This window comes from Nocardia sp. NPDC004604 (assembly GCF_040609795.1).
In the GTDB taxonomy this organism is placed as follows: Bacteria; Actinomycetota; Actinomycetes; order Mycobacteriales; family Mycobacteriaceae; genus Nocardia.
In genome coordinates this window covers 1-57,314 of sequence record NZ_JBEXLC010000006.1, presented here as the reverse complement: position 1 = coordinate 57,314, position 57,314 = coordinate 1, and the positions used below count along the sequence as shown (strand labels likewise).

Sequence of the window (57,314 nt, the reverse complement as noted above, 5' to 3'; positions counted from 1 at the left end):
CGCTGAATTCCGGCGCGCAGATCGACGCCGAGAGGATCCATGAGCACGCGCGCGGCGCGCTGTCGAAATTCAAACTGCCCGTGGCGATCACGATTCTCGACGAGCTGCCGAAGAACGCCGTCGGCAAGATCGACAAATCCTCGCTGCGTAAATCGCTGCACCTCCAGGGCGCCTGAGATACATTCGAAAATTAGGAGTTCACAATGAGTTTCACAAAGCCGGATCTCCCAGCCGTCGATCCGGAAACATTTCTGCGGAAGCCGCTCATGGAGCGGATGCGCATCCTCGCCGTCAGCTGGGGCGAGCACGGATTCGGTTCGCCGCGAATGGTGCACACGATCTACATCCTGAAGCTGCTGCTGTGCTACGCGCTGGGCGGCATTGTCGTGGCGACCGTGACCTCGGATCTGCCTGCGTTCTGGCATGTTTCGCAGTGGTGGGACCAGCCGATCGTCTACCAGAAGGCGGTGCTGTGGACCGTCCTGCTCGAGGCGATCGGTGTCGCGGGCTCATGGGGACCGCTCGCAGGGAAGGTGAAGCCGATGACCGGCGGCATCCTGTTCTGGGCCAGGCCGGGCACCATTCGGCTGCGGCCATGGCGCTGGGTGCCGTTCACCGGGGGTGATCGCCGCACCTGGTTCGACATCGTGCTCTATGTGGCGATGCTGGTCGCCGTGGCGGTTCCGTTGGTTCTGCCCGGCGTGCACAGTGACTCGCTGTCCGCCGCGATCCCGGACAACACCTCGGGCCTGGTCGCCCCCGCGCTCATCGTGCCCGCAATCGTGCTGCTGGTGCTCAATGGCCTGCGCGACAAGACGGTCTTCCTCGCCGCTCGCGGCGAGCAGTACCTGCCCGCGCTCGTCTTCTTCACCGTGCTGCCATTCGTGGACATGATCATCGCGCTGAAGCTGCTGATCCTGGTCGTCTGGGTCGGTGCGGGTGTGTCGAAGTTCGGCAAGCATTTCGCCAATGTGGTCCCGCCGATGGTCAGCAACAGCCCCTCGATGCCGTTCACCCGGATCAAGCGGGCGCATTATCGCGACTTCCCGCGTGACCTGCGGCCGTCCCGGGTGGCGGATCTGATGGCGCACGTCGGCGGCACCTTCGTGGAGATCGTCGCACCGCTGACGTTGTTCTTCTCGACGAATATCTGGCTCACCGTGGCGGCAGCGACCTCGATGGTGGTGTTCCACCTGTTCATCGTGTCGACCTTCCCGCTGGCGGTGCCGCTGGAGTGGAATGTGCTGTTCGCCTACACCACGATCTTCCTGTTTCTCGGCTTCCCCAACTGGGACGGCTACAGCGTCACCGATATGTCCTCACCGTGGCTCACCATGGTGATCGTGGCAGGGCTGGTGTTCTTCCCGATCCTGGGTAATTTCCGCCCCGACAAGGTGTCCTTCCTGCCCTCGATGCGGCAGTACGCGGGCAACTGGGCATCGGCGGTGTGGGCGTTCGCGCCCGGTGCCGAGGCCAAACTGGATCGCGTGACCAGGACGGCGCGAAATCAACTCGACCAGTTCATCGAGTTCGGCTACGAACCGCAATGGGCCGAGATCACCCTGCAGAAGACCATCGCCTGGCGCACCATGCACAGTCAGGGCCGCGGCCTGTTCTCGGTGCTGCTGAAATCCCTGCCCGATATCGATGCCCGTACGGTGCGCGAGGCGGAATTCATCTGCAATTCGCTGATCGGGTTCAACTTCGGTGACGGGCACTTGCACAACGAGGATCTGGTCCGGGCTGTGCAGACCGAGGCACAATTCGAGCCGGGTGAGCTGATCGTCGTCTGGGTCGAGTCGCAGGCGGTGGGCAGCAAGGTTCAGCACTACAAGGTGATCGACGGGGCGCTCGGGGTGATCGAGCGCGGTACCTGGAAGGTCGCCGACGCGGTCGCTGAGCAGCCGTGGTTGCCCAACGGTCCGATCCCGACCGAGGTGAGCTGGTCGCTGACCGAACCGAAGCCCACTGCCGCACCGGTCATCCTGGATGAGCACGGGCATGGAGCGCTGGCATGAGCACCGCAACCGTGGTGGGCGGCGGCCCCAACGGGCTCGCCGCCGCCGTCGCCCTCGCGGCGGCCGGAGTACAGGTCACCGTGTTGGAGGCGGCGGACGAGATCGGTGGCGGCACCCGCTCCAGCGAGGCGATCGTGCCCGGTCTGCTGCACGACCACTGCTCGGCCACCCATCCGATGGCCGTCGGCTCGCAATTCCTCGGCAGTCTCGGCCTCGACCGGTACGGGCTGCAGTGGCGCTGGTCCGAGATAGATTGCGTACATCCGCTCGACGGCGGTTCGGCGGGGGTGCTGCATCGCTCGGTCGAGGAGACCGCGGCCGGGCTCGGCCGAGACGGGGCACGTTGGCGGCTGGCATTCGATCGCCCGGTGGCCCGGTACGACGCGCTGGCGCAGGACATCATGGGCCCGCTGCTGCGAATGCCACACCACCCGCTGACGCTGGCACGATTCGGCATTCCGACCATACTGCCCGCCTCGACGCTGGCACGGGCATTCCAGACCGCGGCGGCCAGGGCGTTGTTCGGTGGCATCGCGGCACATACCTTTCGGCCGCTGCATCAGCCGCTGACCTCCGCGATCGGACTGGGCATCATCACCGCCGGGCACCGGCACGGGTGGGCCGTTGCGGCGGGCGGATCGCGATCGATCAGCGGCGCGCTCGCCGCGCTGCTGGCCGATCTCGGCGGCAAGATCGAGACCGGGACCCGCATCGACGAAATATCGCAGTTGCCGCACACCGACATCACGATGTTCGACCTTGCACCCGGCGCCGTCGCCGATATCCTCGGCGATCGGCTGCCGCGCCGAATCGCCAAGGCGTACCACCGTTTTCGGCAGGGACCCGGGGCTTTCAAGGTCGACTTCGCGGTCGAGGGCGGCGTGCCGTGGACCAATCCGGACGCACACCGCGCCGGGACGGTGCATCTTGGCGGCAACTACGCCGAGATCGCCGCCGGTGAACGGGATATCCACGCGGGCCGGATGCCGGAGCGACCGTTCGTCCTGGTCGGGCAGCAGTACCTGGCGGACCCGCAGCGCTCGGTCGGCAACGTCCATCCGCTGTGGACCTACGCCCATGTGCCCAACGGATATACCGGCGATGCGACCGCGGCGATCATCGCCCAGATCGAGCGGTTCGCGCCTGGTTTCCGGGAGCGCATCGTCGGGCAGTCCGTGCGGACGACGACGGAGATGGCGACCTACAACCCGAACTATGTCGGTGGCGACATCATGACCGGCGCCAAGGATATTCGTCAGTTGGTCTTCGGTCCGCGCACCACACTGTCGCCGTACGACGTCGGCGTGCCGGGAATGTACATCTGCTCCGCGGCCACGCCACCCGGTCCCGGCGCGCACGGTATGTGCGGCGCCAACGCCGCGCAATCGGCGCTGCGTCACCTGGAAGAAATCGGCTAGCAATCGGGTTGCCCGAGATCGATGTCACTTCGGGCCGACCGGCCGCACACCGATAGCGGTACCGCATGTTTGCAGGTCCTGTGTCCTCCTGCCAATGAATTCCCTGGTTCTCGTCTCCCCGAGACGATGATCCCGATCGAATTCCATACGACAGTAATTGCAGCTAGCAACGGCGCGGCATACCAAGATTCCAAATACCCAGAAAGCATCAGGAATGACCACTTCGTACGTTCAAGAAATCCCCGGGCTCGGACTGGGCACCGGAAAACTCACCGGCCGCGTCGCCTTCGTCACCGGTGGCACCCGCGGTATCGGCGCCGCGATCGCCCGCAGCCTCGCTGGCCAGGGCGCCACAGTGGCCGTGGGCTACAACAAGGACAGCGCCGACCATTTCGTCACGAACCTCACCGAGCAGGCCCGGGCGCACGGCGCCACCGCTTCGGCTCATCAGGGCGATATCAGCTCCGCCGCCGACTGTCGCCGCACCATCGCCGAGGTGATCGAAACCCATGGCCGACTCGACATTCTGGTCAACAACGCGGGTATCACCATGGACAAGACGGTGGCCGCGATGACCGAGGAGGACTGGCACACCGTGCTCGCGGTCAACCTGTCCGGCGCCTTCTTCCTGTCCCAGGCCGCGCTTGCGCACATGGTCGAACGGGGGACCGGACGCATCGTCAACGTGTCCTCCGTGGTCGGTGAGACCGGCAATATCGGCCAGGCCAACTACGCCGCCGCCAAGTCGGGGCTGTTCGGGTTGACCAAGACCCTGGCCAAGGAGGCCGCCTGCCAGCTCGACAAATCCGGCCTGCGCACCGACTACGGCATCGGCATCACGGTCAACGCCGTGACGCCCGGCCTGATCGCCACCGACATGACCGACCGCATTCCGAAGCAGGTGATGAGCAAGCTCACCGCCCAGATCCCGGTGGGACGGGCCGGTCGCCCCGAGGAAGTCGCCAGGGTCGTGCACTTCCTGGCCGCTGACGCCTCCGCCTACATCACCGGACAGGTGTGGAGCGTCAACGGCGGCATGGATATGTGACCCGGGCACCGTCGAACTATCCACCCGAGAGGAGTCATCGTGACGAATACCGTTGATACCGAACGCAATTACCCACCCACCACCGCCCGTGGCGCGGACGAGCTCGCCGCTCCGCTCGATCTGCTGCTGCTCGGCCCCGCCTTCGGCCTGCGCCGCCGCATGACACCGAACACCTCCTGGGCACATATGGCCGCCAATCTGGCCCGCAAGCCGGGGACTGTCGCCGAGCGCGGCCGATCACTGGTCAAGGAATTCGGCCTTATCGCCCGCGGTTCGGCCACCCGGGAACCGGCCAAGTACGACAAGCGCTTCGCCGACCCCGCGTGGCAACAGAATCCGCTGCTGCATCGAGCAGTGCAGGCCTACCTGGCCGCATCCGAGACCGCCGAGACGCTCTACCGAGACGCCGATCTGGACTGGCGCGATGGCGAGCGGATGAAGTTCGTATTCGACAATGTGATCGAGGGCGCGTCGCCGAGCAACAACCCGCTGCTCAGCCCGCTGGGCTGGAAGGCGCTCATCGATACCGGCGGACTGAGCGCGGTCCGCGGCCTGCGCCGATTCCTGCGCGATATCGCCAGTCAGCCGCGAGTTCCCGCGATGGTCGAGCCGGATGCGTTCGCGGTCGGCGAGACGATCGCCACGACACCGGGCGCGGTCGTGCTGAAAACACGGATGTTCGAGTTGATCCAGTACACCCCGCAGACACCGACGGTGCACACGGTTCCGCTGCTGATGGTGCCACCGGTGATCAACAAGTTCTATGTCATGGATATCGCACCCGGCCGCAGCATGATCGAGTATTTCGTACAGCAGGGCCAGCAGGTCTTCGCGATATCGTGGCGCAATCCGCATGCCCGGCACCACGATTGGGGATTCGACAGCTACGGCGCCGCCATTGTGGAAGCACTCGACGCAGTGCGGCGGATCGCGGGGACCGAGCGCGCGCATCTGATGGCGAGCTGTTCCGGCGGCATTCTCGCGGCCATGGTCGCCGCGCATCTCACCGATATCGGCGAGGACGATCGGCTGGCGAGCCTGACGCTCGCAGTCACCGTACTCGATCAGTCCAAGGCAGGTTTCGCCTCGGCGGCGCTCGGCGAGAAGGAGGCGCATACGGCGATCAGGATGTCCGAGCGCAAGGGCTATCTCGACGGACGTGCGCTGGCCGAGGTGTTCGCGTGGCTGCGGCCGACCGATCTGATCTGGCGGTATTGGGTCAACAATTACGTCCAGGGGCGCGCGCCCGCGGCGTTCGACGTGTTGTTCTGGAATGCGGACACCACGCGCATGACCGCGGCCCTGCATCGGGATATGGTGCTGCTCGGGCTGCACAACTCGCTGACCGAACCGGGTGCGGTGCGCATGCTGGACTCGCCGGTGGATCTGTCGAAGGTGACCGTCGATTCATATGTGATCGGTGGCATCGCCGACCACATCAGCCCGTGGCAGGCCACCTATCGCAGCGCACGTCTGCTGGGCAGCGCGCAGCAGCGGTACGTGCTCTCGACCAGCGGACATATTGCGGCGCTGGTCAATCCGCCCGGAAATCCCAAGGCGTCCTATCGATTCGGGCCCGCCGACACCGAAAGTCCCGACGAATGGCTGGAAACGGCGGAGCGGGCCGCCGACTCCTGGTGGCCCGATTACGTCGCCTGGCTCGCCGAGCGCGGCGGACCTGAAAAGCCCGCGCCGCAACAGCTCGGCGCCGAGGGCCTGCCACCCGTCGGTCCGGCGCCGGGCACCTATGTCCACGAACACTGATGTCGCGCAGTGAGCCGATGATCGCCGCCATCGGGGACCACATCATCACCGTATTCGGCCAACGGATTCGAGTGCGTATCCGGCCGGGACGGGGCATACCGCTGGTGTTGTGCAATGGCATCGGCGCCGGGCTCGAGGTGCTCGCGCCGATTGTCGACGGGCTCGACCTCGAGATCCCGGTCGTGAGTTTCGATGTGCCCGGCACCGGCGAGTCACCGCATTCCCCACTCCCCTATGGGTTTCCGTATCTGGCCTGGCTACTCGGCCGCATCCTGGACAAACTGGGCATCGACCGCGTCGATCTGCTCGGCCTGTCGTGGGGCGGTGCGGTGGCACAGCAATTCGCTTTTCAGAACCCGCGCCGATGTCGCAGGCTGGTGTTGGTGTCGGCGGCGACCGGCGTGCTGATGGTGCCTGCCCACCCGCGGGTGCTGGTCAAGATGGTCACACCGCGCCGGTTCCGGGATCCGGAGTACGCCACCGATATCGCCGCGGCCAGCTACGGCGGCACCGCACGCACCGATCCCGAGCGCGTTGCCGAACTGTTCCACCGTCAGGTGCACGCGGGATCCTTGCGCGGCTACCTGTACCAACTCCTCGCGGGTTCGCTGTGGACCAGCCTGCCCGCGCTGTGGGCGATTCGGCAGCCCACACTCATCGTCGCGGGCACCGACGACCCGATCATCCCGGTCGTCAACGCCCGCATCATGCACCGAATGCTGCCGCATTCGACGCTGCACCTACATCCGGGCGGACATGTCGACGTCGTTACCGACGCGGCCACATTCGGTCCGGTGATCAGCGGATTTCTCCGATCGGCCCGCGCGCGCCCACGTCCGACTCGAGCGCCCACAGCTGGGGACCGGTACCGCATTGACGACGTGCGCCGGGCACCGCGAATATGAACTATGGGCAACGAAAACCTGCACAACAGGCAACACACCCGGCGTCCTGGGATGCCGATCGCCTGATACGAGCAGCTGGTGCGCGACGAATCCGATGTAGCACAGGCACGTGTGTTCTACGACCTCCTCACCGCCGAGGCCGAGTCACTGACCGCCACAATCGAGAAGACACTGACCAGACGCGGCAGTCCAAGGGCGACAACCGAATCCCGACTGCTCATTCGGGAACTGCGCGAAGTGCGCCGATGCCTGGACCAGCTCCGGACCCGCTTCCCCGAGGTCGCCCGATCGAAGCGTTGACCGGGCCATCGATCGCCCGGTCAGCGCTTCATCTTTCGGCTGCCACCGCCTCAGCGTTCGGAAACCAGCTCCGGCTCCGGCTCGCCAGCCGCGTCCTTCGCCATCACCGCCTCACCGCGCGCAACCATGCCCGCTTCGTCGGAGAGTTTCATCTGTGGGATGAACAGTGCGAGCACGAAGGCGATCGCCGCGCCCGGGATCAGGTACCAGAAGCCGGGGACCAAGGCATCCACGTACGCACCGACGATGGCGTCGTGCAGCACGTCGGGGAGGTGTTTGACGACCGAGGGAACCAGGCCGCCCGGATCCAGTTTCGCCGCAGCGGCTTCGGGGCCGTGGGAGATGAAGACGTCGGTGAGACCTTCGGTCAACCGGTTGGTGAAGATCGAGCCGAAGATGGCTACGCCCAGTGCACCGCCCATTTCGCGGAAGTAGTTGTTGGCGCTGGTCGCGGTGCCGATCTGGTTGGGGGTCACCGCATTCTGCACGACCAGCACGATGATCTGCATGATCAGGCCGAGGCCGGCGCCCATGACGAACAGCATTGCGGAGACGACCCACATCGCGGTGTCGGCGTCCAGGCGGGTCAACCACAGCATATCCACGATGATCAGCGCCGCGCCGAGGGGCGGATACGCCTTGTAGCGGCCGGTTTTGGTGACCATGGTCATCGAGGCCATCAGCGCGATCATCAGGCCGACCATCATCGGGATCAGCAGCAGACCCGATACCGAAGCCGAAGCGCCCGTTGCCATCTGGAGATAGGTGGGAATGAAGGCCAGGGCAGCGAACATCACCAGGCCGACCAGGAAGCCGATCGCGGAGGTCAGCACGAAGGTGCGGTTGCGGAACAACCACAGTGGCAGCATCGGCTCCTCGGCGCGCGCTTCCACGAGTACGAAGGCCGCGACCACGGCGATGAACGCGGCGATCATCGTGACCATGACTGTTGAGCCCCAGGCGTATTGCTTGCCACCCCAGTCGGTGATCAGGATCAGCAGCGTGGTCGCCGCCGACATCAATACAACACCGAGGTAGTCGGGCCGGGTCTTGGGCCGGTGGCTCGGAATGCTCAGGTAGCGGAACGCGATGAACAGCGCGGCGATACCGATGGGCACATTGATCCAGAAGCACCAGCGCCAGCCGAGATGATCGGCGAAGAAGCCGCCCAGCAGCGGACCGGCGACCGACGTGATGCCGAAGACCGCGCCCATCGGGGCCATATATTTGCCACGGTCCTTGGCGGGCACCACATCGGCGATAATGGCCTGGGCCAGGATCATCAGACCACCGCCGCCGACACCCTGCAGGCCACGGAAGGTGATGAACTCCCAGAAACTCGTCGACGCCGCGGCGCCGATGGAGGCGACCGTGAAGATGGTGATGGCGAACAGGAACGGCCAGCGACGGCCGAACAGGTCACCGAATTTGCCGTAGATCGGCATCATGATGGTCGTCGCGAGCAGATAGGACGTCGCGGTCCAGGCCATATGGGAGATGCCGCCGAGGTCGCCGACAATGGTCGGCATGGCGGTGCCGACGATCGTCTGGTCCAGGCTGGCCAGGAACATCCCCGCGATCAACGCTCCGAAGATGAGCCAGATTCGTCTCTGGGTCAACACAATTGGCACGGGCGGCGATTCAGCCGTAACGGTCATTGCTTACCTCTCCTTCTCCTGCCGCCCGGCTGCTCGAACAGCCGGGCGGCCATCGCACCGTGTTCGTGTACCGCCGCTGCCAGCGATACGGTCGGATCATTTGCCGAGGACATGGCCGCCCTCGTGGTGATAGTCGTCATGAATCCCGCTGCCAGACCGACGAATTCGGGTGATAGGTCGGTGCCGAGCCGTGCCGAGAGGAGTTCGCCGATGACGCTCTCCAGTCGAGCACCCGAGGCGACGAAGGCCGCGAGCACCCGCGGCTCGGTCTTGATGAGCGCGGCTACCAGCGAAATACCCTCGCGCACAACGGTTTCGGATTCGAATCCGTGGGCGAACAACCAGGTGAGGTCGTCCATCAGCACACCGCTCGGTCCGCCAGCGACGAACTCCGCACGCAGCTCCGGTGTGCCGATCTCGTCGACCGGTCCGACGACCGCGTCCATCTTCGTTTCGTAGTAGTTGAAGAACGTGCGCGGGGAAACCCCGACCGCTCTGGCGATGTCCTCGACGGTGGTGGCGTCGAGCCCCCGCTCGACCGCCAGCCGCCGCGCGGCCATACAGAGGTCGAGCAGGGTCTGGCGCTTCTTCTGCTCCCGCAACCCGATCGGTCGCTCGTCGCGATTCGCCTTGGACATGTCCGCCAAAGTAGCACAAACTGCAATTTTTCATAAACTGCAAGTTCGAGGGTGCTTGCGACGGAGATGGCCCGCAAGGGTCCTGAGCTCAGATGACCGCCACGCCCGGGACGATCGCACCCACTCGTGTCATCCGGAAACGACCGGAGGAACAACCCGTCACACAGAGGTCATCCTACGAATTCGTGGGTGCCCGAATCTCCTTGCGACGTAGGAGAATTGACGCACATCTCGAACCTAATTAACTCCGATATAACTCAAGTTTCATCGACTCGAGATGCAATTTTCGCTACTGTTGACCTTGCCTACAGCGAGGTGGGATTTCGAGAACCTCACATCGGTCGGGGGGATTACGCCCGTAGGAGAACTCCAAGTGAAGTATCCAGTGTGCGCTCGTGTGTTAGGTCCATTGACGCTTGCTCTCAATAATCACAACGCAACGCCAACCGCGCAAAAGCAACGCCAACTACTCGCATTACTTCTCGTCCGGCACGATACCGTCGTTCCGGTCACCACCCTGGTCGAAGAGCTGTGGAACGACGACCCACCGCGCAGCGCCGTCACCGTCGTACAGACCTACGTGCTCGGAATTCGCAAGAAGATGGCCGAACAACTCGGCATCGGACAGGCCGAAGTGGCCGAACGTTTTCTGCGCACCCGCAGCAAGGGCTATTCGTTCGACGTCAAGGACTGCCTGTTCGATTTGCGCGACTACCAAACCATGTCCGAGGCCGCCCGCTGTGCCGCCAAGACCGGCGACGACTACCGAGCGGTCGACCTGTTCACCGCCGCGGAGGCGCTGTGGAGCGGTCCGGCGCTGGTCGATGTGGAGGGTGGGATGCCACTCGCAGCGGAGATCTCGCATCTGGATCACCTGCGGCTGACCAATATCGAGCTGCGCGTCGAGGCCGAGCTGCGGCTCGGTCGATATCGCGAAGTCTGCCCCGACCTGGCCCGACTCACCGTGCAGCACCCACTGCACGAGCGGCTGCAGGCGTATTACATGTTCGCACTGTGCCGTTCGGGCCAGCGCGCCCGCGCGCTGGCCTCTTACCAGCAGTTCAGTAGGTCGATGCAGCGCGAACTCGGCCTCGACCCGTGCCAGAAGCTGCAGAAGTTGCATCAGGACATCCTTGCCGCCTCCGACGTATCGGTGAGCGCCATGCTCAACAGCCGCCACGCCGGATATCTCATCGGTTGGTACTCCCCCGAATTCCGCTCGGCGCGAGCAAAACCCGCCTAACCGTCCCGCAACAACTCGTCCACCAGCGCGGTCGAATGCATCGCCGACCGCATGGCCGGATGATCGAGCACCTCGCACAGAAAATCCCGGGTCGTCTGCACCCGTGCACCCGAAATCCGGAATTCGGCCAGCGCCCGCCGCATGCGCGCGAGCGCCCGGTCCCGGTCCGGCGCCCAGACGATGAGTTTCGCCAGCAGCGAGTCATAGTGCGGCGGAATCGAATAACCGGCGTGCACATGCGTGTCCACGCGCACGAACGGACCACCCGGCGGTGTGAATTCCGCCACAATTCCGGGAGCCGGTGCGAATTCGGCCGTCGGGTCCTCGGCATTGATCCTGCATTCAATTGCCGCGCCGCGCAGGGAAATATCCCGCTGGGCGATGCCGAGCGGTTGCCCGGCCGCGATCCGGATCTGCTCGGCGATCAAATCGATACCGGTAACCATTTCGGTGACCGGATGTTCGACCTGAATTCGGCAGTTGACCTCCATAAAATAGTAATTCCCTTGGCGATCCACCAGAAATTCCACGGTTCCGGCACCGACATAGCCCGCTTCCAGCACCCCGTCCACCGCGGATTTGCCCATCCGCGCCGCGAGCCCGTCCGGCAGCCGGGGCGCGGGCGATTCCTCGATGAGCTTCTGATGTCTGCGCTGTACCGAGCAGTCGCGCTCCCCGAGGTGCACACCGTTGCCGTAGCCGTCGCACAGCACCTGGATCTCGACATGCCGAGCGCCCTCGAGGTACTTCTCCAGATAGACTCGACTGTCGCCGAACAACATTCGCGCGGTCGCCCGGGTCTGCTGATAGGCGTGCGGAAACGCCGCACTCTCACGCACCACCTGCATACCGCGCCCGCCGCCACCGGCGGCCGCCTTGATGATCACCGGATAGCCGATCGAATCGGCGAGCGCGTGCGCCGCATCGGGTTCGAGCGGATCGAGACTGCCCGGCAGCAGCGGCAAGCCCGCCTTGGCCATCAGCGTGCGCGCCGACTGCTTATCGCCGAGTTGGGCCATCACATCGGCGGGCGGACCGATCAACGTGACCGCCGCCGCACGGCAGGCATCCGCGAAATCCGGTGACTCCGAGAGGAATCCGTATCCGGGATGGATGGCATCGGCTCCGGTCAGCTCGGCGGCGGCCAGCACCGCCGCAGCATTGAGGTAGCTCCGCTTGGCCGCCGCTGGCCCGATCTGCACCGATTCATCGGCGAAGCGCACCACTGCCGACTCGGCATCGGCGACCGAGTGCACCGCGACGGTGCGCACACCCAGTTCCCGGCAGGTGCGCGCGACCCGCAGCGCGATCTCGCCGCGATTGGCGATCAGAATCTTGTCGAACATGGTGTCCCGCACTCTCTTATGCCACCGAACGGACCGGAACCTGCTGCCGCGCACCGAATCGGCGGAATCGCGCCCGCCGCTCAGCCGCGAGGTCCGCACCGCTGCGCCCGGTCAGCTCCCGCAGACTCGCGGTCAGCGCCCGGTGCAGCTGATTCGCCGCCGCCAGCGGTGCGGTGCCGACATCATCGCCCGGTTCGGGCAAGACCGCGTCGACGACGCCGAGCAGCAGCAGATCACTGGCCGTAAGTGACAGCGCGGCAGCGGCTTTCGGCGCGGCGGTGGGATCGTTCCATACGATGGCCGCGCAGCCTTCCGGGCTGATCACCGAGTACGTGCCGTTCGCGAACATCAGCACCCGGTTGGCGACGCCGAGTGCCAGCGCACCACCGCTACCGCCCTCACCGATCACCACACTGATCACGGGCACCCGCAGCGCCGACATCAGCCGGATATTCTCCGCGATCACCACGGCCTGCCCCTGCTCTTCGGCAGTCGCACCGGGATAGGCCCCTGGAGTGTCGATCAGGGTGATCACCGGCAGCCCGAGCTTTTCGGCAAAACGCATGAGCCGCGCCGACTTTCGGTAACCCGCCGGTGTCGGCATGCCGAAGTTGCGGGCCATCATCTCCTTCGGCTCATGGCCCTTCTGGTGCCCGATCACCACGACCGGCTGCTCACCCAGCCACGCGGTGCCACCGACAATGGCGGGGCAGTCCCCGGAAATCCGATCCCCCCGCAACTCGTGGAAGCCGTCGAAGGCGAGGGCGAAGTAATCGAGCGCGGTCGGCCGGCTCGGCGTCCGCGCACGCCGGACCTGCGCCCAGGGATCGCTGTCGGGCATCCGAGCCGGATCGGTGATGGTCCCCGCATCGAGTTCGGTGACCGCATCGCCGGTCGGGTCGACCGGACCGGCGACTCGCAGCAGGGAACCCAACGCCTGCCGCAGACCCGCGCGCGGCACGATCATATCGATAAGGCCACGCTCCAACAGGAATTCGGCAGTCTGGAACCTCGGCGGCAACTCCTGGCGGATGGTCTGCTCGATCACGCGGCGGCCCGCAAAGCCCAGCCGTGCGCCCGGCTCGGCGATCAGCACATCCGACAGCGTCGCGAACGAGGCCGCGACACCGCCGTAGGTCGGATCGGTGATCAGGGTGATGGTGAGGATTCCGGCGCGGTCCAACTGTTCCAGCGCCGCACTGGTCTTCGCCATCTGCATCAGCGATAGCGGCCCCTCCTGCATCCGCGCCCCACCGGAAGCGGTAACGATGAGCAGCGGAATCCGTTCGTCGAGTGCAGTTTCCGCGGCAGCAGTGATCATTTCCCCGACCGCGGTGCCCAAACTGCCGCCGAGGAAGCGGAAATCCATTGCCGCGATGATCACCGGATTGCCCTCGATCTCCGCGAGCGCACACAACACCGCATCGTGCATGCCGGTGCGTGCCCGCGCAGCGGCGAGCCGGTCCGGATAGGGCTTGGTGTCGGTGAAGGTCAGCGGGTCGTCGTCGGTGGGGATGACGGCGCGGGGTTGGTAGCGGCCCTCGTCGGCGAGCTGGACGATGCGCTGCTCGGCGGTGATCGGGGTGTGTCTGCCGCATTCACCGCAGACGCCGAGGTCGCGGGCGAACCGCTTGCCGTACAGCGGAATCAGACAGGCCGGGCAGAGCACCCAGTCCGCGGCGCCGTCCGAGCCGAGTGCTGACTTCATCACGCGTATCTCCTGTGCTCGAGGAAGGTGTGACCCACAGCCTGCGCGCGCCCGCTCGAGAACAGCTCGACTCCGGCACTCGAGTCAGGTTCGAGCGCCGCCTTCGATGCTCGAGTACACGATCGAAGGGAGATAACGCCATGAACCCCAACGCATCCGGTGGTGCGGAATGAGCCGCCGCGTTGTCGTCACCGGACTCGGTGTCCGCGCGCCCGGCGGTTCCGGTAAGGACGAGTTCTGGAAACTTCTGTCCGAAGGACGCACCGCCACCCGCCGGATTTCGTTCTTCGACCCGACACCGTACCGATCCCAGGTGGCTGGCGAAGCCGACTTCGACCCGATTCGGGAGGGCCTCTCGCCGAGGGAGATTCGCCGCATGGACCGGGCGGTGCAATTCGCCGTGGTGTGCGGACGGGAAGCGGTGGCCGATAGCGGCATCGATATCGGATCGCTCGACCCGCACCGGCTCGGCGTCAGCCTCGGCAGCGCGGTGGCCGCCGCCACCAGCCTCGAACAGGAGTACCTGGTGCTATCGGACTCCGGTAAGAACTGGCTGGTCGACCAGACCTATCTGTCCCCGCACATGTTCGACTACATGGTGCCCAGCATGATGCCCGCCGAGGTGGCCTGGAGTGTCGGTGCCGAGGGCCCGGTCGCCATGGTCTCCAACGGCTGCACATCCGGACTGGATTCGGTCGGCCACGCGGTGCAATTGATTCGCGAAGGTTCGGCCGATGTCATGCTGGCCGGGGCCGCGGATACCCCGATTACGCCGATCGTGGTGGCCTGCTTCGATGCGATCAAGGCGACCACCTCGCGCAATGACGATGCCGAACACGCCTCGCGCCCGTTCGACAATTCGCGCAACGGCTTCGTACTCGCCGAGGGCGCCGCGATGTTCGTGCTGGAGGAGTACGAGAGCGCGCGCAAACGCGGCGCACACATCTACGCCGAGATCACCGGCTACGCAACACGCTGCAACGCCTACCACATGACCGGTCTCAAGGCCGATGGGCGGGAAATGGCCGAGGCGATCCGCGTCGCACTCGACGAGTCGCGCATCGACCCCACCGGCGTGGACTACATCAACGCACACGGTTCGGGCACCCGACAGAACGATCGGCACGAAACCGCCGCGGTCAAGCGCAGTCTCGGCCAGCACGCCTATGCGACACCGATGAGCTCGATCAAGTCGATGGTCGGGCATTCGCTCGGTGCGATCGGCTCGGTCGAGATCGCCGCTTCACTGCTGGCCCTGGAATACCAGGTGGTGCCGCCGACGGCCAACCTGCACGAGGCCGATCCCGAGTGCGATCTGGACTATGTACCGCTCACCGCGCGCGATCACCGGATGGACACCGTACTCACCGTCGGCAGTGGATTCGGCGGCTTCCAGAGCGCGATGGTATTGCGCAAACCGCAGGAGGTGGCGGCATGATCCTGGTAACCGGAATGGGTGTGCTCGCGCCGAACGGCCTTGGCGTCGAACGGTTCTGGGATGCGGTACTGGGCGGTCGCGGCGGTATCGCGCCACTCACCCGGTTCGACGCGAGCCGCAGCAGCGCGCGATTGGCCGGGCAGGTTGCCGATTTCGACGCGGGCGAACATCTGCCGAGTCGATTGCTGCCGCAGACCGATATTTCCACCCGGATGGCGCTGGCCGCCGCGCAGTGGGCGCTGGACGATGCCAAGGTCGACACCGCGGCACTGACCGACTACGACATGGGCGTGGTCACCGGAAATGCCTCCGGCGGTTTCGAATTCACCCACCGCGAGTTCAATAAGCTGTGGTCGCGCGGTTCCGAACATGTGAGCGTCTACGAATCGTTCGCCTGGTTCTACGCGGTGAACACCGGGCAGATCTCGATCCGGCACGGTATGCGCGGACCGAGCAGCGCGCTGGTCGCCGAACAGGCGGGCGGATTGGACGCGGTCGGACACGCCAGGCGCACAGTGCGTCGCGGTACCCCGCTGGTGGTCACCGGCGGGGTCGACTCGGCGCTGGATCCCTGGGGCTGGGCGGCACATCTGGCCAGCGGTGCGGTCAGCACCTCGGACGCACCGGAGCGCGCCTACCTGCCCTTCGATGTCGAGGCATCGGGATATGTGCCCGGTGAGGGCGGGGCGATGCTGGTGGTCGAGGATGCGGCGGCGGCCCGAACCCGTGGGGTGCCGAAAGTGCACGGCGAAATCGCCGGATACGCATCGACATTCGATCCGCCCCCCGGCTCCGGAAGGCCCTCGGGTCTGCGCCGAGCGGCCGAGCTCGCACTCGCCGATGCCGGTGTCGGGCCGGAGGACATCGATGTCGTATTCGCGGACGCGGCGGGCGTGCCCGACCGCGATCGAGACGAGGCGGCCGCCATCGAAGCCGTCTTCGGGGCCGGCACAGTCCCGGTCACGGCGACGAAACCGCTGACAGGACGACTGTTCTCGGGTGCGGGCCCGCTCGACATCGTGACCGCGCTGCTGGCCATCCGCGATTCGGTGATCCCGCCAACCGCCCACACCACCACCCTCGCCGAGGACTACCGGATCGACCTGGTTCTCGGCGCACCCCGGCCCGCCACCGTCGGCGGCGCCCTCGTCCTGGCGCGTGGCCGTTGGGGTTTCAACTCCGCGGTCGTCGTACGCGCCGTCACCGACTGATTCGAATATCTAGGGAGCCGATCATGACCATGACCATCACCGAATTACGCCGGATCCTCGTGGAATGCGCGGGCGGCGAGGATATCGCCGAACTCGCCGGCGATATCGCCGGCGTCGACTTCGAACAGCTCGGCTACGACTCCCTGGCGCTCATCGAGACGGCCTCCCGGATCCAACGCGATTTCGGCGTGACGATTCCAGAGGAGCAGCTCATCGATGTCAAGACGCCACAGGAGCTGGTCGATATCGTCAACAGTCAGTTGCCGGGTGCGGCATGAATATCGAGGTGATGAGCCACCGCAGGGTGGTGCAGGCGCCGCCCGAGATCGTCTACGCCCTGGTGGCCGATGTGACCAAGTGGCCGGTGATCTTCGCGCCGAGCGTACTGGTGCGCCATCTGCACCGCGGACCCGATGACGAGCGGTTCCGGTTGTGGGCCACCGTCAATGGCGAGGTGAAGAACTGGACCTCCCGCCGGGTGCTCGATGCGGCGCAGCGGCGCATCGTCTTCGAACAGGAGCGCAGCCAGGCGCCGATCGCGTCCATGGGCGGTAGCTGGTCGATCCGCGAAATCGACTCCGGCACCACGAAGGTAACCCTCGACCATCGCTTCACGGTGGTGGACGGGGCCGACCGGAATGTGGTCGCGGGCGCGGTGGATCGCAATAGCGAAACCGAACTGGCCGCGCTGGCGCGCATAGCGGAGCTCGGCCATCCGGTCGAGGATGTCGTGCACACCTTCGAAGACACTGTCACGCTGGATATTTCGGCGGCCGAGGCATACGACTTCGTCTACCACAGCGAGCGCTGGCCCGAACACGTCCCGCATGTCGGCCGGATCGAGCTCACCGAGGACGCCGAGGGCGTGCAGCTGATGGAGATGGATACCGTGACCGAGGGTGGTATCCCGCATACCACCAAATCAGTGCGCGTCTGCTCGTCCAATGAGCGCATCGACTACAAACAGCTGCTGCCGCCGACCATGCTCTTCGGGCACAGCGGCGCATGGGAATTCACCGACGGTCCCGATGGCGCGGTGGTGACCGCTCGGCACACCGTGGCGATCAATCCGACCGCCGCCCGCGAAATCCTCGGGGCCACCACCGATCTCGCCGACGCACGCGCCTATCTCACCGATGCGCTATCGACCAACAGCCGCAATACCCTGCGGTGCGCCGTGCGGTATTCCGAGACCGTGAAGTCACCGACATGACGGCCACCGAACCACCGCAGGTGGCCGGTGACCCCGTGGTGCGCGAAATCGCCGACCGGGTCTACGCGTACACCCACCACCGAGGCGGCTGGTGTGTCAGCAATGCGGGTGTACTGACCGGGCCGGACGGGGCGGTGGTGATCGATACGCTGGCGACCGAGGGGCGCACCCGCGCGCTCGTCGAATTCGTCGACGGACTCCATATCGGCCCCGCCAGAACGATTGTCAACACCCACCACCACGGCGACCACAATTTCGGCAATCACCTCTTCGGCCCCGCCGCGGTCGTCGTCGGCCACGACCGGATCCGGCCCGAGATGATCGAAACCGGACTCGCCCTGACCGAACTGTGGCCCCAGGTGCAATGGGGCGACGTGCGCGTCACGCTGCCGAGCATCACCTTCAGCAGCCGGATCACCCTGCATATCGGCGAACGCCGCGTCGAGCTCATCCACCTCGGACCGGCCGCACACACCACCAACGATGTGGTGGCGTGGCTGCCCGAGGAGAAGGTGCTCTTCGCCGGAGATCTGGTGATGTCGGGTGCCGCGCCGTTCTGCCTCATGGGATCGGTCAGCGGATCGATCACCGCGACCAGCAGACTTGCCGCACTGGGTGCGCGGACCGTGGTGTCCGGACACGGTCCGGTCACCGGACCCGAAATCTTCGACCGGACACTGCGGTATCTGCGGTGGGTGCAGGAACTCGCCGCCGAGGGACGCTCGCTCGGCCTCACCCCGTTGGCCATCGCGCTCGAGGCCGATCACGGCGAATTCGCCGACCTGGTCGATGAGGAACGGATCGTCGGCAATCTGTACCGCGCCGATGCGGAATTGGTGGGCGGTCCGATCGGCGAACCCCTGGATGTGCTGTCGATCTTCGACGAGATGATCGTCTACAACCACGGGCAGGTGCCGACATGTCTGGCGTGATAACCGAATCGGTGCAGGTCTGCGTGGTCGGCGGCGGACCGGCCGGGCTGATGGCCGGTCTGCTGCTGGCCCGCTCCGGCGTCAAAGTGCTCGTGCTGGAAAAACATCCGGACTTCCTGCGGGACTTCCGCGGCGATACCGTGCATCCGTCCACACTGCGGGCCATGGACGAGTTGGGGCTCGCGACGGAATTCCTCGCGCTACCGCACGTCGAACTGCCGCAGCTGCCGATGGCCACCGCGAGCGGTCCGGTGATCTTCGCCGACTTCCGCACGCTGCCGGGTGGCTTCCCGTTCGTGGCGTTCATGCCGCAGTGGGATGTGCTGAACTTTCTCGCCGACGCGGGCAGGCGGTATCCGGGCTTCCGGCTCATCCAGCAGGCCGAGGTCACCGAGCTGATCCACCAGGACGATACGGTGGTCGGCGCACGGGCCAGCACGCCGGACGGCCCCCTCGAGGTGCGGGCCCAGCTGGTGATCGCGGCGGACGGGCGCAATTCGATCGTGCGTGGCCTACTGGACGTCGCCGCCAGTGCCGCCCCGATGGACGTGCTGTGGTTCCGCGTCGGCAAACCCGACGGCGAACGGCTGCCCACCGTGCGCAGCGGCAAGGGCTTCTTCATCGTCTGCATCGACCGCGGCGACTACCTCCAGGTCGCGTACATGATCCCGAAGGGCGGATTCGCGACCGTCGAGGCGGGCGGACTCACCGAATTCCGGGCCACACTCGCCGCGATCTATCCCAGCCTGACCACCCAGCTGGCGGCGGAAATTCGCACCTGGGACGATGTGAAACCCCTTGACGTACGGGTGGATCGGCTGCGCCGCTGGTATCGGCCGGGTCTGCTCGCGATCGGCGACGCGGCGCATGCCATGTCGCCCGCGGGCGGGGTCGGCATCAATCTCGCTGTGCAGGATGCCATCGCGGCCGCCCGCCTGCTCGCACCCACGCTGAGCACGGGTGCCCGACCGAGCCTCGCCCAGTTGCGCGCCGTGCAGCGCAGACGCGAATTCCCCATGCGCGTAGTCCAATTCGCGCAACTGCGGCTGCTATCGGATCTGTATCCGAACGCGGGGCGGCCGGGCACCGATAAACCCGTGCTCGTGCGCCTGCTGCGCCGCTTTCCCCGCCTGCCGCGGCTGGTGGCCCGCGTGATCGGACTCGGCATCCGGCGCGAGCCGGTGCCACCGGCGGCCGCCATCGCCGGAACCGTCACCGCCCTATCGAAATTCAGGGAGAACTGATCGTGTCGACATATCTGCTCGTCCACGGGGCATTCCACGGTGGCTGGGTCTGGCAGCGGGTGACACCGCTGCTCGAGGACGCCGGACACCGCGTATTCGCGCCGTCCCTGGTCGGCCTCGGCGACCGCGCCGACCAGCTGACTCCCGAGGTCGGCCTCGACACCCACGTCGAGGATCTGGTCGACCTGCTCACCTTCGAGGACCGCACCGATGTCATCCTGGTCGGCCACAGCTATGCGGGCATCGTGGTGACCGCCGTCGCCGACGCCGTACCCGACCGCATTGCCGAACTCGTCTACATCGACACCTTCGTCCCACGCAACGGTGAGGCGGTCGCCGACATCATGCCCGGTATGGTCGATGCCTTCACCGCCGCGGCCGACGCGCACGGCGACGGCTGGCGGGTACCACCGCAGACCGAGCCGATGGGCGACGGCGGACTCTACGGCGTCACCGAGGAGCCGGATCTCAGCTGGGTGGCCTCGATGCAGACGGCACAATCGCTGGCGACCTTTCAGCAGCGCATGCTGCTGACGAATCCCGAAGCGCTGAAGGCGATTCCGGTCACCCATGTGCACTGCAGCGAGGGCGGCGCGGATTTCAAGGCCATGCGCGCCGCCATGCCGCGCACCCTGCCGCCCGCCGACCTGCCACCGGAGCGGCTGCATGTGCTGCCGACCGGACACGACTGCATGATCACCATGCCGCAGGAATTGGCCGGACATCTGTTGGCTTTGGCACCGCGCCCGGCGCCGACCGCTCCGGCCTAGTGCAAGACGTCGTAGGTCGCGGCGATGGTGACCCCGTGCGGTCCGGTCTCGCAGGTCACGGTGCCCTGGTAGCGATGCCGCAGGTGATGCCACCCAGGGTCACCTTATCGATGACGAATTCGTGTGCTGCCCAGTCGAATCGGGACTTCGGATCGGCTCAGCCTTCGACAGTGTCGTAGGCGGCCCGAGCCGCCAGCACCTCGCTGAGATGTTCGGCCGACCAGTCCACGATGCTCGCGAAGACCGGCCGCAGTGTCACCGCGAGCGGGGTCGCCTCGTACTCGACACGCGGCGGCACCTCCGCATGGTAGGTGCGGGCCACCAAGCCATCGCGTTCCAGCTGACGCAAACGCTGAGTCAGCACCTTGGGGGTGAGGCCCGGAATGCGCTGCTGGAGTTCGGTGAAGCGCAGGCGGCCGTCGTGCGTGAGCACCCAGAGCACCTGGGTGGACCAGCGGCCGAAGACGAGGTCGATCACCGGGGTGATCGGGCAGGGATCGACGCTCGCAGGCGCACCCGTCGCCCGGCCACCGCCCGTCATCGGATCGCTACGCATATTTTCTCCCGGGGGTCACTTTCCTCTTGGTAACTACTATACTTTGGAAAGTACTGTGAACCAGGGGTCGCGCGCGAGCACCACCGCAAGCGAAAACCGAAGGGAGCACAGTCATGACGACGATTTCCGTGGACGGGCGCATCGACCTGCCGCCCCGCAACGGCGAACGCCCGAGCACCCGGGCACACAATCCGCATCAGCAGCTCAGTCAGCTGGCGCCACCGGAGCTGCAGGAGACGCTGTGGTCGCGAATGACCACGCTGAACGGAGTACTGCTCGGTCGCAGCGGCGTATCGCTGCCCGACACCCGTGCGCTGCATCTGCGGCCGACCATAGCCAAGGGGCCCGGCGAGGCGTATCTGGTAGGCACCGAATTCGCGCATTTGCACGGACACGGCGACGGCAGCCTGCACATATGCCTGCCGAAAGATATCGCGGCCGAGGCGATCGCGCAGGGCTGGGCGGAGCTGCATCCGATGGCACGTCAGCGTTTCCTGCCGCAGACATTGGTAATGGTCTACGGGCCAAGGGATCTCGACGAACTCGAGGTCGCCTGGCGGCTGGTGCGGATCAGCCACCGGTTCGCGCGCGGGTCGGCTACAGCGTGATTAGAGCGGCGGCCGCCATCGTGGGCGATATGAACGCCACCGATCTCATCGGAACCTGGGAACTGATGTCCTACTTCGATATCGACGAACACGATGCGACCAGCACCGGGCCATTGGGAGATGCACCGCGCGGCCTGCTGATCTACGGCGCGCACGGCTATATGTCGGTGAGCATGATGCGCACCGACGGAGCAACGGGCACACCGCCGTTCATGGGCTATGCGGGCTCTTGGCGCCGCCGCGGCACGGAAATGGTGCACGCGATCACCGTGTGCTCCAATCCGGCCTGGGCCGATACCGAACAGGTGCGCCAGATGTCGCTGCACGGCGACATCCTGACGCTGATCGGGGCCGCGCAGGTCGGCGGGCGGGTGCAGCGCCGGGTACTGACCTGGCGCCGCACCTGCCCACCGTCCTGAAATCCCGTGTCATTCCGGAGAATACGAGAATAAGGGCTCATCGAATTGGACCGATTCGTTGTTTTCCTTGAGTATTTCGGTGATCACGCCGCTGGCCTGTGCGGTCACCGGAATCATCAACTTCATCGCCTCCACGATGCCGATCTGCTGTCCGGCCGTGACCCGATCGCCCACCTCGACGAAGGGCTCCGCGCCGGGTTCCTGGCTGCGATAGAACACCCCGACACTCGGTGCGCGGAAGACCGCCTCGACAGCCGGACTATCTTGCACGGCAGAGGTTTCGACCGCTCCCCCCGCCACATCGACCGTTCCGGCGGCCACCGGGGCAGCGATGACCGGCGCGGGCGAGACCTGCCATTCGGCCTCGATCGTCACCTCCCCCACCTGGACTCGCAACGCGCTCGGCTGATGCGGGAAACCCGCGAGCAAATGCAGCGCGCCGGTCTGGATGGCATCGAGGATGCGCAGATACTCGTCGTGGCCGGTGGCTGTGTTCTCTGCAACTGCGGTGCTGTCTTCAACTGCGGTCATTGTCCCTACCTCTCAGTAATTGCCGAGTCCGCCACAGACATTCAGCGCCTGTGCGGTGACCGCGCCCGCGCCGGGGCCGATCAGGTAGTCGACCATTGCCGCCACCTCGAACGGCTGCACGTAGCGCCCGATCGGGACCCGTGCGCTCACCCTGGCGTGCACCTCATCGGTGTCGACACCCCACAGACCGGAGTAAACCTCCCGAACCCGTTCGGCCATCGGCGTTTCCACGAAACCCGGGCATACCGCGTTGACCGTGATCCCGGTCTTGGCCAGTTCCAGTCCGAGCGCCTTGGTGAACCCGACAACGCCGTGTTTGGAGGCCGAATACGGCGCCCCGTGCACGACGCCCTGTTTGCCGCCGGTGGAGGCGATGTTCACGATGCGGCCGCTGCCGCGCTCGAGCATGCCGCCCGCGGTCAGCACCGTCCTGGTCATCAAGAAGACGCTGTTGAGGTTGGTATTGATCACGTCGAACCACAGCTCGTCGGTGACCTGCGCGGTGACGCCGCCGCCGCTGCGGCCCGCATTGTTGATCAGGATGTCGATCGGGCCGTACCGCCGCACCCCCGCGTCGACGTATTCGCGGATCTGGGCGGCATCGACCACATCGCAGACCGTGCCGTCGACCTCGTGGCCGTCATCCTGCAGGCTTTTGACCGTATCGGTCACCTTTTGCTGATCGCGAGCGCAGATGAACACCGCGATGCCCTGGGCCGCAAGGCTTTTGGTGATCTCCAGACCCATACCGCTGGTCGCTCCGGTGACCAGCGCGACGCGCTTGCTTTCCGCCATGACTCCTCCATCGGTCTTTCCGGGCTGTTCGACCTCCAGACTCGTCGCCGGACCTATAGCCCGGGTCAACCCGCGCGCGGCTCGAGCCAGCCTCTAGCGGCATCGGCGACCGTTGCGTGCAGCCGCGCCCCGCCGCAACCAAGGAGCCACCATGACCGCCGTCGCCAGCCGCACCGAGTTGTACGCCGAGGTCCAGCAGTTCTATGCCGATCAGATGCAGCGACTGGACAACCGCGATATCCCCGGCTATGCCGAAACCTTCACCGAGAATGCGGAATTCGAGCACACGCCCGGTCGGCCACCGGCTCGGACCAGGGCGGGCATCATCTCGGACCTGGTCGAATTCCACCAGCGTTTCGAGGCAGACCCGATGCAGCGCAGGCACTGGTTCAACATGATCAACCTGCAGCCACAGGACGACGGAACCATTGTCTCCACCGCCTACTGCCTGGTGGTCAAGATCCGGCCGAACAGCAAGCCCGAAATCGCGCCGAGCTGTGTCGTGCACGACGTGCTCGTTCGCGTCGACGGCAATCTGCTGACCCTGTCCCGGCGCGTCGCCCACGACTGAATCCGCTGTCCCCGACTACTTTTCGAGGAGAACCACGTGAACACCGTGCAGCCACAGACCCTGCTCACCCTTGCCGCCGAAGCCCAGGACCTGTTGTTCCGGGAGGCACGCACCGCGAATACCTTCACCGACGCACCGGTCACCGACGACCAGATCCGCGATATCTACGAACTGGTCAAATACGGCCCGACATCGATGAATCAGCAGCCGCTGCGCATCGTTCTGGTCCGCAGCCCCGAGGCGCGGGCCCGCTTGGTTACTCACATGATCGAGGGCAATCGGCCGAAGACCGCCGCCGCATCCCTCACCGCAATCCTGGCCGCCGACTTGAACTTCCACGAAAACCTGCCAAAGGTCTTCCCACACGCCCCCGAGGCGAAGGACTACTTCGCCGAGCCCGGCTACCGCGCCGAATCGGCCCGCTTCAACGCCCTGATCCAGATCGGCTATTTCATCCTCGGCATCCGGGCCGCGGGCCTGGCCGCGGGCCCGATGAACGGTTTCGACGCCGCCGCCCTGGACCAGGAATTCTTCCCCGACGGCACCCATAACTCCCTGGTCGTGGTCAATATCGGCATCCCCGGCGTGGACGCCTGGTTCCCCCGCTCTCCCCGCCTGAGCTACGACGAGGTCGTCACCACGGCATAACTGCCATGCCGACGGGTGGCACGAATGGGATCGCATCGCATTCGCCACTCGTCGGCGATGACCGGTAGCCGTTGCGGAAGATCGCTTTCTACCAGCGATTCAACCGCAGCCATCGGGGCGACTACGGTGTCCACCCGCTGGTTGTCGGGAACCTGTTTCAGGCGGTCGGATCCGGTTGGGATCGTTCGGCGAGTTCGGCGATCAGCGGTTGTGCTGCATCGGGGATCTGCGTGTCGGTCCAGTGATAGGTGCTGGTCCGCTGGCCATCGGTGACGGTGAGTTCGTAGTCGAACTGATCCGGCATCGCCGGACCGCGCGTTGGCGTGTCCTGCTCGAGCGGTGTGTCGTTGAGCAGATCGGTGATGACCGGAGCCTGCTCGGCGGGCAGGTCGCGCGCGTCGAGCGAGGTTGTCATCTCTATTCCGGCGAGGCCGCCGCTTCGCCGGAATTCGAGATGCACATTCGGTGTGGCCATGGACACGATGGTATTCGCGGCCGGTTCAGCGCAACGGAACCTTCACGGCATCCCATGCGGATTGCACCGCACGCGCTTCGTTACTGGCCCTTCCGAAACGGTAGCGGGCCTGTTTCAGGGTCAATGCGGCGAAGTTGCTGAAGGTGGCGTTGGGTTTGAGCCCCGGGTCGATGAGCGCGTCGTACCAAACTGTTCCCGGCGTCTTCCACGCTTCTCCGCCCAACGTGGTGGCGAGTACATAGAAGGCGTGGTTCGGGATGCCGGAGTTGATGTGGACGCCACCGTTGTCCCTGGTGGTCTGCACATATTTGGACATATCGGCGGGTTGGTTGTCGTGGGTGTTGGCGGTGCCGGGGGCCTTCAGCGATCGCAGTGCAGGTGACAACAGCGGTCCCACGATATCCGCACCGATCAACCAGTCGGCTTGATCGGCGGTCTGGCTCAGGTGGTACTGCTTCACCAGCGATCCGAACACGTCGGATATGGATTCGTTGAGTGCGCCGGACTGGTTGGAATAGGTGAGATTCGCCTCGAACTGGGTGACCCCGTGGGTCAACTCGTGTGCGATCACGTCGAGGCTGCGGGTGGTGTCGGTGAACAGCGGGCCGCTTCCGTCACCGAAGAACATATGTCCCTGGCCGTCCCAGAACGCGTTGTCGTATTTGGTGCCGAAATGGACCATCGCGGCGATCGGCATGCCCTGATCGTCGATGGAGTCGCGTTGGAAAACGTTCCAGTAGAAGTCATACGTGGCGCCGAAATTGTCATAGGCGGCATTGATCGACGGGTCGGCAACCGGCGGCTGGCCTTCGGCTCGAGCCAGCGTGCCCGGCACCGTTGCTGTGGAATGCTGCTGGTCGAAGATCGAGCGCTGCGGTACACCGTTGGATACCGCGCCGACGGCCTGTTGTGGTTGTGGTCCCTGTCGTCCGGCGGCCTCGGCGCGCAGCATTCGGATGCTGTTGTCGAGATCCATGGTTGCGAGCAGTGCTGCTCGCTGTTCCGGCGGGAGTTCACGGGCGACCGACTGCAGTAGGTCGGGTGGGAGTATGCACGCTCTTGGGTATCGCATTTTCTGCTCCGTTTCGGATGCTGTGCGGCGGCTGAATCTGGATGCGGGCGGCCGGTTGGGGCGCGGCAATGGCTCGCGCGGAGTCGAGGTTTGCGAGGAACGTTTTGACCGCTCGACGTTATCCGGGCGTTTGTAGCCGTCGAAAACACTTGTGGTGCTAACGATTTGCTGTCTCTTGCCGCAGCGGTTGAGCGGAACAGATGAGTGACTTGCGCCTTACCCCCAGACCAGCATCTACCTGCGCATTCATTCTCGGACGGCGCATAGCCGTGGACACGGGTATGCGACTACTCTTTATTTCCTGTCGGGGCGACCCTCCGGGACAGGTAGTGCCCAATCTTCGGGGCGCATGCTGCAAGCCGTTGACCTGGTGAGCGCGGATCCGCAGCGGGTCGACGACGCGGTGGGCGGGGCGTGGCGTCTCGATCACCCCAGCGGTCGAACTGGGCCGCCAGATGTCCTGGTAGGCCCGCCGGGCAGGCTCGGGCAGGGGGGTGGGGACCTGGTGGCGACCTCGGTGTCGGTGGCACCGTCGAGCAGCCACGGAATCAGCTGCGGCGCATCAGGGTCCGATGCGCGAACCGTGGACCTGACCGAAGTTGGCCCACCGCGCCGCAGTGACAACCGCGTCGATCAGGGACAACGCCGGGTTCCCCCGCCGGACCTAAGACGAGGTGGTTACCACGGTGTAGCTGCAACGCCGAATTGTCGCACGCTGAGGCAGCCAGGACTGCTATCCAGGTATTTCATCGTGGCCACAGCCTCGACCGCGGGCCGTACACTCGCGATCGGAAGATCGCGACAGCTGACGGGGGGAGTCACCGGCTCATGACCGCCAGTTCGAAACGCCCATTCCCGCTGTTGGGTCCGACGTCGACATCCGAGCCGAGCATCATCCGAAGCAACGATTGGTCGGCTTTCCGCGGACTGACCGCACTCCATGACCACTGGACGTTGAAAGAGTGGGCGCCCAGCCGGTCGGTGTACTACTGGTATCTGACGTTCAGCAATCCCGTGCTGGCCGAACTCGCCTCGGAGTGCCAGCGCCGGCTCGGGGCCGACGGCCTCGACCACGTATCCCTCGACGGCCTGCACCTCACTGTACTTAGCATCGGCGACACCGATCAGGTTTCCGACTGCACGCTCACACGGTTGATCGATCTCGCCCGTCGTCGTCTGGCCGGGGTCAAGTCATTCGATCTGAGCATCGGTCCCCTCTCTGGATCTCGCAGTGCGATAAGGTTTTCTGTTACGCCTTGGGATCCGTTGCTCGACCTTCACCGGTTGCTCAGGGAATGCACCGTCGCTGCTCGGCCGAACATGCAACTCGCTGAAACGTCAGAATTCCGACCACATCTCGGGATCGCCTACATCAACAAGCAGCAAATGGCGAACAGCCTGGTCGATTCAGTCCGACAGTTGCGGGATCTCGCACCTGTGCCGGTTCGAGTCGATAACGTGCACCTCGTCGAACTGCGACGCGATGGCAAACAGTATGTCTGGCGCGATCACGCAGTCATCTCGCTCGCCATTTAGCGATCCTCCGGCGCGGCGAAATGCCGCGCCGAGGAAGACCATTCGCGCAGGGTTCCCATGTAGTCCATGGACGTTGCGGTCGGTATCGCCCCGATCACTTCGCCGAGTTCGTGCGCGCCCTGGTCGAACTGGTCCGACGAGCCACGAGGTAGAGCCCATCGATCAGTGTGCGCCAGGATGTACGGCACCCGATATCGTGTAGCCCAAGATCTCCCCGTCGCGCTCGCGGTGGATGGCAATCGGCATGTCAGAACTCATGATCGAGCTCCAGGAATGATTTGCGGAAGTCTGTCCTGGACCGCAGCGATGACCTTGTCGGTCTGCGCGCGCAGAGCGGCCAACCCCGCGTCCTCGTCGGCCGACCCGATGTAGGTGTCCAGATCCGCGCGGACGCCGTGTTTCCATACGGCCGCCACGCGGTGAGTGTCGGTGATGCGCCGGTCCGGTCGCCCGTCGACCAAGACCAGGTCCGCACGTAGTCCGGGGCGGATGCGGCCCCGGTCGGCAAGGCCGAACACGTCGGCGGTGCGCGCCGTCGCGGCCGCCAGGGCCTGGTCGGGTGCCAGGCCGGCAGCAACCAGTCGCTGAAGTTCACGATGCACACCGGCCCCGTGCACCGTGCCCGGGTTGGGGGCGTCTGTGCCAGCCAGCACTGGTACCCCGGCGTCGTGCAGCAGGCCGACGTTGTCGGCTGGCGCGGCGAAATCCGGCAGCTGCGGCGGGAGCCACCGCTGTGCCTGCCGCTGGATGACTCCGGACCAGGCCGGCCCCAGCCGCCGGACCAACTCGGGCTCGGCCAGCAGCGGCATCCCCTCGCCGTCACCGGGAAACCCGTCGGCCACCGCCAGCGTGGCTATGACCGCGACACCCGCGTCCGAGATGGCCCCGACGTGGGCGTCGGTAAGTCGGTCGAAGGGTACGTGGGCCAGGACATCCACGCCGGTGGGCAGCAGGTCGACGGCCGCCCGGGCGGTGGTCACATGTGCCACCACGATGAGAGCGGCTCGGTGCGCGGCGTCGACGAGCGCGGCCACGGTTGGGATGTCCAGCGATGGCATAGGCATTGGACCGCCGCCCGCGCCGTCGTCGTAGAGGACTTTCAGGTGATGGGCCCCCTCGGCGAGGCGGTCTGCCACGAACGCCTCCGCATCCCGCGGTCCAGTCACGTACGGGAAGGGCGCATACATCATGGTGGGATGCCCACCTGGCGCGGTCGCACCAATGCTGGAAGAGCGCACCTCGGCAGCGTCCGGCCCGGCGCCCTGGGCCACGGCCCGGCGCACGCTGTCGGGTTTGCTGAACATGTCCAGCACCGTGGTGACCCCGAAGGACAGGGCCTGGCGAGGCGCGCCGGGCAGCAGGTGGATGTGCGCGTCGATCAGCCCGGGCAACAGGGTGCCGCCATGCCCCTCCAGATGTTGGTCACCGGCCCGCAGTAGCTCGAGGCCGCCAACCGCCTCGATCAGGCCGCCCGCAATGCGCACGGCGGTGTGCTCGGTCAGGCGTTGGCCGTCGAAGACGCGGACCCCGGTGATTGTGGTTGTCATAGCGGCCACAGTAAAAGTTGACATCGTGTGAAGGTCAAGCCGATAGGGTGGTTGCGTGCGGTTTTCCATCAGCCAGGTCGCGAAGGCCTCCGGCGTGTCCGCTCGGATGCTGCGCCACTACGACGCGATCGGCTTGCTCGCCCCCAGCACGGTCACCACCAACGGGTACCGCTGGTACGGCAGGGCGGAACTGCTGCGGTTGCAGCGCATCCTGGTGCTGCGCCGCCTTGGGCTCGGACTGGAACAGATCGGAAAGATCCTGCGCGAACAGGCCGACGAGGCCGCCGCGCTGCGCGGACACCTGGCCCACTTGGAAGACGAACGCCGCCGCCTCGACCGGATCATCACCACCGTCAAGGAGACCATCAGCGATCTGGACGCGGCCCGGATCCAGGATCCGCAGCGATTTTTCGCTGGTCTGCGCGAGGGCCGAGCCACTATGCGGGACACCCTGGGGAAGTCCTTCGGGCAAGCCAGCCTGGGCGCCTTCGATGCCGCAGACACGGCCCAGGACGGCCGCACCACCGCAGACTACGAGCACGCCGCAGCCCACGGGACCGCCCTGTTCCGGCGGCTGGCCAAGGTCATGCGGAACGGGATCACACCGGAGGAGCCTGCCGCACTGGACGAAGTCGCCGAGCATTACGAGTCCGTCCGCAGGTACTGGCAGCCCACACCCGAGGCGTATGCGGCCCTGGGACGGATGTATCTGACCGACCCCCAGCAGCGGCGGATCGCCGAGCAGGTGGACCCAGACCTATCCGCCTGGCTGGCCGCCGCCATCCCCGCCTACGCGCGGCATCGACTGCGACTGCACCAGCCTCCGGACGGTCGGCCGACATCAGTGCACAGGAGTTCGGACATCCGTGCAGCCGACTACGGACGTTGACAGCGGCAGCATGTTTCCGCAGGCCAGATCTGTAATGCATGCCGTGTACGCGCCAAAGTAAACCTGCCAGGGGTTCAGATGCATCCTGTGGCGTGAGAATCGGCTGCGGGCGTGTATCGACCACCGACCAGAATGCACCATCGCTGTTCGGCCGAACAACAACTCACCGAAACGATCGCGCGGTCATCTCGCCCGCCATTCAGCGATTCTCCAGCGCAGCGAAATGCCGCGCTGATGAAGACCATTCGCGCAGGGTGCCCGTGTAGTCCTCGGACGTTGCGGCTGAATGACGTTTGGCTGCGGCGGTCAGTTTGCGTCGGTCGACACTTGGCGGCGTGCACGTCGCCTACCGTCTCGGGGAGATCAAAATGACGGAGCCGCTAACTTTCTCCCTTTTCAGCGCTCCCCGATTGCCGGTCGGTGTATTCGCCGTGGAGCATGCCGGTGGCCTGGCCGATCTCGATGAGGTAGCCATCCGGGTCGCGGAGATAGCATCGGATCTCGGCTTTGCGGTCGAGTGGTTCGGTGAGGAATTGTGCCCCTTTGGATTTGGCGTCGGAGTAGAACGCGGCGATGTCGGCGACCCGCACATTCAAGAATGACGAGACCGGATCACCGGGTTCATAGGCAGTCAGAATGGTCTCGGGCTTATCCGGGGTCGGGCCGCCGCCCGGGTTCATGATGATCCAGCTGTTGGCGACCTTGACGATGGCCGGGTTCTCCTCCAGCACGACCTGGCCGCCGAAAATTTCGGCGTAGAAATCTCGAGACCGAGCCACGTCGCGCACGGTCAGGAAATGCGTCAGGAGCAATCCCTGTTCGGGAGCAGGCAGGTCGTTCCGATTGGTCACGGTTCCCTCCGTTCATTCAGTGTTCTGTCCTTCTGGTCCCACCGGTGCGGATCGCATTCGAGTGCTGCTCGGTCCCACTTGCCGCGTTCGGCGGCCGCTCGATAGGTGGTCTGCAGGAATTCCAGCAGGCTTCCTTCTGGATCTGCTGCGGTGCGTACCGCCTCGTAGGGCAGCAGAAACTGGCGATATTCGGCGCTGTAGAAGGCGTGCCGAGGACCGACCGGATAGTCGGCGAAGCCGTCGGGTTCGGGATAGGCGTAGGCGTAGAAGGCACCTTCTTCGCCGCCACCCGGCCAGAAGCCGCAGCTGCTCAACTCGTGGGAGTAGCCCTCCACCATCACCCAATTACCGCAGTTGGGTGCGCCGCCCGGATGCTTCGGCGCGGTGCGGCCGGAGAACCTGGTGCAGGCCAGATCCATGGCGCCCCAGAAGAAGTGCACCGGGCTCACCTTTCCGATGAAATATGAGCGAAACTCGCTCATTACTCGATGGGCCGCGATGAGTTGACGCCAGAACAGATGCACGGCGTCGCGATCATAGGAAGCATGCTCATAGTCATCGGCGAACGGGATCGCGGGATCGACCTCGTTGGGCTTCGCCTGAATTTGTACCGCAACGCCGAGCTCGTCGAGCGCACCCATCGTTTCGGCATAGAAATCGGCAACCGGCTTGGGTTCGAGCGCGATCTGCCGGGCGTGGCCATTACTGGTTCTTATGTGCAACCGATGTTCGGTGAAGTCGAACTCGATGTCGAACACACCGGCCTCGTAGGGCATCGCGGAGGTGGTCAACCCCCGCGGGCTGACGTAGAGGGTGACCTGCCACCAGTGGTTGATCAACGGCGCATGAGTGAGTCGAATCTTGCCGATGATCTGGGTCCACATGTGCACCGTATCGCGGGTAGCGGTCCAGTCCTCGACCCGCAGCCGGGGCCAGCGTTGCGACAACGCGATCTCTGTGCGAGCGGTCTCGGCCATCAGACTTCCTTGGTCCGTCCGTCGGTTTCGCTGCCGGTCGCGGCGCGGATTCTGCTGCCATGCCGTGGCGCCGCGGGCGTCGGCCCGGTGTCAGGCATTCAGGAAGGCGAGCAGGTCCGCGTTGACGATCGCCGCCCGGGTGGTTGGCATGCCGCGCGGGAAGCCCTTATAGGTCTTCAGCGCGCCGTTCTCGAGAAGCTGCGTGGACAACGGCCGGAGGCCTTATAAGGAACGATCCGATCGTCCTCGCTGTGCATCACCAGCACCAGCGCGGTGATCATCTTCAGGTCTTCAGTGTAGAAGATCCCTGTGCCGTCAATGGTGGTGATCGTGGCATATGAAAAAGGTATACCGACCAGTGGGTCGGTTTTCAGATTTCACGCGGAGTCAGCACAGGCTGTCGACAAATATCGAATGTCGTTGCGACAATAGCCGAAAATAGTTGGTAAGAATGCGTCCCATGACAGGGACTGCCTCCAGCGAATTGATAGTTCGGCAGGCCGACTCGAACGACCGGACATACGACGGGCGGCCTGCGCGGGCGGAATTTCGTGCTGACGTCGAGGGGCTGCGTGCGGTCGCGGTGCTGGCCGTCGTCGTATTTCATGCGGGTGCGCCTGATGTCAGTGGTGGGTTTGTCGGTGTCGACGTTTTCTTTGTCATCTCTGGGTTTCTTATCACCGGGATGTTGTGGCGTGAGGTGGCGGTTACCGGCACGATCGGGCTTGCGCGGTTCTATGGCGCTCGGGCGCGCAGGCTGCTGCCTGCCGCGGGCATCGTGTTGGTGGCGACTGCGGTCGCTGCGGCGATGCTGTTGCCTCCGTTGCAGGTCCGCGAGGTGCTCGGCGACGGGATTGCCAGTGCGTTGTACGCGGGAAATTATCGGCTTGCCCTGCACGGCACCGACTATCTCGCCGCAGATACGCCGCCTTCGCCGTTTCAGCACTACTGGTCGCTCGGGGTGGAGGAGCAGTTCTATTTGTTGTGGCCTGCGCTGATCATCGGCATCGCCTGGTTCGTGCAGCGCCGCCGCAGGCCAGGGGCGCACGCCTCGCCGGTTCCGTATCTGCTTGTCCTCACGGTAGTTGCCGCGGTGTCGTTCGCGGTTTCGCTGGCCTGGACCGGCACGCTGCCATCGTGGGCGTTCTTCGCGCTGCCCGCGCGGGGGTGGGAGCTGGCTCTCGGCGGCATCGTGGCGCTCTCGGTCCCCGTATGGCGCCGATTTCCGGCACCGCTGGCCACCGTCGCCGGGTGGCTGGGGCTGGCATTGATCGTCCTGAGTTGCACCCACTTGGACGGGCGGACACCATATCCCGGTACCGCGGCGCTGCTGCCCGTGCTGGGCGCCGCGCTGATCGTCGCTGTGGGCTGTGCCGCACCCCGGCTCGGAGTCGGTCGCGCGCTGTCGGTGGCTCCGCTGCGGGCGCTCGGTCGTCTTTCGTACTCCTGGTATCTCTGGCACTGGCCGGTGCTGCTGCTCGCGCCACGGCTGGTCGGTCACCCACTCGATGTGGTCGGCTCGGTGGGCGCGGTCGTCACGGCCGGTGGCCTCGCCATGCTCACGCTATGGTTCGTCGAGGATCCCGCCCGTTTTGCCGCGCCGCTGCGGCATTCGGCCACGCTCAGCCTCGCGGGCGGCGGTGTCGTCACCGCGGTCGCCGTCATCGTTGGGGTGGCGCTGCTCGCGCTCGCGCCCGTCCCGGTGGGCCGGGGCGCGGCGGCCGAGGCCCTTACTGTGGCGGCGCCGGGCGTGCCGCCGTCGGAAGCCGTCGATCCGCAGGACGCGGCGGTTCAACAGCTGACCGCGCAGGTGCAGGCCGCCGTTGCGGCATCGGCCGAATCGCATTCGATTCCGTCGAATCTCTCTCCGGCGCTCGCCGACGCCGCTGCCGACAAGGCGGCGGTGTTCGGAAATGGTTGCGTGCGTTCCTGGCTCGATGTCGGACAGCCCGAGTGCGCTTCGGGCGATCTCGGATCGGCGAGCACGGTGGCACTGGTGGGCGATTCGCACGCCGCGATGTGGAGCCCGGCGTTCGAGCAGATCGCCGAGCAGCGGCATTGGCGCCTGGAGACGATGAGCAAGGTCACCTGCCCGCTGATGGAACTGCCCATCACCAGCCCCTACCTGGGCCGGGAATACACCGAATGTGTGCAGTGGCGCCACCAGATCATGGCCCGGCTGCAGGCCGAGCATCCGCGGCTGATCGTGCTGAGCATGTCCCGGCGATACGGCGGCGACTTCGGATTCACCACCTACGACCAAGCCTGGATCGATAGCCTGTCCGGCCTGACCACACAGCTGCGCGCGACCGGCGCGAATGTCCTTGTCCTCGGGCCGATTCCGGATCCGCACACCACCGTGCCGACCTGCCTGTCCGACCATCTGGACGACGCGCTGGCCTGCTCCCCGCCACGGCCGGTCGCCGTGAACGACGCGGGCATCGCAGCCGAACGGGCCGCGACGACGGCGGGCGACGGGCAGTACGCCGACCTCACCGCGTTGTTCTGCACCACGGACCGCTGCCCGCTCATCACCCGCAACAACCTGATCTACCGGGACGACAATCACCTGACGGTCGCCTACGCCAAGTCGCTCGCGCCGATCGCTGCCGCGCTGGCCGACCGCGCCCTCGCCCGCAGCTGAACCCCAGCCAACTAGCCCAGAGCGCGGGTGAATCCCTCGACGAGTTCGTCGACCTGGTCGTCGGTCATCACGAACGACGGCGAGATCTGCATGGCGCCCTGGCCGGCCGCACGTCCCGAGATGCCGTGTTCCCGGAGGGTTTTCACCAGCGGCAGCCCCTCGGAGGGATCGGCGAGCTGGATCGCGGCGACCGCGCCGAGACCGCTGCGTACCTCGGCGACGCGCGGGTGATCCGCGAGCGGGGCGAGCTTTTCGTGCAGGGTGGATTCCAGGCGCTTCGCCTCGTCCAGCAGCCCCTCGCGTTCGACGATGGCCAGATTGGCCAGGGCCGCGGCGGCGGCTCCGGCGTGGCCGCCGTAGGTGTAGCCGTGCCGCCACCAGACGCCGCCGGTGAAGAAGGGAGCGGCGATATGGGGGGCGATGAAGACCGCGCCCATCGGGACATAGCCGGAGGTGAGGCCCTTTGCGGTGGTCATCAGGTCGGGTTCGAGATCGAAACGGGATGCAGCGAACCAGGATCCGCCGATGCGGCCGAAGCCGGTGACGACCTCGTCGATCACGAAGAGGATGTCGTGGTCGCGGCAGATGCGGCGGACCTCGGCGAGGTAGCCCTCCGGCGGCAGATACACCCCACCCGCGCCGATAATGGGTTCGCAGAAGAAGGCGGCGATACGCTCTGCGCCGATCTCCTCGATGAGCGCGAGCAGCGCCTTCGCATCGTCCCATGCGACGGTGCGGGCATCGGGCATCAACTCGCCATAACCCTCCCGGTTGACCGGGATACCCGCCAAAGCCGTTCCCGCGACGTGCATTCCGTGATAGGCGCGCTGACGTCCGACCACAATCGTCTTATCCGGGCGACCGAGCTCGTGCCAGTAGCGGCGGGCGAGTTTCGCGGCGGTGTCCACCGAATCCGAACCACCGGAGGTGAAGAAGATCTTGCTGCCGGGCACCGGCGCGATGCTCGCCAGCTTCTCCGCCAATTCCTGGGTGGCGGGTTCGGTGATATCACCGAAGTTCGAGTAGTGCGCGACCGTGCGCAGTTGCTCGGCGACCGCGTCGGCGATCTCCGTGCGTCCGTGCCCGACATTGGTGAACCACAGCCCGGCCGTCGCGTCCAGATACCTGGTACCCGCCTGGTCGTAGACGTAGGCACCCGCACCGCGCGCGACGACGAACGCACCGTCGCGTTCGACGGCGCCCATATCGGCGAACCCGTGCCATAGCGCACCCATATCAACCACCTCTACCTCGACGACCACATCACTTCGTCCGCACTGCACCGGTCGCTGCCCGATGCGCCGAGCGCGACTACCGCAGTGCGAACAGCGCGAACCCGATGACCGGGACCACCGGGCCGATCACCGTCGACACCCATCCCCCGCTGGCGCTGATCGTGAACAGGTACGGATACCAGTCGACGATCGGCCCACGGATCAGGGTGGCGGCACCGCAGCCGAGCGGGTGGACCGGCCAGCAAGCATTCAGCCGCCCGGAAACGCCCAGTACGACCGGTGCCAGCACCCGATCCACGACCATCACGATAGGCATGAACCAGTGCGCCACCTCATCCACCCACCTCTGTTCGTCCCAGCGGGCGATATGGGCGAGCAGCACCGCGAACGCGAACCGTAACCGCCGCAATGTCGGCCACCACTCGATCGGACCGTAATGTCGGTGCGGTGGAACAGTTTCCGAGTCGGGCGCTGGTATTGGGCGCCGGTGGTGTCGTCGGAACCGCCTGGATGGCCGGTCTGGCTGCCGGATTGCGCCAGCACGGCATCGATCTCGCCGCCGCCGACCTGATCGTCGGCACCTCCGCGGGCGCGATCGTCGGCGCGGTCCTCGCTTCCGGCCGAGATCCGGGCGAACTCGCCGAACCCCGGCAACCTGCGCCGTCCGATCCGCAACTACCTGCGCCCGACCCGCGCGCGCTGGGCCGCGTGTTCGCGGTCCTCGGCGAGAGCGAAACGGCACCGGAGCTCAGGCGAGGACGGGTCGGCGAGATCGCGCTCGAGATGAGCGCCGAACATAATGCCGTCCATGTCGAGCGCATGCGAACCCTGATCGGCACGGCACGGTGGCCGGACCGATTGCTGGTCGTCGCCGTCGATGCCGGCTCGGGCCAGCGCCGAGTCTTCGATCAACGCGATGCGGCCGCACTGCCGGACGCCGTGGTCGCCAGTCGCGCGATGCCCGGCGTCTACCCGCCCATGACCATCGGCGACCGCCGCTTCATGGACGGCGGCATGTACTCCGCCACAAATGCGGATCTGGCCGCGGGGGCCGAACTTCTCGTCACCCTTCATCCACTGGCACACCTGTTTTCGACCACTGCCCTCGACGCGGAACTGCAATCCGCGCGGTCCGGAGAGTCATTGGTGATCACCCCGGACCAACGATCGATCGATGCCTTCGGCGGCGACCTGCACGACCGCGCACACTGGATACCGTCCTTCCGAGCCGGATTCGCCCAGGCGGATGCGGAAGCCACACGCCTCCAAGGGATCTGGCCGACCGCGAGGTAGCCTCAGGCCGACCGCCGGGAGAATGAATATGACAATCAGCGAACCTGTTCGAGCCCGGTATCCGCTCCTTTCATCCGCCGGCTTCCTGTGGTTCTGGTCCGCCGACAGCGTGTCGATGGCCGGTACCTACATCACGGCGCTGGCGCTGCAGGTGCTCGCGGTCGAAACGCTGCGGGCATCGCCCATCGAGCTCGGCGTGCTGGGGGCCGCGCGCTGGCTGCCGTATCTGCTCTTCGGTTTGATCGCCGGAGTGCTCGTCGATCGGTATCGGCGGCGGCCGGTGCTGGTGGCCGCCGATCTGGTGCGGGCGGGTTTGCTCGCGCTCATCCCGCTGTCGGCGGCGACAGGCGTGCTGAGCATGCCGGTCTTGATCGCGGTCGTACTGGTGTTCGGCACGGTGTCCCTGGCCTACGACGCCGCACATCAGTCGTTTCTGCCGACTCTGGTGCCACCGGAACTGCTCACCCCCGCCAATGCCCGGCTGGAGCAGTCCTCAGCGGTGGCGCAGACCTGCGGGCCGGTCATCGGCGGTTGGCTGGTCCGGATCGTCGGCGCACCGCTGGCTATCCTGGTGGACGCGGTGTCGTATCTGCTCTCCGGGCTGATCGTGGCGCGGCTGCGTGTGGCCGAGCGATCCGATCCGCCGCAGGACCGGAATCTGCGCAAGGAACTGCGCGAGGGGCTGAGGTGGGTGTATGGGCATCGGATGCTCGCCCCGCTCGCCATCGCTTCGCACGGCTGGTTTTCAGCGCGGTGGTGTCAACGGTGTACGTGCTCTTCGTAATCGACGAACTCGGCCTCGACGCTTCCGCCCTCGGACTGAGTTTTGCATTCGGCGGCGTCGGCGCTGTGGCCGGGTCATCGGTCGCCGACCGCGCCGGTCGCCGATTCGGTATGGGGCCGGTGATCATCGGCTGCCGATGGCTGACGCCCATGGGATATGCGCTGATCCCGTTGGCGCACAACGGAGCTGCGGGTCTGACACTGCTGTGCTCGGCCCAGTTCCTCTTCGGTCTCTCCATCGGCGTCGACGGTCCGCTCGAAATGGGCTACCGACAAGCCGTCACACCCGACCGTCTGCTCGGCCGGATGAATGCGACCATGCGCTCATTGAACCGGGCCGCGATCGTGATCGGCGCACCGACAGGTGGCGTGCTGGCCGCGTGGCTCGGCATTCGGTGGACCCTGTGGATCGCGGTGATCGGGCTGCTGATCTCGGCGATCGCATTCACCGGATCGGAATTCCGTCATGCCCGATCGGGAGCAGACCTGCCCGGCTGATCACGGTCGCGTCGGCGGTCGACCTGCACCGAGCGCGGCGACGGCGCGAAGACGCCGGTGCGGATGACCAGGCCGATGACGAGGGAGAGCGAGCCCTGCTGACGAGGATCGATGAACGGGCGAATCTTCCCAGATCAGAACCGCTGCGATCGGTGCGCCGAGCCGGTCGACAAACGTCGTCACCACCCCGGTCGCGGGTGTGCGCACCGGATGCTCACGCCCGCCTCGGATTCGACTCGCCGGTTTCGCTACCCTGGTGAACGCAATGACCAGGACAACCGACGCGAATCTCCGCGAGCTCCGGACCCGCCTGGCCGCCGTAACGCTCCGCGATGAACACCGGTTGCGCCGAAGCCTGGACCGGGCCCGCGGCGGCGATCTCACCGGTATCGCGGCCGAGATCGCGGCGGCCGAGCAGCGCGTCGAGGCTCGCCGCGCCGCGGTACCCGAAATTCGCTATCCCGAGCAGCTACCCGTCTCCGCGCGCCGCGAAGATATCGCCAAGGCGATCATGGAGAACCAGGTCGTAATCGTGGCGGGCGAGACCGGATCGGGTAAGACCACCCAGATTCCGAAGATCTGCCTGGAACTCGGCCGGGGCATTCGCGGCACCATCGGACATACCCAGCCGCGTCGGCTGGCCGCGCGCACCGTCGCCGAGCGCATTGCCGAAGAGTTGGATACCGAACTCGGCGACGTCGTCGGGTATACGGTGCGCTTCACCGATCAAGCCTCCGATCGCACGCTCATCAAGCTGATGACCGACGGCATCCTGCTCGCCGAAATCCAGCGCGACCGGCTGCTGCGCCGCTACGACACGATCATTATCGATGAGGCACACGAGCGCAGCCTCAATATCGACTTCCTGCTCGGCTATCTGAAGCAATTGCTGCCGCGCCGACCGGATCTCAAGGTGATCATCACCTCGGCGACCATCGATCCGGAGTTGTTCGCGCGGCACTTTGCGAAGCAAACAGACGACCCGAGCGCGAAGCAAACAGACGACCCGAGCGCGAAGCAAACAGACGACCCGAGCGCGAAGCAAACAGACGACCCGAGCGCGGACGAATCGGGCACTCCCGCACCGATTGTCGAGGTTTCCGGCCGATCGTATCCGGTGCAGATCCGCTACCGGCCGCTGGCGCTGGAACTACCCGGCAGCGCCGATGAAGACGACGAGGACACCCGGATCGTGGATCGCGACCCGGTCGATGCCATCGGCGACGCGGTGCGCGAACTGTTCGCCGAGGGCGACGGCGATGTGCTGGTGTTCCTATCCGGCGAACGGGAGATCCGCGATGCTGCGGATGCGTTGCGCGACTTGAAGATTCCGCGCACCGAAATCCTGCCGCTGTACGCGCGCCTGTCGACCGCCGAGCAGCATCGGGTATTCGCCCCGCATAACGGTCGACGAGTCGTCTTGGCCACCAACGTCGCCGAGACCTCGCTGACCGTCCCCGGTATCCGGTACGTCGTCGACCCGGGTACCGCGCGCATCTCCCGCTACTCGATGCGCACCAAGGTGCAGCGCCTACCCATTGAAGAGGTTTCCCAGGCGTCGGCCCGCCAGCGCGCCGGACGCTGCGGCCGGGTCGCCGACGGCATCTGTATTCGGCTGTACTCCGAGGACGATTTCGAATCCCGGCCCGCCTTTACCGAACCAGAGATCCTGCGGACCAATCTGGCCGCCGTCATCCTGCAGATGACCGCACTCGGCCTCGGCGATATCGAGAAGTTCCCGTTCGTGGAGGCGCCGGACCGCAGGGCAATCCGAGACGGTATCGCGCTGCTGGAGGAGTTGGGCGCACTCGCGCCACGCGCCACCGCAACACCCGCGCGGCGCGCCGCCGAACCGGACGTTATCGAGACGACGAACACCAGCACTACTCCGGAACGGCGCGGCGCCGATAGCATTGCGGGCAAACAGATCCGAGCTGACGAATCCACCGACACACGGTCCGATGCGACGCTGACACTCACTCCCACCGGTCGCGAGATGGCGCAACTGCCGGTCGATCCCCGCATGGCACGGATGCTCGTCGAGGCGCAGCGCAATGGCTGTCTGGCCGATGTGCTGATCATTGTGGCCGCGCTGTCCATTCAGGATGTGCGCGAGCGGCCCGCGGACCAGCAGCAGTCCGCCGATACCAAACATGCGAGGTTCGTGGTCGAGGGCTCGGATTTCCTGGCCTACCTACGGTTGTGGGAGTACCTGAACGAGCAACGTAAGTCGCTGTCGTCCAATCAGTTCCGGCGCATGTGCCGCGAGGAGTTCCTGCACTACCTGCGGATCCGGGAGTGGCAGGATCTACACGGGCAGTTGCGGACCATCACGCGGGGGCTCGGGTGGTCGACGCACGACGGTTCGAATGGCGACGAAACCGGTTCGCGCCGTGGACGATCCGGCGGGTCGGACAGTTCCACCCCGGCTCGGGCCAGCGGCGGAGACTCCAGCGGCGGACGGCGCGGGACCGACTCGTCTGCTGCGAACTCATCCAGCACTGGCGCGAACCATCGTCGCGGTCGCGCACGCGCTGGCGCGGCCTCGGCAGCGCAGGCGGCCCGAGGCGGACGTGTCGCCGAGCCCGCACCGCAGACAGCGCCGCTCGAAAACGACGGCACCCCATGGGATTCGACCGCGATCCACCAGGCACTGCTGGCAGGCATGCTCTCCCATATCGGCGTCCGTGAGGCCGAATCGCGCGAATTCCTCGGCGCGCGCAATGCCAAGTTCATGATCTTCCCCGGCTCCTCCCTGGCGAAGAAGCCGCCCCGCTGGGTGATGGCCGCCGAACTCGTCGAAACCTCGCGGCTCTGGGGCCGGATGGCGGCGCGGGTGGAACCCGAATGGGCCGAGCGCCTCGCCGGTGATCTGGTGAAACGCACCTACTCCGAACCGCATTGGTCGTCCAAGCGTGGTGCGGCGCGAGCCTATGAGCGGGTCACGCTGTACGGCGTTCCGCTGGTCGTCAGCCGCGCCGTCGATTACGGCCGTATCGATCCGGAGCTGTCGCGCGAACTGTTCATCCGGCATGCGCTGGTACAGGGTGAATGGCAGACCAGGCACGAGTTCTTCCACCGCAATCGCGAACTCCTCGACGACGTCGCCGATCTGGAGCACCGCGCCCGCCGCCGCGACATCCTCGTCGATGACGAGGTGCTCTTCGAGTTCTACGACAAGCGCCTCCCCGCCGATATCGTCTCGGTGCGCCATTTCGACAGCTGGTGGCGCAACGCCAAGCGCAAAGATCCCGCGCTGCTGGACTTCTCGACCGAGACCGTGGTCAATGAGACGGCCGCGGTCCTGGATCCGACCGACTTCCCGGATGCCTGGCGCCAGGGCGAGCTGAGCTTCCCGCTCACCTACCAATTCGAGCCCGGCAATGACGATGACGGCGTCACGGTGCGGATACCGGTCGAACAACTGGCGCATGTGCGCGCCGTCGGCTTCGACTGGCTGGTCCCGGGCATGCGCGAAGAGCTGGCCACCGCACTGATCAAGACACTGCCGAAGGCATTGCGCCGCACCGTCGTTCCCGCACCGGACTTCGCCGCGGCCGCACTCGCCGCACTCACCCCGCGCGCCGAACCCCTGCGCACCGGCCTGGCGCGGGAACTGTCGCGCCTCGGTTCGGTCACCATCGCGGCGAGCGATCTCGACTCCGCCGCGCTCCCCGACCATCTGCGCATGACCTTCGCCGCGATCGATGCCTCCGGCACGACAATGGCCCGAGGCAAGAGTCTGGCTCAGCTGAAAACCCAACTGTCCGAACAGGTTTCCGCCTCGGTCGCCCGTGCGACCGCGGGCGCGGAGCGTGCCCCCGCCACGGTGTGGACCTCGGAATCGCTCGGGACGGTCGCACCGACGGTGCGCAGCGAGGTCGCCGGACAGACGGTCACCGGTTATCCGGCACTGGTGCCCGAGGGCGAGGGTGTCGCGGTCCGGGTGCTCAGCTCGCCGGCCGAACAGGCCGCCGCCATGCGAGCAGGCACGCGCACCCTGGTGCTGGCCGCCATGCCGACCTCGGTCCGTACCGTTACCGCGAGTCTGCGGCCGCAGGATCGGCTGGCGCTGAGCCAGAATTCGTACGGTTCGCTCGACCTACTTATCGAGGACTGCCGCGCCGCCGCCGCTGACGAACTGATCGCCGCCGCCGGTGGCCCGGTGCGCAGTCCGGACCAATTCGATGCCCTGGTTGCGCGGATCCGCCCCGAATTCGTCTCCGCCGTTGCCCGCACCGTGCGCCTCGTGGTGCCGATTCTGGCCGGGGCACACCAGGTTTCGTCCGTCCTCGCGGAGACTTCCGAACGCGATATCGCCGACGATGTCCGCCACCAACTCGACGACCTCGTCTTCCCCGGCTTCATTTCGGAATGGGGCGGCACGCGTCTGCGCGAACTCCCCCGCTACCTCCAGGCCGCGCGCATCCGCCTCGAATCACTGCCCGGATCCGCCGTCCGCGACCGCCAGGGCATGGTCGAGATCGACCGCGCCCTCACCGCCTACGACCGCCTCGTCAACGCCCTGCCCGACACTCGCAAAGACGCCCCCGACGTCACCGAGATCTGGTGGATGATCGAGGAATTCCGGGTGAGCCTCTTCGCTCAGAAATTGGGCACACCCTACCCGGTCTCCACCAAGCGCATCGAAAGGGCGATTGCCGCCATCCGCCGCTGACGCCCGCCGGGACTCCCGGTACCGGTAGTTCTGGGGGCGCGACGAGGTGCAGATACGCGGCTACTGTCGCCGGACATGGTGGCGCGCAGGAGCATGGCGGCCGCTGACCACATCCGCCGCGCGGCGGAAGCCGCCTCGGCAGTCCGGCGCGAATTCTCGAAAGAAGAGTTCGCTATGCGGAAATCCCTCGCAGCGATCCTCGCCGTATGTGCCGTCGCGCTCGCCTCGGTGGCGGCCGCTTCCGCGGAGCCGGCGACCCCGCAGCCAGCGCCGGTCCACGCCGATAACGACCTGCTGCGACAGCTGGTCCGCCTGCTCGACACCGGATCGGTCACCATCTGCCCCGGGCAGGCGATGGGCGGCTTCGGCTGCTCCTGCCCGCCGGGGATCTGCATATGACCGGGGTGGTCAGTCCGCGTTGGCCGCGACGGTGGCTTCCTCGCGATGTTTGCGCAGGTCGGCGATTTCGCGTTCGAAGTCGTCGGCCGAGGTGAAGGAGCGGTAGACCGAGGCGAAGCGCAGGTAGGCCACCTCGTCCAGATCGCGCAGCGGGCCGAGGATGGCCAGGCCGACCTCGTGGCTGGGGACCTCGGGGGAACCCTTGGCGCGCACCGCGTCCTCCACCTGCTGGGCCAGCAGGTTCAGGGCGTCCTCGGCGACCTCGCGGCCCTGGCAGGCGCGACGCACACCGCGGATGACCTTTTCCCGGCTGAACGGCTCGGTGACACCGCTGCGCTTGACCACCGATAGGATCGCGGTCTCGACCGTGGTGAATCGTCTCCCACACTGCGGGCAGGAGCGCCGACGGCGGATGGCCGCGCCTTCCTCGGCCTCACGCGAGTCGACGACCCGCGAGTCGGGGTGTCGGCAGTAGGGGCAATGCATCCGAGAGATCCTTCGTCGATGCGCGCGCCCGCGTCCGAATCGGCTCCGGTTCGGCGTTCCGATCCGGCGAGCACGTGTACAGGGGTCTAGACCTATACGTCCATATCGGTTCCAGGATACCCGGGACGGGTCACCAGGCGTCTCACCCGTCCCACCTATCCCGCGCGCGGGCGGTTATCCGAGCTGCCACTGGGTGGTGAGATCGGCGATCAGTTCCGGGATTCGCGCGATCATCCGGCCGTGCGCGAGCTTGTTCCAGAAGGATTCACCGAGTACGACCTCGGCGAAGGGCCGGTTGCTCTCCATATCGATATGGCGCGGCGCCAGGTCGCCCATGATGTAGGTCCAGCGGGTATCGCGGTCGGCCCAATTGAAGTCCGGCAGCGGGGTGCGCAGCGATACCGTGCGACCGGCGATATCGGCGCTGACGGTCGCGGGCGCGAAGACGCCGGGGGCGCGGACACCGGGAACGGCGGGCTTACCGGCCACGGTGCTCACATAGGTCAGCACCCGGCCCATCGTGCCGCGGCCCGTCGAGGTCACGTCCCACTGGTCGGCGATGACGCGGTTCTGCTCGCGATCGGTCATGCGGATCAGCGCATCGATATTGCCGCTCTGCGTGTGGGAATCGATCGACCGCCATGCCGTGCGAATATCGGCATCGATCACCCCTGCGGCATACATTTCGTCGATTCCGGCCATTCCCAGCGCCGCGTAGGCCTCGTGCATCGGGACCAGGTCGGTAAAGATGTGCTTCTGCATGATCATCAGCCGGGTCTGGTACCAGGTGACGTCGTCGGCGCTCAGCCGTGAACCCTCGGTGGCCAGCAGCCGGATATCGGCGGGCACCTCGGCCACCAATTCCGGTGGGGTGCCGCGCAACAGGTCGGCGACCACTTCGCCGAGCTGGTGGATACCCGGCACATCGAGCACCGCGCCGATATCGCGGAGGTCGAAGAAGCCCGAGGCGAAGGAGCCGCCCGCGATCCCGGCCAGCCCCGCCCACCAATAGTACTGATGCTGATTCGCCAGCCGGAAGTAGTTGACGTAGACCTGGCTGAAGGTGCGCTGGTTGGCGCGCACGCCGAGCGCCGGATCCCAGGCCGCGAGGTCGATATCGGCATTGCGGGTCGAGACCACCAGCCAATACTGGTGCAGCAGTGTGCCGTAGCGGCTCGGCGGCACCCCGTCGGCCCTGGCCTGGTCGAGCGCGTCGCGCAGTGTCGACTCATCCAGTGGCAGTGCCGGATTCAGGCCACCTCCGCCCGCGCCGTCGCCATTGACCGCGGGTAGATCCAGATATGCCTGGTAGGCGGGCGCCGCGTGCACGGCCGGAATCATGGTGAGGCCGAAGACAAGACAGCTGAGCAGCCCGGCGATTCGGGCGAGAATACGGACAGCGTGTTCGGCGGTGCGGCGATGCGTCATTGCGTGGTGTCCCGAAATCGTTCGTCGGCATAGTTGCCGAGATCACGTTTTCAGGCACAGTAACAACATGTTCTAGTTTGCAATCGACAATTTCGGCCACCCTTCGTGGCGGATCGGCCGGTCACCGTCCGCCACACCGACTTTCAACGAGCGCTATCGCGGCAGACCGATTCCGGCACCGTCCGGAACCGATTGCTGTTCGACCACGGCGGGCACCGGCGCCGGGGTCTCACCACCGAAAGTCCCTGCACACCAATGCGTCAACCCGATCAGCGCCGTCACCACCAGCGCGCTCAATAGCGAGGCCACCGCGAGCACCGCGAAGCCGACCTGCGCCTGTTCCACCCGTTCCATCGGATGCGGCACCCTCGCCTGTCGCAGCGCGGGCGTTCGAACCGGACCGCGATCGTAGAGCGCCACCGCACCGCCGGGCCTGCTGCCGCGCGGCCGCCGGTCCACCCCGGCCCGCGCGGCATCGAGGGCGCGTACGCCGCCACGATGCGGGCGCCGGACGCGCGGAACGGAATCGAAACCGAGGTCGATGCCGGACTCGGTTTCCAGGTCGGTGCTCGGGGCGCTGATCGCAGTGCTCATCGGACAAACCTCCGTGACGGGGGGTGTTGGTGGGTGCTCAGGTATGTCGCGAGACGATGGGAGTCGCTATTCGATCAAGTGTTCGAAGAACTCGTGTTCGATTTCTACCACGCTCCACCGACAAAGTCAGCAGAAAACGCCGACATGCCTCGAACAGATGTTTGATACATCGGCGTGACCGGACTAGATTCGGTAGACGAAATCCATCACACGAAAGGGCGGTTGCGGTGAGCCACACAGACGACACGGGCGACGAGAGCGGAGTTGGCACCGACCCGTCCGGTACCGGGGCGGATCTCACCGTGCGTCAGCGCAAGGTCCTCGAGGTCATCCGCACCTCGGTCAGCGAGCGCGGCTATCCGCCGAGCATCCGCGAGATCGGCGACGCGGTCGGACTCACCTCCACCTCCTCGGTCGCCCATCAGTTGCGCTCCCTCGAGCGCAAGGGCTATTTACGCCGCGATCCGAATCGGCCACGGGCCGTGGATGTTCGCGGCCTCGACGAGGCGGTCCGCGCGGTGACCAACCTGCCGACCACCGAGGACGTCGAAACCGGTCGGCCCGTCCCGACCTTCGTGCCCGTCCTGGGCCGGATCGCCGCCGGTGGCCCGATCCTGGCCGAGCAGGCGGTGGAGGATGTCTTTCCGCTGCCGCGCGAACTGGTCGGCGACGGATCGCTGTTCCTGCTCAAGGTCGTCGGCGAATCGATGGTGGACGCCGCGATCTGCGATGGCGACTGGGTGGTCGTGCGCCAGCAGAATGTCGCCGACAATGGCGATATCGTGGCCGCGATGATCGAGGGTGAGGCGACGGTGAAGACGTTCAAGCGCACCGGCAAGGATGTCTGGCTGATGCCGCACAATCCGCTCTTCGAGCCGATCCCGGGTAATGACGCGCAGATCCTCGGCAAGGTCGTCACGGTCATCCGCAAGATCTGAAAATCGTTGGGTTGCGCGGGCCATCGGTCCGCGCAACCGGCGTTCGTCGTCAGTGCAGGAACAGCCCCAGCGGCCACGCCCAGTGATCGAGTGTGATCCGCTCGATGAGCAGAATCTGCAACTCCCCGACGACCCCGCCGAGTACCGCGCCGACCGCAATCGCCGTCGGCTCATCCTCCTTCACTGCGGGCCGCAGCAGATTCTCGAACTGCGCGGGTGAGAGCTCGCCCATCCGTTCGATGACGGTGTTCTCGATATCCATGGCCTGCATCGTGTAGGCGTGCGCCTGCTGGGTGGTGGCCTCGGCGTAGGCGAAAACCCGTTCGGCCGCCGTCGCTTTCAGCTCCCGCCACCGGTCGGTGCCAACGGTCAGGGTGACCAGCGGTTTGGCCAGGCTCGGCGCGGCGTCCGCAGCCCGGTCGACATATTTGGCGGCCAGTTCGAATACCCGGTCCGCCGCGGGCCCCCTCAGGATGGCGTCGACGATCTTGTCCGGCGTGAGCAGTTCGGCGGCGATCAGATGCGCGTACTGCGGAATCAGTTCGTGCCGGTTCTTCGCGAAGAGTCCGTGCCAGGTGAAGATTCCGAAGTACCGCTTGGGCTCGTGTGGGCGGAACAGCATCTGCAGCCCGATGTAGTCGGTCATCCACCCGTTCACGAACCCGAATACCGGCATCAGCCACGGCTCGCGGAACAGCGCCCACATGATCGCCTGTCCGACGCCGATGAGCAGCCCGAACCAGAAGCCGATCTTCGGAATCATGGTCATCTGCGCCCCGGCGATATCGCGCATCATCCGATTCAGCAGCGCTTTATCCGCGGTCAGATTCGATATGACCATGGCGCGCAGATCGAACAGCCGCACGATATCGCGCTTGGCGTCCTCGATGGCCGCGACCGCGTATTTCGGTGTCTCGGACTGGATCAGCCCGATCACCGCGTGCCGGGTCAGCTCCGGCATCGCCTCCCACAGTCCCGGGTAGTAGTCGATCGCCATGGAGCGCACGACATCGTCGACGGCCCGGCGCATCGGCGCCTCGACCTCTTTGATCAGCCGATCCGCGTCGAGTCGGTCGAAGAGTTCCTGCGGCTGCAGCAGATTCGTGCTGATCATGTCGTAGGCGATGCCCGCCATCTTCTCGGCCTGGCGCGGCAGCATCCCCTGCCAGCCCAATGGAATTCGGCCCAGCCGCACCCCGACGAATTCCAGCGGACGAAACATCATCTCGATGGCGATCAGCTTGGTGAACCACCCGATCCCACCGGCGATGAACGGCATCGACAGATAGATCCACCACCACTGCCGCATATCCGCCACGATCGACGACCACGACTGCACGCCATACCCCACTCTGCATCGAAGATTCGAAGTTTACAGTGTTGTATCACGATGGCAGCGGCGAACTGCATCCCATGACCTCGTATATCCGCTGAGGCAAACGGGGATACGAACATTTCGAAACTCACGTTCGCCGCAGCGAAGCAGAACGCCAGCGCGCCAATGACATTCAGCCCGGAGACGGCTCGGACTCGAAGGCAGTCCGACCGACGATCAGCGCGGCAGCAGCGTCATCCAGAAGTCGGCTCGATGGTCGGCGGCATAGGTGTCGATGAGGCGGTTTCCACTGGGACGGAAGGACATGACGAGCGGTGCGGCCGGGTCGTAGGCCGGAATCGGTTCGAGGCCAGCCGGATTCGGGCTGGTGTCGATGGCGAATCGAGTCCAGTATCTGCGCATTTCGCTGGCGAGGCGCTGTTGGTCGGGGGTGAGCACGGCACCGTAGACCCAGCTGAGGTCACGCAGGCTCCACAGCGATATCAGTTCGCTGGCATGGAAGGCGCCGAGCGGGAAGATATTCGGCGGGGCGAGCGGCGCCGGATCATCGAAAGAGTAAACGTAGGTGGGGTTATGGGTGCTCAGCGCGGCGTACTCGACGGTCAGCGCGGTCAGGGTGCGGTCGGTCCAGGCGCGCGAGAGTGCGAGCGCGGGCTGGGGGTAGGCGGCTGCCGGGTAGAGCTGCTCGACGCGGTCGAGTTGCTCCGGCGTCAGGTCGGGCATGGCGGCGGCCAGTGCGTCGCGGTATCCGGCTGCCGTCAGCGGCTTACCAAGGGGCACACCGTATTTCAGGTACACCCAGAGCGCCATCTCGTCATTGTTCGCACCGACGAGGGTGGGCACTGCGGCCAGGGATCCGTTGCGCAGTGCCGCCTGCGGGCCGGTCGGCAGAAACGATCCACCGTAGACGGTCGCGGCAATGGGATTGCTCGCCAAGGTGTCGACCGGCAGTGCGCGCAGGCAAGCGGCGGTCTCGGGTCCGGTGCAGCCGAGACGTGCGGCATAGGCGTCGCCGTCGGCCGCCGCCGTCGCGACCGGCACGCCGGCCGAGCACGGGCCGCTCTCCCGGATCGCGGCACGGAACAGTCCACGCGAACTCGGCGCGGCCAACTGCGCACAGACCGACGCGGCGCCCGCGGACTCGCCCGCAAGGGTCACCTGATCCGGGTCACCGCCGAAGGCCGCGATATTGCGCCGCACCCACTGCAACGCGGCCTGTTGATCCAGATAGCCGTAGTTCCCGGCCCCGGAGCCGTCGTCGAGTGCGGTGGTGGCGAGGAAGCCGAGCGCGCCGAGGCGGTAGTTGATCGTGACCACAATGACGTCACCGTCACCGTGCGTGATCAGCGGAGCGGCACCGTAGATATCGCCAGAGCCGCTGGTGAAACTGCCGCCGTGGATCCAGACCAGCACCGGCAGCGGGCGCCCGTCGGCCGGCAGGCTGCGCGGTGTCGAAACATTGAGGTACAGGCAGTCTTCCGACTTCGTCGGATTCGCCCCCAACAGACCGAAGACGCTGTTGTCCTGCGGACAACTCGGCCCGGCCACCGCGGCATCGCGCACACCCGGCCACGATGCGGCCGGAGCTGGTGCCCGCCACCGCAGGTCCCCGACCGGCGGGGCCGCATAGGGAATACCCGCGAACAACCGATGATCAGCGGCCAGCACACCGCGCAGCTGACCGGTTTCGATGGTGACGAGGTCGGCGGCGATCGGCGCGGCCGGAGCCGGTGCCGCACCGCTGAGCACGAAGACCGACGCCAGGGCCGCGAACCAGCCGCGAACCACCGGTCGATCGGGCCGGGCACGCCTACCGAACCACCCGTCCGCTGTCACCCACCGACGCCTGCGCACGGGCCAACGCTAGTCACCCGCACTGTCCGAGCGGGCGGTAATCCCCGAAAACAAGGCTTCCGACCGCCCGGACAAAAGTGACCCTTGCCACAGTCGGTACGTGGGCGTACCGTGCTGATGGTACGCAGATGTACCACGCTGGGAGGTGCCGCATGACCACGGTGAAATTGCCCGACGGACCGACTACTCCGGCTCTGTTTCAGGCCGTGGAGGTGATAGCGGGCCGGACCCGCGCCTGGCGCAGACTGCACGACCGCTATGGCTCGGCATTCACCGTCTACCTACCCAGGTTCGGCCGGATGGTGGTGCTATCCGATCCGGCCGAGGTGAAGGCGCTGTTCACCGCGAGCTCCGATATCGCCGACAATGTCGATGTCAATCTCGGCCAGTTCCTCGGTCCCGGCTCGCTGTTCTCACTGCAGGGCGCCGAACATCGCAAGCAGCGCAAACTGCTCACCCCGCCGTTCCACGGCCGCCGTCTCGCCGTATACGAGGCGCTGATCGAGGAGGAGACGGTCCGCGAACTGGCGACCTGGCCGCAGGGCCAGGAGTTCGCCACGATGGATTCGATGATGCGGATCACCCTGAATGTGATCCTGCGTGCCGTATTCGGCGCCGAGGGCAGGGAATTCGACGAGTTGCGCGAATTGCTGCCCAAACTGGTGCTGGTCGGCTCGGCACTGGCCGCGCTGCCGGTGCCGCGAAAGTTCCTGGGGCGCTTCGGACCTTGGGCCCGCTTCACCGCGCACCGCCGCCACTACGACGAAATCGTCGGCCGCCTCATCGACCGCGCCGCCGCCGACGAACACCTCGCCGACCGCGACGACGTACTCGCAATGATGCTGCAGGCCCGCTACGACGACGGCACCGCGATGACCCACAGCGAAATCGCCGACGAACTGCTGACCCTGCTCACCGCGGGGCACGAGACCACTGCGACCACACTCTCCTGGACTATCGAGCGGTTGCGCCGCCATCCGGAAGTGCTGGCCCGCTTGGTCGCCGAGGTGGACGAGGGTGGTTCGGCACTGCGCGAGGCCACCCTGCTCGAGGTGCAGCGAGTCCGGCCGGTGATCGATGCGACGGCCCGCAAGATCCGTGCGGAGTCCATGCAGCTGGGGCGGTGGACGCTGCCCAAGGGGCAGAATGTGTTGGTCTCCATCCGACTCGTGCACGATAACGAGGAGCTGTTCCCCAACGCCCGCACCTTCGACCCGGACCGCTTCGTCGGGGTCCGGCCCGGCACCTTCAGCTGGATCCCGTTCGGCGGCGGCGCGCGGCGTTGCATCGGCGCGGCATTCGCCACCATGGAGATGAATGTCGTATTGCGCACGCTGCTCAGGGATTTCACGCTCGCACCGACCGATGCGCCGGACGAGCGGACGCACTTCCGCGGTGTCGCGCTGGTGCCTGCCAAGAAGGGCCGCGCCGTGGTGTACCGCCGCGCGTCCGTGCCGACCGCCATCGCGGCGCGCACCGAGCAGGTGACGGCGTGACCGAACAATTCGCCGATGTGGGCCGCGGGGTCACCCTCGCCTACGAGCGCCTCGGCAGCGGCGGCACGCCACTGCTGCTCATCGCGGGGCTCGGTCAGCAACTGCACGATTGGCCCGACGGATTGTGCGATCTGCTCGTCGCACGCGGCTATGACGTCATCCGCTTCGACAATCGCGATGTCGGCAAGTCGACGCACTTCGGCTTCTCGCCGCCGGGTCCGCTCGATTTCCTGCGAAAGCGCTGGCACACGGAGCAATACGATCTCAACGATATGGCCGCCGACACGGTAGGTCTGATCGATGCGCTCGAGCTGGGCTCGGTCCATCTGGTCGGCATGTCACTCGGCGGGATGATCGCGCAGACCGTCGCCGCCCGCTATCCGGACCGCGTCGCCTCGCTGACCTCGATCATGTCGACCACGGGTGCGGCAAGGGTGGGACGACCGGCCCTGTCGACCTGGCGGCTGATGTTCGGCCGACCGGCACGCAACCGCACCGAGCACATCGATCGCTCGGTGCGCATGTATCGGCACATCCGCTCGCACAGCTATCCGTTCGACGAATCCGCGGTGCGGACCGCCGCGGCGACGACCTGGGATCGCGATCCGCATCCAGCGCCAGGGGTGGGCCGTCAACTGGCGGGCATCCTCAAATCCGGTGACCGGACAACCCAACTCGGCACTGTCGTCGCCCCGACCCTGATCCTGCACGGTGACCGCGACCTGATGGTGAACCCGACCGGCGGCACGGTCACCGCGCGCGCCATTACCGGCGCGCGCCTGCACACCCTGCCGGGCATGGGCCACGATCTGCCTGTCGGCGTCCGGCCGACGCTCACCGACCTCATCGACACCCATATCCGCACCGCCAGGAGCACCGATGCCCCGCACCGCTAGGCCGCTGTCCGGCCGTCCCGCCATGATCACCGGCGCCGCCTCCGGCATCGGCCGCAGTCTCGCCCAATTGCTTTCCCGCCGTGGGTCACCGGTGGCGATCGCCGATATCGATGAGACCGGATTGAAGCAGACGGCCTCGTCGCTGCGTGGTCCGGTGTTGACTCGGGTCCTCGATGTGCGCGATGCCGCCGATCAATTGGCCTTCGCCGCAGAGGTGCGCGAATGGCTGACCGAGCCGCTGGCGGCGGTATTCAATAATGCCGGTGTCGCGGTGTCGTCGTCGGTGCTCGACGCGGTACCCGAAGACGATGAATGGCTGCGGCAGATCAACTTCGACGGTGTCGTCAATGGCACCCGCGCATTTCTGCCCATTCTGGTCGAACAGGATCAGGGCGTCATCGTGAATACCTCGAGCGTATTCGGATTGGTCGGCATGCCATACCAAAGTGCCTATTGTTCCGCGAAATTCGCGGTGCGCGGCTTCACCGATGCATTGCGTCAAGAGCTTCGGGGCACCGGGGTATCCGCAGTGAATGTGCATCCGGGCGGAATCACCACCAATATCGCGCGCAACGCCAGGGTCCGCAAGGATCCCGAGGGCCGCGGTCGCTCGCACGAACAGATGGCGGCCGAATTCGAGGCGCTCACCCTGACGTCGCCGGATAAGGCGGCCGAAATCATCTGTCGCGGAGTGGAACGCGGGAAGTCCCGCATCCTGGTCGGACCGGACGCCTACATATTCGACGCACTTGCACGCGTCACCCCGACCCACTACTACGACATATTCACGGTGCTGGAGCGGCGGCTGCGCGCCCGGGCCGAGGTGGGAGCGACGGCATGAGGGATTCAATGAGGGGTCCTGGCCCGACGGAGGGTCGGCCCGAGCATTTCGATGTGCTGATCGTCGGCGCCGGCCTGTCGGGCATCGGTGCGGCACACCATCTGCAGACCGCGTTTCCGGGGCGCAGCTACGCAATTCTGGAGGCGCGCACGACAATCGGGGGCACCTGGGATCTGTTCCGCTATCCCGGGGTGCGATCGGATTCCGATATGCACACTCTCGGTTACCGTTTCCGCCCGTGGACGCAGGCCGCGGCCATCGCCGACGGACAGTCGATCCTGGACTACATTCGCGATACCGCGGCCGATGCCGGAATCGATCGGCGAATCCGATTCGGGCACAAGGTCATCGGTGCCTCCTGGTCGACGGCCGAGGCGCGCTGGACGGTGACCGTCGAATGCGACGGCACCACCTCGACGCTGACCTGCGGCTTCCTCTACGCCTGCAGCGGCTACTACCGCTATGACCAGGGCTACACCCCCGACTTCCCCGGAATCGAGGATTTCCGAGGGCAACTGGTGCACCCGCAGCAATGGCCCACCGATCTGGACTACGAGGGCAAGCGCGTCGTCGTGATAGGCAGTGGGGCCACGGCGGTGACGCTCGTGCCCGCCATGGCCGAGAAGGCGGCGCAGGTGACCATGCTGCAACGCTCGCCCAGCTACATCATGTCCATACCCACCGAGGACGCGGTGGCCATCCGGCTGCGCGAACGGCTCGGACCACGCCGGGCCTATACGATCACCCGCTGGAAGAATGTGCTCATCAGCACCCTCATCTACCAGCTGAGCCAGCGACGTCCCCGGATGATCCGCAATCTCATCCGCAAGCAGAATGCCGCGCAACTGCCCACCGGCTACGAGGTGGACGTCCACTTCAAGCCGACCTACAACCCATGGGATCAACGGCTGTGCCTGGTACCGGACGGGAATCTGTTCGGCGCGATCCGGGCCGGTCGCGCCGCAGTGGTGACCGACCGCATCGACCGGTTCACCGCCGAGGGCCTGCGCTTGAGCTCCGGCGCCGACCTGCCGGCCGATATCGTGGTGACGGCGACCGGTCTGCAATTGCTGGCCTTCGGCGGAATCGAGTTCACCGTCGACGGCCGGGCGATCGCACTGCCCGAGACCATGGCCTATAAGGGCATGATGCTCAGCGGTGTCCCCAATTTCGCGTTCACCATCGGCTATACCAATGCGTCCTGGACGTTGAAGGCCGATCTGGTCGGCGAATTCGTCTGCCGACTGCTGCGGCATATGGATGCCAACGGCTACGACCAGTGCGTGCCATGGCCCGATCCGGATATCGAGACGGCACCGCTGTTGGACTTCCAGTCCGGATATGTCCAGCGCTCCATCGACCGGTTCCCGCGGGCGGGTTCGCGGCGACCCTGGCGGTTGGGCATGAACTACGCCCACGATGTGCTCGCACTGCGCCATGGGCGAATCGAGGACGGCACCATCCGATTCGCGAACCGAACCGCGCTCGGTGAGCCGGTTCCGGTGCGCGTGAGGTCATGATCGCCGCGGCGGCGGGGCGCACTAACCTGATCGTCGTGACCCGTGCCGAGCCCGCCGCCAGCATCGCCGCCGAGGCCACGCCGGAATCCGCCTTCCGGCGTCGGCTTCTCGACGCGATGGCCGACGCCGTGCGCGACCGCGGCTACCGCGAGACGACCGTGGCCGATGTGGTCCGCAACGCGCGCACCTCCCGCCGCACCTTCTACGAACACTTCGATAGCAAACAAGACTGTTTCATCGCGCTGCTGGCCGAGCGCAATAGCGAGACCATCCAGCAGATCTACGATGCGGTCGATGCCAGCGCGCCATGGCGTACCCAGGTCCGGCAGGCCATCGAGGCCTGGATCGGCGCCTCGCAACAGGATCCGACGATCACCCTGGCCTGGATCCGCGACATCCCCGCCCTCGGCGAGGCCGCCCGTCAGGTGCAGCACGACGCGGGCGAGGCCTTTATCAATCTCATCCAAAGCCTCACCGCCACACCAGGATTCGAGGCCCCTGGACTGCACCCGCCGACCCGTCAGATGGCCACCATCCTCTATGGCGGCTACCGCGAACTCATCGCATCCACCGTGGAGGAGGGCCGGGATATCAGCGAGATCATCGACGTCGCCGTCGATACCGCTATCGCCATCGTCGGCCCCCGCTACGAGCCGCGGCGCTAGTCCTTCACGGCGGTGAACTGGGCCAGCGCGCCATTGCACACCAGTTCCACTTCCCGCAGCCCTGCCGCGGCGATCCAGCTCGACAGATCGGCGGCGGTGCCGGACGGACCGAATACCCCGATCGCCCGCATCACTTGCATATGCAGGTCGAAGCGCCGCCGGACACCGCGCACCACACAACTGCCGACCAGCCGTCCGCCCGGCGCGAGCACCCGTGCGAGCGCGGCGACCGCGGCGGCCGGATCCGGCATACAGTGCAGGCCAGCGAAGGTCACCACCAGGTCGAATTCGCCGGTGGGGAAGGGCAGGTCGACCACATCCGCACGCACGTAGTCGATACCGGACACCCCGGCACGGTCGGCCGCGCGGCGCGCCGCCGCCAGCTGGTCGTCGGAAATGTCGGTCGCCACGTAGCGGATCTGGTGCCCGGGTCGCAGACGGCGCAGTGTCACCCCGCCGCCGACCGGCAGATCCAGTAGCGCGGAGCCCTCCGGCAGCTCGTTGACAATGTCCATCGCCGCGTACATCCGGCGGGTGTCGCAGCCCCAGAGCATCTGTCCGGCAGGCCGGGCCACCTGCGGATGATCCAGGACGAAGTCGTACACCGGGGCACCGAGGCTCCCCCATGTTCGGCTCTGCCACACTTCACGGACATCGGGCACGGTTGTCTCCTCTTCGCGCGGTGGGAGTCCAGGCTAGGCCGGTGCTCATCGACGCGCCAAGAGCTACTGGACACGATCGCCGCCGATCTCGCCGCTCATAGCGCCATAGGTGTCGTGGCCCAATGGCGCGCATCGCCGTGAAGATCCGGCGTGGTCCGGGCAGCGACAGCTCACCTACCGCCGCCGCACCGGTGACACATCAGTGCGGGGTATACCCGGTGGACCGATTCACCAATTTCAGCGACAAACGACATAATTGCAATGCAACTATTATTTGTTAACAACTTGGCGGAATTTATACGGATTTGCACGTCGCAACATTGCGATTTCATCGACTTATATACGCGATGTAAAATCGTCGAGGTCAGGGCTTTTGGTCATGAGATGCAGGGTCGAAGGTCCCTGCGCGGCACAGCGTTTACATTCGGCCAGCTGGTGCATCGCAACGCTCTCGAGGGGGAACCAAGATCACCGACCACCCCCTTCCGAATTCGCCGATAATTTCGCGGTGCGGACCGCTGAAACGGGGGTATACATCCGCGAACTATCCGGCTTAGACTGGCCGTGGTCGGGATAGAGGAAAGTTCAATGACCGTTTCGCCGACACAGCTCCGTCCCGGCCAGGGATCGAGCGGAGATACCGAGCCGGACGCGTCAGTAATAGAGCAGGTGCCGCTGTCTGCCGGGCAGCGGGGGTTATGGCTGGCGCAGAAATTGAGTCCGGATGTGCCGATATCAG

The 57,314-nt window shown here is 66.0% G+C and carries 53 protein-coding genes and 1 pseudogene (1 of these 54 running past the window's edge); 33 read left to right on the top strand and 21 right to left on the bottom strand.

What is annotated here, in order from left to right; translation table 11 throughout:
- The 7 genes from ABZW16_RS04685 to ABZW16_RS04655 form a co-directional block, all read left to right on the top strand.
- Positions 1 to 176 carry the end of an AMP-binding protein gene (locus ABZW16_RS04685; protein ID WP_354952191.1) on the top strand. It extends 1,285 nt beyond the left edge of the window, so only the last 176 of its 1,461 coding nucleotides appear in the window; its start codon lies beyond the left edge, outside the window; the stop codon is at positions 174 to 176.
- A 27-nt stretch (positions 177 to 203) separates the two neighbouring features.
- Positions 204 to 2,018 carry a DUF3556 domain-containing protein gene (locus ABZW16_RS04680; RefSeq protein WP_354952189.1) on the top strand — a complete coding sequence of 605 codons (1,815 nt, stop codon included), beginning with the start codon at positions 204 to 206 and terminating at the stop codon, positions 2,016 to 2,018.
- Positions 2,015 to 3,436, top strand: coding sequence for an NAD(P)/FAD-dependent oxidoreductase (locus ABZW16_RS04675; RefSeq protein WP_354952187.1), 1,422 nt, complete (start codon positions 2,015 to 2,017; stop codon positions 3,434 to 3,436). Before ABZW16_RS04680 ends, ABZW16_RS04675 begins: the two co-directional genes overlap by 4 nt.
- A 214-nt stretch (positions 3,437 to 3,650) precedes the next feature.
- A complete protein-coding gene (fabG, locus tag ABZW16_RS04670; protein ID WP_354952185.1) occupies positions 3,651 to 4,484 on the top strand; it encodes a 3-oxoacyl-ACP reductase FabG in 834 nt (277 codons plus the stop codon).
- Between the two features lie 39 nt (positions 4,485 to 4,523).
- Entirely contained in the window at positions 4,524 to 6,248 is a 1,725-nt protein-coding gene (locus tag ABZW16_RS04665) for an alpha/beta fold hydrolase (protein ID WP_354952183.1), read from the top strand.
- The gene (locus ABZW16_RS04660) at positions 6,248 to 7,153 is read left to right on the top strand and encodes an alpha/beta fold hydrolase (protein WP_354952181.1); all 906 of its coding nucleotides are present in this window, start codon (positions 6,248 to 6,250) and stop codon (positions 7,151 to 7,153) included. The genes ABZW16_RS04665 and ABZW16_RS04660 overlap by 1 nt, the downstream gene beginning before the upstream one ends.
- Positions 7,154 to 7,231: 78 nt before the next feature.
- Complete coding sequence (locus tag ABZW16_RS04655; RefSeq protein ID WP_354952179.1) at positions 7,232 to 7,453, top strand: hypothetical protein; 222 nt, start codon at positions 7,232 to 7,234, stop codon at positions 7,451 to 7,453.
- A 50-nt stretch (positions 7,454 to 7,503) separates the two neighbouring features.
- On the opposite strand, the gene ABZW16_RS04650 is transcribed toward ABZW16_RS04655, so the two are convergent.
- Both ABZW16_RS04650 and ABZW16_RS04645 read right to left on the bottom strand, forming a co-directional pair.
- Complete coding sequence (locus ABZW16_RS04650) at positions 7,504 to 9,111, bottom strand: MDR family MFS transporter (protein WP_354952177.1); 1,608 nt, start codon at positions 9,109 to 9,111, stop codon at positions 7,504 to 7,506.
- On the bottom strand, positions 9,108 to 9,749 hold the full coding sequence (locus ABZW16_RS04645) for a helix-turn-helix domain-containing protein (protein WP_354952175.1): 642 nt from the start codon (positions 9,747 to 9,749) through the stop codon (positions 9,108 to 9,110). The genes ABZW16_RS04650 and ABZW16_RS04645 overlap by 4 nt, the downstream gene beginning before the upstream one ends.
- A gap of 409 nt (positions 9,750 to 10,158) precedes the next feature.
- Between ABZW16_RS04645 and ABZW16_RS04640 the strand changes: the two genes are divergently transcribed.
- A complete protein-coding gene (locus ABZW16_RS04640; RefSeq protein WP_354952173.1) occupies positions 10,159 to 10,992 on the top strand; it encodes an AfsR/SARP family transcriptional regulator in 834 nt (277 codons plus the stop codon).
- On the opposite strand, the gene accC is transcribed toward ABZW16_RS04640, so the two are convergent.
- Positions 10,989 to 12,350, bottom strand: coding sequence for an acetyl-CoA carboxylase biotin carboxylase subunit (accC, locus tag ABZW16_RS04635; RefSeq protein ID WP_354952171.1), 1,362 nt, complete (start codon positions 12,348 to 12,350; stop codon positions 10,989 to 10,991). The two genes, ABZW16_RS04640 and accC, sit on opposite strands and share 4 nt — an antisense overlap.
- A gap of 4 nt (positions 12,351 to 12,354) precedes the next feature.
- Positions 12,355 to 14,046 carry an acetyl-CoA carboxylase carboxyl transferase subunit alpha gene (gene accA, locus ABZW16_RS04630; RefSeq protein ID WP_354952282.1) on the bottom strand — a complete coding sequence of 564 codons (1,692 nt, stop codon included), beginning with the start codon at positions 14,044 to 14,046 and terminating at the stop codon, positions 12,355 to 12,357.
- A gap of 169 nt (positions 14,047 to 14,215) precedes the next feature.
- On the opposite strand from accA, the gene ABZW16_RS04625 reads away from it, so the two are divergent.
- Genes ABZW16_RS04625 through ABZW16_RS04595 form a run of 7 tightly spaced genes read left to right on the top strand, consistent with a single transcriptional unit; the run spans position 14,216 to position 20,854 of the window.
- On the top strand, positions 14,216 to 15,484 hold the full coding sequence (locus ABZW16_RS04625) for a beta-ketoacyl-[acyl-carrier-protein] synthase family protein (protein WP_354952169.1): 1,269 nt from the start codon (positions 14,216 to 14,218) through the stop codon (positions 15,482 to 15,484).
- Positions 15,481 to 16,695 carry a ketosynthase chain-length factor gene (locus tag ABZW16_RS04620; protein WP_354952167.1) on the top strand — a complete coding sequence of 405 codons (1,215 nt, stop codon included), beginning with the start codon at positions 15,481 to 15,483 and terminating at the stop codon, positions 16,693 to 16,695. Before ABZW16_RS04625 ends, ABZW16_RS04620 begins: the two co-directional genes overlap by 4 nt.
- A 23-nt stretch (positions 16,696 to 16,718) precedes the next feature.
- Positions 16,719 to 16,973 (top strand): acyl carrier protein, encoded by a 255-nt coding sequence (locus ABZW16_RS04615; RefSeq protein ID WP_354952165.1) that lies wholly within the window; start codon positions 16,719 to 16,721, stop codon positions 16,971 to 16,973.
- Between the two features lie 11 nt (positions 16,974 to 16,984).
- Positions 16,985 to 17,908, top strand: a complete 924-nt coding sequence (locus tag ABZW16_RS04610; RefSeq protein WP_354952163.1) for an aromatase/cyclase — start codon at positions 16,985 to 16,987, stop codon at positions 17,906 to 17,908.
- Positions 17,905 to 18,840 carry an MBL fold metallo-hydrolase gene (locus ABZW16_RS04605; protein WP_354952161.1) on the top strand — a complete coding sequence of 312 codons (936 nt, stop codon included), beginning with the start codon at positions 17,905 to 17,907 and terminating at the stop codon, positions 18,838 to 18,840. The genes ABZW16_RS04610 and ABZW16_RS04605 overlap by 4 nt, the downstream gene beginning before the upstream one ends.
- Positions 18,828 to 20,084 carry an FAD-dependent oxidoreductase gene (locus tag ABZW16_RS04600; protein WP_354952159.1) on the top strand — a complete coding sequence of 419 codons (1,257 nt, stop codon included), beginning with the start codon at positions 18,828 to 18,830 and terminating at the stop codon, positions 20,082 to 20,084. The genes ABZW16_RS04605 and ABZW16_RS04600 overlap by 13 nt, the downstream gene beginning before the upstream one ends.
- A 2-nt stretch (positions 20,085 to 20,086) precedes the next feature.
- The gene (locus ABZW16_RS04595; protein ID WP_354952157.1) at positions 20,087 to 20,854 is read left to right on the top strand and encodes an alpha/beta fold hydrolase; all 768 of its coding nucleotides are present in this window, start codon (positions 20,087 to 20,089) and stop codon (positions 20,852 to 20,854) included.
- A gap of 157 nt (positions 20,855 to 21,011) precedes the next feature.
- On the opposite strand, the gene ABZW16_RS04590 is transcribed toward ABZW16_RS04595, so the two are convergent.
- A complete protein-coding gene (locus tag ABZW16_RS04590; protein ID WP_354952155.1) occupies positions 21,012 to 21,410 on the bottom strand; it encodes a helix-turn-helix domain-containing protein in 399 nt (132 codons plus the stop codon).
- 113 nt (positions 21,411 to 21,523) lie between these two features.
- Here ABZW16_RS04590 and ABZW16_RS04585 point away from each other — a divergent pair, with 113 nt between their 5' ends.
- Complete coding sequence (locus tag ABZW16_RS04585; protein WP_354952153.1) at positions 21,524 to 22,018, top strand: luciferase family protein; 495 nt, start codon at positions 21,524 to 21,526, stop codon at positions 22,016 to 22,018.
- A 29-nt stretch (positions 22,019 to 22,047) separates the two neighbouring features.
- The gene (locus tag ABZW16_RS04580; RefSeq protein WP_354952151.1) at positions 22,048 to 22,437 is read left to right on the top strand and encodes a lipocalin-like domain-containing protein; all 390 of its coding nucleotides are present in this window, start codon (positions 22,048 to 22,050) and stop codon (positions 22,435 to 22,437) included.
- Between the two features lie 9 nt (positions 22,438 to 22,446).
- Here ABZW16_RS04580 and ABZW16_RS04575 read toward each other — a convergent pair whose 3' ends face one another.
- Together ABZW16_RS04575 and ABZW16_RS04570 are read right to left on the bottom strand one after the other, a co-directional pair.
- Positions 22,447 to 22,968 carry a biotin/lipoyl-containing protein gene (locus tag ABZW16_RS04575; RefSeq protein WP_354952149.1) on the bottom strand — a complete coding sequence of 174 codons (522 nt, stop codon included), beginning with the start codon at positions 22,966 to 22,968 and terminating at the stop codon, positions 22,447 to 22,449.
- Between the two features lie 12 nt (positions 22,969 to 22,980).
- Positions 22,981 to 23,763 (bottom strand): SDR family NAD(P)-dependent oxidoreductase, encoded by a 783-nt coding sequence (locus ABZW16_RS04570; RefSeq protein WP_354952147.1) that lies wholly within the window; start codon positions 23,761 to 23,763, stop codon positions 22,981 to 22,983.
- Positions 23,764 to 23,914: 151 nt separating this feature from the next.
- Between ABZW16_RS04570 and ABZW16_RS04565 the strand changes: the two genes are divergently transcribed.
- Together ABZW16_RS04565 and ABZW16_RS04560 are read left to right on the top strand one after the other, a co-directional pair.
- Positions 23,915 to 24,334: a nuclear transport factor 2 family protein gene (locus ABZW16_RS04565; protein WP_354952145.1), complete on the top strand. Its 420-nt coding sequence runs from the start codon at positions 23,915 to 23,917 to the stop codon at positions 24,332 to 24,334.
- 36 nt (positions 24,335 to 24,370) lie between these two features.
- Complete coding sequence (locus ABZW16_RS04560; protein ID WP_354952143.1) at positions 24,371 to 24,982, top strand: malonic semialdehyde reductase; 612 nt, start codon at positions 24,371 to 24,373, stop codon at positions 24,980 to 24,982.
- Between the two features lie 157 nt (positions 24,983 to 25,139).
- On the opposite strand, the gene ABZW16_RS04555 is transcribed toward ABZW16_RS04560, so the two are convergent.
- Entirely contained in the window at positions 25,140 to 25,457 is a 318-nt protein-coding gene (locus ABZW16_RS04555; RefSeq protein WP_354952141.1) for a protealysin inhibitor emfourin, read from the bottom strand.
- A 25-nt stretch (positions 25,458 to 25,482) separates the two neighbouring features.
- Positions 25,483 to 26,529 carry a M4 family metallopeptidase gene (locus ABZW16_RS04550; protein WP_354952139.1) on the bottom strand — a complete coding sequence of 349 codons (1,047 nt, stop codon included), beginning with the start codon at positions 26,527 to 26,529 and terminating at the stop codon, positions 25,483 to 25,485.
- An 828-nt stretch (positions 26,530 to 27,357) separates the two neighbouring features.
- On the opposite strand from ABZW16_RS04550, the gene ABZW16_RS04545 reads away from it, so the two are divergent.
- Positions 27,358 to 28,065 carry a 2'-5' RNA ligase family protein gene (locus tag ABZW16_RS04545; RefSeq protein ID WP_354952137.1) on the top strand — a complete coding sequence of 236 codons (708 nt, stop codon included), beginning with the start codon at positions 27,358 to 27,360 and terminating at the stop codon, positions 28,063 to 28,065.
- 254 nt (positions 28,066 to 28,319) lie between these two features.
- Here the strand turns inward: ABZW16_RS04545 and ABZW16_RS04540 are convergent, their stop codons facing one another.
- Positions 28,320 to 29,612 carry an amidohydrolase family protein gene (locus ABZW16_RS04540; RefSeq protein WP_354952135.1) on the bottom strand — a complete coding sequence of 431 codons (1,293 nt, stop codon included), beginning with the start codon at positions 29,610 to 29,612 and terminating at the stop codon, positions 28,320 to 28,322.
- Between the two features lie 55 nt (positions 29,613 to 29,667).
- Here ABZW16_RS04540 and ABZW16_RS04535 point away from each other — a divergent pair, with 55 nt between their 5' ends.
- Entirely contained in the window at positions 29,668 to 30,501 is an 834-nt protein-coding gene (locus ABZW16_RS04535) for a MerR family transcriptional regulator (RefSeq protein WP_354952133.1), read from the top strand.
- Positions 30,502 to 30,881: 380 nt separating this feature from the next.
- On the opposite strand, the gene ABZW16_RS04530 is transcribed toward ABZW16_RS04535, so the two are convergent.
- The 3 genes and pseudogenes from ABZW16_RS04530 to ABZW16_RS04520 all read right to left on the bottom strand — a co-directional run.
- The gene (locus ABZW16_RS04530; protein ID WP_354952131.1) at positions 30,882 to 31,352 is read right to left on the bottom strand and encodes a VOC family protein; all 471 of its coding nucleotides are present in this window, start codon (positions 31,350 to 31,352) and stop codon (positions 30,882 to 30,884) included.
- Positions 31,349 to 32,329, bottom strand: coding sequence for a DUF5996 family protein (locus ABZW16_RS04525; RefSeq protein ID WP_354952129.1), 981 nt, complete (start codon positions 32,327 to 32,329; stop codon positions 31,349 to 31,351). The genes ABZW16_RS04530 and ABZW16_RS04525 overlap by 4 nt, the downstream gene beginning before the upstream one ends.
- Positions 32,330 to 32,419: 90 nt before the next feature.
- Positions 32,420 to 32,628 (bottom strand): annotated as a pseudogene (locus ABZW16_RS04520) (alpha/beta hydrolase); the annotation flags it as partial.
- A gap of 161 nt (positions 32,629 to 32,789) precedes the next feature.
- Here ABZW16_RS04520 and ABZW16_RS04515 point away from each other — a divergent pair.
- On the top strand, positions 32,790 to 34,973 hold the full coding sequence (locus ABZW16_RS04515) for an acyltransferase family protein (protein ID WP_354952127.1): 2,184 nt from the start codon (positions 32,790 to 32,792) through the stop codon (positions 34,971 to 34,973).
- A gap of 11 nt (positions 34,974 to 34,984) precedes the next feature.
- Here ABZW16_RS04515 and ABZW16_RS04510 read toward each other — a convergent pair whose 3' ends face one another.
- Complete coding sequence (locus ABZW16_RS04510; RefSeq protein ID WP_354952126.1) at positions 34,985 to 36,208, bottom strand: aminotransferase class III-fold pyridoxal phosphate-dependent enzyme; 1,224 nt, start codon at positions 36,206 to 36,208, stop codon at positions 34,985 to 34,987.
- Positions 36,209 to 36,284: 76 nt separating this feature from the next.
- Positions 36,285 to 36,617 (bottom strand): Pr6Pr family membrane protein, encoded by a 333-nt coding sequence (locus tag ABZW16_RS04505; RefSeq protein ID WP_354952124.1) that lies wholly within the window; start codon positions 36,615 to 36,617, stop codon positions 36,285 to 36,287.
- Positions 36,618 to 36,655: 38 nt separating this feature from the next.
- On the opposite strand from ABZW16_RS04505, the gene ABZW16_RS04500 reads away from it, so the two are divergent.
- From ABZW16_RS04500 to ABZW16_RS04480, 5 genes are all read left to right on the top strand, one after another.
- On the top strand, positions 36,656 to 37,501 hold the full coding sequence (locus ABZW16_RS04500) for a patatin-like phospholipase family protein (protein ID WP_354952122.1): 846 nt from the start codon (positions 36,656 to 36,658) through the stop codon (positions 37,499 to 37,501).
- Positions 37,502 to 37,529: 28 nt separating this feature from the next.
- Positions 37,530 to 38,285, top strand: coding sequence for an MFS transporter (locus ABZW16_RS04495; protein ID WP_354952120.1), 756 nt, complete (start codon positions 37,530 to 37,532; stop codon positions 38,283 to 38,285).
- Positions 38,267 to 38,782: an MFS transporter gene (locus tag ABZW16_RS04490; RefSeq protein WP_354952118.1), complete on the top strand. Its 516-nt coding sequence runs from the start codon at positions 38,267 to 38,269 to the stop codon at positions 38,780 to 38,782. The genes ABZW16_RS04495 and ABZW16_RS04490 overlap by 19 nt, the downstream gene beginning before the upstream one ends.
- A gap of 265 nt (positions 38,783 to 39,047) precedes the next feature.
- Positions 39,048 to 43,460: an ATP-dependent RNA helicase HrpA gene (hrpA, locus tag ABZW16_RS04485; RefSeq protein WP_354952116.1), complete on the top strand. Its 4,413-nt coding sequence runs from the start codon at positions 39,048 to 39,050 to the stop codon at positions 43,458 to 43,460.
- Positions 43,461 to 43,535: 75 nt separating this feature from the next.
- Positions 43,536 to 43,859, top strand: a complete 324-nt coding sequence (locus ABZW16_RS04480) for a hypothetical protein (RefSeq protein WP_354952114.1) — start codon at positions 43,536 to 43,538, stop codon at positions 43,857 to 43,859.
- Positions 43,860 to 43,868: 9 nt separating this feature from the next.
- Here ABZW16_RS04480 and nrdR read toward each other — a convergent pair whose 3' ends face one another.
- From nrdR to ABZW16_RS04465, 3 genes are all read right to left on the bottom strand, one after another.
- Complete coding sequence (gene nrdR, locus ABZW16_RS04475; protein ID WP_354952112.1) at positions 43,869 to 44,345, bottom strand: transcriptional regulator NrdR; 477 nt, start codon at positions 44,343 to 44,345, stop codon at positions 43,869 to 43,871.
- A 174-nt stretch (positions 44,346 to 44,519) separates the two neighbouring features.
- The gene (locus tag ABZW16_RS04470; RefSeq protein WP_354952110.1) at positions 44,520 to 45,773 is read right to left on the bottom strand and encodes a hypothetical protein; all 1,254 of its coding nucleotides are present in this window, start codon (positions 45,771 to 45,773) and stop codon (positions 44,520 to 44,522) included.
- A gap of 153 nt (positions 45,774 to 45,926) precedes the next feature.
- Positions 45,927 to 46,367 (bottom strand): hypothetical protein, encoded by a 441-nt coding sequence (locus ABZW16_RS04465; protein WP_354952108.1) that lies wholly within the window; start codon positions 46,365 to 46,367, stop codon positions 45,927 to 45,929.
- A 227-nt stretch (positions 46,368 to 46,594) separates the two neighbouring features.
- On the opposite strand from ABZW16_RS04465, the gene lexA reads away from it, so the two are divergent.
- Complete coding sequence (lexA, locus tag ABZW16_RS04460; RefSeq protein ID WP_354952107.1) at positions 46,595 to 47,305, top strand: transcriptional repressor LexA; 711 nt, start codon at positions 46,595 to 46,597, stop codon at positions 47,303 to 47,305.
- Between the two features lie 49 nt (positions 47,306 to 47,354).
- Here lexA and ABZW16_RS04455 read toward each other — a convergent pair whose 3' ends face one another.
- Both ABZW16_RS04455 and ABZW16_RS04450 read right to left on the bottom strand, forming a co-directional pair.
- Positions 47,355 to 48,644 (bottom strand): DUF445 domain-containing protein, encoded by a 1,290-nt coding sequence (locus ABZW16_RS04455; RefSeq protein ID WP_354952105.1) that lies wholly within the window; start codon positions 48,642 to 48,644, stop codon positions 47,355 to 47,357.
- Positions 48,645 to 48,857: 213 nt separating this feature from the next.
- Entirely contained in the window at positions 48,858 to 50,477 is a 1,620-nt protein-coding gene (locus tag ABZW16_RS04450) for a carboxylesterase family protein (protein WP_354952103.1), read from the bottom strand.
- Between the two features lie 170 nt (positions 50,478 to 50,647).
- Here ABZW16_RS04450 and ABZW16_RS04445 point away from each other — a divergent pair, with 170 nt between their 5' ends.
- The 5 genes from ABZW16_RS04445 to ABZW16_RS04425 are packed head-to-tail and all read left to right on the top strand — an operon-like array spanning position 50,648 to position 55,913.
- Entirely contained in the window at positions 50,648 to 51,991 is a 1,344-nt protein-coding gene (locus ABZW16_RS04445) for a cytochrome P450 (RefSeq protein ID WP_354952101.1), read from the top strand.
- Entirely contained in the window at positions 51,988 to 52,887 is a 900-nt protein-coding gene (locus ABZW16_RS04440; protein ID WP_354952099.1) for an alpha/beta hydrolase, read from the top strand. The genes ABZW16_RS04445 and ABZW16_RS04440 overlap by 4 nt, the downstream gene beginning before the upstream one ends.
- Positions 52,871 to 53,728 carry an SDR family NAD(P)-dependent oxidoreductase gene (locus ABZW16_RS04435; RefSeq protein ID WP_354952097.1) on the top strand — a complete coding sequence of 286 codons (858 nt, stop codon included), beginning with the start codon at positions 52,871 to 52,873 and terminating at the stop codon, positions 53,726 to 53,728. Before ABZW16_RS04440 ends, ABZW16_RS04435 begins: the two co-directional genes overlap by 17 nt.
- A gap of 8 nt (positions 53,729 to 53,736) precedes the next feature.
- Entirely contained in the window at positions 53,737 to 55,248 is a 1,512-nt protein-coding gene (locus ABZW16_RS04430) for an NAD(P)/FAD-dependent oxidoreductase (protein WP_354952095.1), read from the top strand.
- A 35-nt stretch (positions 55,249 to 55,283) separates the two neighbouring features.
- Positions 55,284 to 55,913, top strand: coding sequence for a TetR/AcrR family transcriptional regulator (locus ABZW16_RS04425; RefSeq protein ID WP_354952093.1), 630 nt, complete (start codon positions 55,284 to 55,286; stop codon positions 55,911 to 55,913).
- Here the strand turns inward: ABZW16_RS04425 and ABZW16_RS04420 are convergent.
- A complete protein-coding gene (locus ABZW16_RS04420; RefSeq protein WP_354952091.1) occupies positions 55,910 to 56,575 on the bottom strand; it encodes a class I SAM-dependent methyltransferase in 666 nt (221 codons plus the stop codon). The two genes, ABZW16_RS04425 and ABZW16_RS04420, sit on opposite strands and share 4 nt — an antisense overlap.
- Positions 56,576 to 57,314 lie beyond the last annotated feature (739 nt).

Coding starts and splice junctions, on each gene's coding strand:
- ABZW16_RS04540 (WP_354952135.1), bottom strand. CDS start 29,612: ATGACAACCACAATCACCGGGGTCCGCGTCTTCGACGGCCAACGCCTG.
- ABZW16_RS04525 (WP_354952129.1), bottom strand. CDS start 32,329: ATGGCCGAGACCGCTCGCACAGAGATCGCGTTGTCGCAACGCTGGCCC.
- ABZW16_RS04470 (WP_354952110.1), bottom strand. CDS start 45,773: ATGACGCATCGCCGCACCGCCGAACACGCTGTCCGTATTCTCGCCCGA.
- ABZW16_RS04465 (WP_354952108.1), bottom strand. CDS start 46,367: ATGAGCACTGCGATCAGCGCCCCGAGCACCGACCTGGAAACCGAGTCC.
- ABZW16_RS04510 (WP_354952126.1), bottom strand. CDS start 36,208: ATGGGTGCGCTATGGCACGGGTTCGCCGATATGGGCGCCGTCGAACGC.
- ABZW16_RS04480 (WP_354952114.1), top strand. CDS start 43,536: ATGGTGGCGCGCAGGAGCATGGCGGCCGCTGACCACATCCGCCGCGCG.
- ABZW16_RS04600 (WP_354952159.1), top strand. CDS start 18,828: ATGTCTGGCGTGATAACCGAATCGGTGCAGGTCTGCGTGGTCGGCGGC.
- ABZW16_RS04555 (WP_354952141.1), bottom strand. CDS start 25,457: ATGGCCACACCGAATGTGCATCTCGAATTCCGGCGAAGCGGCGGCCTC.
- ABZW16_RS04515 (WP_354952127.1), top strand. CDS start 32,790: ATGACAGGGACTGCCTCCAGCGAATTGATAGTTCGGCAGGCCGACTCG.
- fabG (WP_354952185.1), top strand. CDS start 3,651: ATGACCACTTCGTACGTTCAAGAAATCCCCGGGCTCGGACTGGGCACC.
- ABZW16_RS04660 (WP_354952181.1), top strand. CDS start 6,248: ATGTCGCGCAGTGAGCCGATGATCGCCGCCATCGGGGACCACATCATC.
- ABZW16_RS04570 (WP_354952147.1), bottom strand. CDS start 23,763: ATGGCGGAAAGCAAGCGCGTCGCGCTGGTCACCGGAGCGACCAGCGGT.
- ABZW16_RS04430 (WP_354952095.1), top strand. CDS start 53,737: ATGAGGGGTCCTGGCCCGACGGAGGGTCGGCCCGAGCATTTCGATGTG.
- nrdR (WP_354952112.1), bottom strand. CDS start 44,345: ATGCATTGCCCCTACTGCCGACACCCCGACTCGCGGGTCGTCGACTCG.
- ABZW16_RS04605 (WP_354952161.1), top strand. CDS start 17,905: ATGACGGCCACCGAACCACCGCAGGTGGCCGGTGACCCCGTGGTGCGC.
- ABZW16_RS04615 (WP_354952165.1), top strand. CDS start 16,719: ATGACCATGACCATCACCGAATTACGCCGGATCCTCGTGGAATGCGCG.
- ABZW16_RS04675 (WP_354952187.1), top strand. CDS start 2,015: ATGAGCACCGCAACCGTGGTGGGCGGCGGCCCCAACGGGCTCGCCGCC.
- ABZW16_RS04585 (WP_354952153.1), top strand. CDS start 21,524: ATGACGACGATTTCCGTGGACGGGCGCATCGACCTGCCGCCCCGCAAC.
- ABZW16_RS04650 (WP_354952177.1), bottom strand. CDS start 9,111: ATGACCGTTACGGCTGAATCGCCGCCCGTGCCAATTGTGTTGACCCAG.
- ABZW16_RS04590 (WP_354952155.1), bottom strand. CDS start 21,410: ATGCGTAGCGATCCGATGACGGGCGGTGGCCGGGCGACGGGTGCGCCT.
- ABZW16_RS04435 (WP_354952097.1), top strand. CDS start 52,871: ATGCCCCGCACCGCTAGGCCGCTGTCCGGCCGTCCCGCCATGATCACC.
- hrpA (WP_354952116.1), top strand. CDS start 39,048: ATGACCAGGACAACCGACGCGAATCTCCGCGAGCTCCGGACCCGCCTG.
- ABZW16_RS04495 (WP_354952120.1), top strand. CDS start 37,530: ATGACAATCAGCGAACCTGTTCGAGCCCGGTATCCGCTCCTTTCATCC.
- ABZW16_RS04680 (WP_354952189.1), top strand. CDS start 204: ATGAGTTTCACAAAGCCGGATCTCCCAGCCGTCGATCCGGAAACATTT.
- accA (WP_354952282.1), bottom strand. CDS start 14,046: ATGAAGTCAGCACTCGGCTCGGACGGCGCCGCGGACTGGGTGCTCTGC.
- ABZW16_RS04580 (WP_354952151.1), top strand. CDS start 22,048: ATGAACGCCACCGATCTCATCGGAACCTGGGAACTGATGTCCTACTTC.
- ABZW16_RS04620 (WP_354952167.1), top strand. CDS start 15,481: ATGATCCTGGTAACCGGAATGGGTGTGCTCGCGCCGAACGGCCTTGGC.
- ABZW16_RS04565 (WP_354952145.1), top strand. CDS start 23,915: ATGACCGCCGTCGCCAGCCGCACCGAGTTGTACGCCGAGGTCCAGCAG.
- ABZW16_RS04445 (WP_354952101.1), top strand. CDS start 50,648: ATGACCACGGTGAAATTGCCCGACGGACCGACTACTCCGGCTCTGTTT.
- ABZW16_RS04625 (WP_354952169.1), top strand. CDS start 14,216: ATGAGCCGCCGCGTTGTCGTCACCGGACTCGGTGTCCGCGCGCCCGGC.
- ABZW16_RS04575 (WP_354952149.1), bottom strand. CDS start 22,968: ATGACCGCAGTTGAAGACAGCACCGCAGTTGCAGAGAACACAGCCACC.
- ABZW16_RS04610 (WP_354952163.1), top strand. CDS start 16,985: ATGAGCCACCGCAGGGTGGTGCAGGCGCCGCCCGAGATCGTCTACGCC.
- ABZW16_RS04545 (WP_354952137.1), top strand. CDS start 27,358: ATGACCGCCAGTTCGAAACGCCCATTCCCGCTGTTGGGTCCGACGTCG.
- ABZW16_RS04645 (WP_354952175.1), bottom strand. CDS start 9,749: ATGTCCAAGGCGAATCGCGACGAGCGACCGATCGGGTTGCGGGAGCAG.
- ABZW16_RS04550 (WP_354952139.1), bottom strand. CDS start 26,529: ATGCGATACCCAAGAGCGTGCATACTCCCACCCGACCTACTGCAGTCG.